The 57,450-nt window shown below is 71.3% G+C and carries 52 protein-coding genes (2 of these 52 only partly in view); 36 read left to right on the top strand and 16 right to left on the bottom strand.

Annotation, left to right across the window (positions count from 1 at the left end):
* The 3 genes from BKA14_RS24485 to BKA14_RS24475 all read left to right on the top strand — a co-directional run.
* On the top strand, positions 1–1,415 hold the 3' portion of the coding sequence (locus BKA14_RS24485) for an alkaline phosphatase D family protein (RefSeq protein WP_184953212.1). 115 nt of this gene lie to the left of the window's left edge; 1,415 of the gene's 1,530 nt are visible here — the last part of the coding sequence; the start codon falls outside the window, past its left edge; its stop codon occupies positions 1,413–1,415.
* Between the two features lie 215 nt (positions 1,416–1,630).
* Positions 1,631–4,750, top strand: coding sequence for an isoleucine--tRNA ligase (gene ileS, locus BKA14_RS24480; protein ID WP_184953211.1), 3,120 nt, complete (start codon positions 1,631–1,633; stop codon positions 4,748–4,750).
* Between the two features lie 152 nt (positions 4,751–4,902).
* Entirely contained in the window at positions 4,903–5,577 is a 675-nt protein-coding gene (locus BKA14_RS24475) for a lysophospholipid acyltransferase family protein (protein WP_184953210.1), read from the top strand.
* On the opposite strand, the gene BKA14_RS24470 is transcribed toward BKA14_RS24475, so the two are convergent.
* Both BKA14_RS24470 and BKA14_RS24465 read right to left on the bottom strand, forming a co-directional pair.
* Positions 5,574–7,034 (bottom strand): cryptochrome/photolyase family protein, encoded by a 1,461-nt coding sequence (locus tag BKA14_RS24470; protein WP_184953209.1) that lies wholly within the window; start codon positions 7,032–7,034, stop codon positions 5,574–5,576. The genes BKA14_RS24475 and BKA14_RS24470 overlap by 4 nt on opposite strands.
* Positions 7,035–7,062: 28 nt before the next feature.
* Positions 7,063–8,256 (bottom strand): hypothetical protein, encoded by a 1,194-nt coding sequence (locus BKA14_RS24465; RefSeq protein WP_184953208.1) that lies wholly within the window; start codon positions 8,254–8,256, stop codon positions 7,063–7,065.
* 166 nt (positions 8,257–8,422) lie between these two features.
* Here BKA14_RS24465 and BKA14_RS24460 point away from each other — a divergent pair, with 166 nt between their 5' ends.
* The 11 genes from BKA14_RS24460 to BKA14_RS24410 all read left to right on the top strand — a co-directional run bounded on the left by BKA14_RS24460 (position 8,423) and on the right by BKA14_RS24410 (position 21,777).
* Positions 8,423–9,220 carry an alpha/beta fold hydrolase gene (locus BKA14_RS24460; protein ID WP_184953207.1) on the top strand — a complete coding sequence of 266 codons (798 nt, stop codon included), beginning with the start codon at positions 8,423–8,425 and terminating at the stop codon, positions 9,218–9,220.
* A gap of 12 nt (positions 9,221–9,232) precedes the next feature.
* A complete protein-coding gene (locus tag BKA14_RS24455) occupies positions 9,233–11,734 on the top strand; it encodes a SpoIIE family protein phosphatase (RefSeq protein ID WP_239092703.1) in 2,502 nt (833 codons plus the stop codon).
* Positions 11,734–12,117, top strand: coding sequence for an STAS domain-containing protein (locus tag BKA14_RS24450; RefSeq protein ID WP_239092704.1), 384 nt, complete (start codon positions 11,734–11,736; stop codon positions 12,115–12,117). The genes BKA14_RS24455 and BKA14_RS24450 overlap by 1 nt, the downstream gene beginning before the upstream one ends.
* A gap of 20 nt (positions 12,118–12,137) precedes the next feature.
* Entirely contained in the window at positions 12,138–14,081 is a 1,944-nt protein-coding gene (locus BKA14_RS24445) for a TIGR03960 family B12-binding radical SAM protein (protein ID WP_184953206.1), read from the top strand.
* A 1-nt stretch (position 14,082) separates the two neighbouring features.
* On the top strand, positions 14,083–14,850 hold the full coding sequence (locus BKA14_RS24440) for a TIGR03936 family radical SAM-associated protein (protein ID WP_184953205.1): 768 nt from the start codon (positions 14,083–14,085) through the stop codon (positions 14,848–14,850).
* A gap of 153 nt (positions 14,851–15,003) precedes the next feature.
* Positions 15,004–18,345: an Rne/Rng family ribonuclease gene (locus BKA14_RS24435; RefSeq protein WP_184953204.1), complete on the top strand. Its 3,342-nt coding sequence runs from the start codon at positions 15,004–15,006 to the stop codon at positions 18,343–18,345.
* Positions 18,346–18,467: 122 nt separating this feature from the next.
* A complete protein-coding gene (locus BKA14_RS24430; RefSeq protein WP_184953203.1) occupies positions 18,468–18,986 on the top strand; it encodes a hypothetical protein in 519 nt (172 codons plus the stop codon).
* A 182-nt stretch (positions 18,987–19,168) separates the two neighbouring features.
* The gene (rplU, locus tag BKA14_RS24425; RefSeq protein ID WP_184953202.1) at positions 19,169–19,483 is read left to right on the top strand and encodes a 50S ribosomal protein L21; all 315 of its coding nucleotides are present in this window, start codon (positions 19,169–19,171) and stop codon (positions 19,481–19,483) included.
* An 8-nt stretch (positions 19,484–19,491) separates the two neighbouring features.
* On the top strand, positions 19,492–19,749 hold the full coding sequence (gene rpmA / locus BKA14_RS24420) for a 50S ribosomal protein L27 (RefSeq protein ID WP_184953201.1): 258 nt from the start codon (positions 19,492–19,494) through the stop codon (positions 19,747–19,749).
* A gap of 70 nt (positions 19,750–19,819) precedes the next feature.
* Positions 19,820–21,316, top strand: coding sequence for a GTPase ObgE (obgE, locus tag BKA14_RS24415; protein WP_184953200.1), 1,497 nt, complete (start codon positions 19,820–19,822; stop codon positions 21,314–21,316).
* 56 nt (positions 21,317–21,372) lie between these two features.
* A complete protein-coding gene (locus tag BKA14_RS24410; protein ID WP_184953199.1) occupies positions 21,373–21,777 on the top strand; it encodes a GNAT family N-acetyltransferase in 405 nt (134 codons plus the stop codon).
* Here the strand turns inward: BKA14_RS24410 and trpS are convergent.
* Positions 21,766–22,728 (bottom strand): tryptophan--tRNA ligase, encoded by a 963-nt coding sequence (gene trpS, locus BKA14_RS24405; protein ID WP_184953198.1) that lies wholly within the window; start codon positions 22,726–22,728, stop codon positions 21,766–21,768. The two genes, BKA14_RS24410 and trpS, sit on opposite strands and share 12 nt — an antisense overlap.
* A gap of 183 nt (positions 22,729–22,911) precedes the next feature.
* Here trpS and pepN point away from each other — a divergent pair, with 183 nt between their 5' ends.
* Genes pepN through BKA14_RS24370 form a run of 7 tightly spaced genes read left to right on the top strand, consistent with a single transcriptional unit; the run spans position 22,912 to position 29,593 of the window.
* Positions 22,912–25,407: an aminopeptidase N gene (pepN, locus tag BKA14_RS24400; protein WP_184953197.1), complete on the top strand. Its 2,496-nt coding sequence runs from the start codon at positions 22,912–22,914 to the stop codon at positions 25,405–25,407.
* Between the two features lie 34 nt (positions 25,408–25,441).
* Positions 25,442–26,554 carry an ATP-binding protein gene (locus tag BKA14_RS24395; protein ID WP_239092705.1) on the top strand — a complete coding sequence of 371 codons (1,113 nt, stop codon included), beginning with the start codon at positions 25,442–25,444 and terminating at the stop codon, positions 26,552–26,554.
* Between the two features lie 14 nt (positions 26,555–26,568).
* Positions 26,569–27,180 (top strand): nicotinate-nucleotide adenylyltransferase, encoded by a 612-nt coding sequence (gene nadD, locus BKA14_RS24390; RefSeq protein ID WP_184953196.1) that lies wholly within the window; start codon positions 26,569–26,571, stop codon positions 27,178–27,180.
* A 39-nt stretch (positions 27,181–27,219) separates the two neighbouring features.
* Positions 27,220–27,609 carry a ribosome silencing factor gene (rsfS, locus tag BKA14_RS24385; RefSeq protein ID WP_184953195.1) on the top strand — a complete coding sequence of 130 codons (390 nt, stop codon included), beginning with the start codon at positions 27,220–27,222 and terminating at the stop codon, positions 27,607–27,609.
* Complete coding sequence (locus tag BKA14_RS24380) at positions 27,606–28,235, top strand: histidine phosphatase family protein (protein WP_184953194.1); 630 nt, start codon at positions 27,606–27,608, stop codon at positions 28,233–28,235. Before rsfS ends, BKA14_RS24380 begins: the two co-directional genes overlap by 4 nt.
* Positions 28,236–28,282: 47 nt before the next feature.
* The gene (locus BKA14_RS24375; protein ID WP_184953193.1) at positions 28,283–28,693 is read left to right on the top strand and encodes a hypothetical protein; all 411 of its coding nucleotides are present in this window, start codon (positions 28,283–28,285) and stop codon (positions 28,691–28,693) included.
* A 45-nt stretch (positions 28,694–28,738) separates the two neighbouring features.
* On the top strand, positions 28,739–29,593 hold the full coding sequence (locus BKA14_RS24370) for a DegV family protein (RefSeq protein ID WP_184953192.1): 855 nt from the start codon (positions 28,739–28,741) through the stop codon (positions 29,591–29,593).
* Here BKA14_RS24370 and BKA14_RS24365 read toward each other — a convergent pair.
* Positions 29,511–30,587, bottom strand: a complete 1,077-nt coding sequence (locus BKA14_RS24365) for a DUF1444 domain-containing protein (RefSeq protein ID WP_184953191.1) — start codon at positions 30,585–30,587, stop codon at positions 29,511–29,513. The two genes, BKA14_RS24370 and BKA14_RS24365, sit on opposite strands and share 83 nt — an antisense overlap.
* 16 nt (positions 30,588–30,603) lie before the next feature.
* On the bottom strand, positions 30,604–31,341 hold the full coding sequence (locus tag BKA14_RS24360; protein WP_260416574.1) for a putative protein N(5)-glutamine methyltransferase: 738 nt from the start codon (positions 31,339–31,341) through the stop codon (positions 30,604–30,606).
* A gap of 1,279 nt (positions 31,342–32,620) precedes the next feature.
* Here BKA14_RS24360 and BKA14_RS24355 point away from each other — a divergent pair.
* The 5 genes from BKA14_RS24355 to BKA14_RS24335 all read left to right on the top strand — a co-directional run bounded on the left by BKA14_RS24355 (position 32,621) and on the right by BKA14_RS24335 (position 38,134).
* Positions 32,621–33,307 (top strand): ComEA family DNA-binding protein, encoded by a 687-nt coding sequence (locus BKA14_RS24355; RefSeq protein ID WP_239092711.1) that lies wholly within the window; start codon positions 32,621–32,623, stop codon positions 33,305–33,307.
* A gap of 236 nt (positions 33,308–33,543) precedes the next feature.
* Positions 33,544–35,928 (top strand): ComEC/Rec2 family competence protein, encoded by a 2,385-nt coding sequence (locus BKA14_RS24350; RefSeq protein ID WP_239092707.1) that lies wholly within the window; start codon positions 33,544–33,546, stop codon positions 35,926–35,928.
* A 14-nt stretch (positions 35,929–35,942) separates the two neighbouring features.
* Entirely contained in the window at positions 35,943–36,476 is a 534-nt protein-coding gene (locus BKA14_RS24345; RefSeq protein ID WP_184953189.1) for a GNAT family N-acetyltransferase, read from the top strand.
* A 243-nt stretch (positions 36,477–36,719) separates the two neighbouring features.
* Positions 36,720–37,703 carry a DNA polymerase III subunit delta gene (holA, locus tag BKA14_RS24340; protein ID WP_184953188.1) on the top strand — a complete coding sequence of 328 codons (984 nt, stop codon included), beginning with the start codon at positions 36,720–36,722 and terminating at the stop codon, positions 37,701–37,703.
* On the top strand, positions 37,700–38,134 hold the full coding sequence (locus BKA14_RS24335) for a hypothetical protein (protein ID WP_184953187.1): 435 nt from the start codon (positions 37,700–37,702) through the stop codon (positions 38,132–38,134). The genes holA and BKA14_RS24335 overlap by 4 nt, the downstream gene beginning before the upstream one ends.
* 360 nt (positions 38,135–38,494) lie before the next feature.
* Here the strand turns inward: BKA14_RS24335 and rpsT are convergent, their stop codons facing one another.
* Entirely contained in the window at positions 38,495–38,761 is a 267-nt protein-coding gene (gene rpsT, locus BKA14_RS24330; protein WP_184953186.1) for a 30S ribosomal protein S20, read from the bottom strand.
* Between the two features lie 141 nt (positions 38,762–38,902).
* Positions 38,903–39,871 carry a phosphotransferase gene (locus BKA14_RS24325; protein WP_184953185.1) on the bottom strand — a complete coding sequence of 323 codons (969 nt, stop codon included), beginning with the start codon at positions 39,869–39,871 and terminating at the stop codon, positions 38,903–38,905.
* 54 nt (positions 39,872–39,925) lie between these two features.
* Here BKA14_RS24325 and BKA14_RS24320 point away from each other — a divergent pair, with 54 nt between their 5' ends.
* The 4 genes from BKA14_RS24320 (at position 39,926) to BKA14_RS24305 (ending at position 43,669) form a co-directional block, all read left to right on the top strand.
* Positions 39,926–40,459 (top strand): DUF4240 domain-containing protein, encoded by a 534-nt coding sequence (locus BKA14_RS24320; protein WP_184953184.1) that lies wholly within the window; start codon positions 39,926–39,928, stop codon positions 40,457–40,459.
* A 63-nt stretch (positions 40,460–40,522) separates the two neighbouring features.
* Complete coding sequence (locus BKA14_RS24315; RefSeq protein WP_184953183.1) at positions 40,523–41,329, top strand: MOSC domain-containing protein; 807 nt, start codon at positions 40,523–40,525, stop codon at positions 41,327–41,329.
* A gap of 103 nt (positions 41,330–41,432) precedes the next feature.
* Positions 41,433–43,313 (top strand): translation elongation factor 4, encoded by a 1,881-nt coding sequence (lepA, locus tag BKA14_RS24310; protein ID WP_184953182.1) that lies wholly within the window; start codon positions 41,433–41,435, stop codon positions 43,311–43,313.
* An 80-nt stretch (positions 43,314–43,393) separates the two neighbouring features.
* Positions 43,394–43,669, top strand: coding sequence for a GlsB/YeaQ/YmgE family stress response membrane protein (locus tag BKA14_RS24305; protein WP_184953181.1), 276 nt, complete (start codon positions 43,394–43,396; stop codon positions 43,667–43,669).
* A gap of 99 nt (positions 43,670–43,768) precedes the next feature.
* On the opposite strand, the gene BKA14_RS24300 is transcribed toward BKA14_RS24305, so the two are convergent.
* The 3 genes from BKA14_RS24300 to BKA14_RS24290 all read right to left on the bottom strand — a co-directional run bounded on the left by BKA14_RS24300 (position 43,769) and on the right by BKA14_RS24290 (position 47,429).
* On the bottom strand, positions 43,769–45,592 hold the full coding sequence (locus BKA14_RS24300; RefSeq protein WP_239092708.1) for a PAS domain-containing protein: 1,824 nt from the start codon (positions 45,590–45,592) through the stop codon (positions 43,769–43,771).
* 139 nt (positions 45,593–45,731) lie between these two features.
* The gene (locus BKA14_RS24295; RefSeq protein WP_184953180.1) at positions 45,732–46,589 is read right to left on the bottom strand and encodes a hypothetical protein; all 858 of its coding nucleotides are present in this window, start codon (positions 46,587–46,589) and stop codon (positions 45,732–45,734) included.
* A 63-nt stretch (positions 46,590–46,652) separates the two neighbouring features.
* Positions 46,653–47,429, bottom strand: a complete 777-nt coding sequence (locus BKA14_RS24290) for an enoyl-CoA hydratase-related protein (protein WP_184953179.1) — start codon at positions 47,427–47,429, stop codon at positions 46,653–46,655.
* 36 nt (positions 47,430–47,465) lie between these two features.
* Between BKA14_RS24290 and hemW the strand changes: the two genes are divergently transcribed.
* Positions 47,466–48,722 carry a radical SAM family heme chaperone HemW gene (hemW, locus tag BKA14_RS24285; protein ID WP_184953178.1) on the top strand — a complete coding sequence of 419 codons (1,257 nt, stop codon included), beginning with the start codon at positions 47,466–47,468 and terminating at the stop codon, positions 48,720–48,722.
* Positions 48,723–48,755: 33 nt separating this feature from the next.
* Here hemW and BKA14_RS24280 read toward each other — a convergent pair whose 3' ends face one another.
* Entirely contained in the window at positions 48,756–49,391 is a 636-nt protein-coding gene (locus tag BKA14_RS24280; protein ID WP_184953177.1) for a DUF4870 domain-containing protein, read from the bottom strand.
* Between the two features lie 151 nt (positions 49,392–49,542).
* Here BKA14_RS24280 and hrcA point away from each other — a divergent pair, with 151 nt between their 5' ends.
* From hrcA to BKA14_RS24260, 4 genes are all read left to right on the top strand, one after another.
* The gene (gene hrcA / locus BKA14_RS24275) at positions 49,543–50,565 is read left to right on the top strand and encodes a heat-inducible transcriptional repressor HrcA (protein WP_184953176.1); all 1,023 of its coding nucleotides are present in this window, start codon (positions 49,543–49,545) and stop codon (positions 50,563–50,565) included.
* Between the two features lie 17 nt (positions 50,566–50,582).
* Positions 50,583–51,719, top strand: coding sequence for a molecular chaperone DnaJ (dnaJ, locus tag BKA14_RS24270; protein WP_184953175.1), 1,137 nt, complete (start codon positions 50,583–50,585; stop codon positions 51,717–51,719).
* Between the two features lie 118 nt (positions 51,720–51,837).
* A complete protein-coding gene (locus BKA14_RS24265) occupies positions 51,838–52,365 on the top strand; it encodes a hypothetical protein (RefSeq protein WP_184953174.1) in 528 nt (175 codons plus the stop codon).
* Positions 52,366–52,494: 129 nt separating this feature from the next.
* Positions 52,495–52,956 carry a DUF8821 family protein gene (locus BKA14_RS24260; protein ID WP_184953173.1) on the top strand — a complete coding sequence of 154 codons (462 nt, stop codon included), beginning with the start codon at positions 52,495–52,497 and terminating at the stop codon, positions 52,954–52,956.
* Here the strand turns inward: BKA14_RS24260 and BKA14_RS24255 are convergent.
* The 5 genes from BKA14_RS24255 to BKA14_RS24235 are packed head-to-tail and all read right to left on the bottom strand — an operon-like array spanning position 52,940 to position 57,016.
* Positions 52,940–53,899, bottom strand: a complete 960-nt coding sequence (locus tag BKA14_RS24255; RefSeq protein ID WP_184953172.1) for a quinone oxidoreductase family protein — start codon at positions 53,897–53,899, stop codon at positions 52,940–52,942. The genes BKA14_RS24260 and BKA14_RS24255 overlap by 17 nt on opposite strands.
* Positions 53,896–54,258 carry a hypothetical protein gene (locus BKA14_RS24250; RefSeq protein ID WP_184953171.1) on the bottom strand — a complete coding sequence of 121 codons (363 nt, stop codon included), beginning with the start codon at positions 54,256–54,258 and terminating at the stop codon, positions 53,896–53,898. The genes BKA14_RS24255 and BKA14_RS24250 overlap by 4 nt, the downstream gene beginning before the upstream one ends.
* Positions 54,255–55,118: a DODA-type extradiol aromatic ring-opening family dioxygenase gene (locus tag BKA14_RS24245; protein WP_184953170.1), complete on the bottom strand. Its 864-nt coding sequence runs from the start codon at positions 55,116–55,118 to the stop codon at positions 54,255–54,257. The genes BKA14_RS24250 and BKA14_RS24245 overlap by 4 nt, the downstream gene beginning before the upstream one ends.
* 3 nt (positions 55,119–55,121) lie before the next feature.
* The gene (locus tag BKA14_RS24240; protein ID WP_184953169.1) at positions 55,122–55,901 is read right to left on the bottom strand and encodes a citryl-CoA lyase; all 780 of its coding nucleotides are present in this window, start codon (positions 55,899–55,901) and stop codon (positions 55,122–55,124) included.
* Positions 55,886–57,016 (bottom strand): CaiB/BaiF CoA transferase family protein, encoded by a 1,131-nt coding sequence (locus BKA14_RS24235; protein ID WP_184953168.1) that lies wholly within the window; start codon positions 57,014–57,016, stop codon positions 55,886–55,888. Before BKA14_RS24235 ends, BKA14_RS24240 begins: the two co-directional genes overlap by 16 nt.
* Positions 57,017–57,202: 186 nt before the next feature.
* On the opposite strand from BKA14_RS24235, the gene BKA14_RS24230 reads away from it, so the two are divergent.
* Positions 57,203–57,450, top strand: the beginning of a protein-coding gene (locus BKA14_RS24230; protein WP_184953167.1) for an amidohydrolase family protein. Its footprint extends 1,138 nt past the window's final position; the window shows 248 of its 1,386 coding nt (coding positions 1–248); it begins with the start codon at positions 57,203–57,205; its stop codon lies off the right edge, out of view.

The following is a 57,450-nucleotide window of genomic DNA, read 5'->3' as shown; positions in this document are numbered from 1 at the left end:
ATGGCGTGCAGAGCGGTGACGCCCGGGCCGGGTCCGCTGTGGTGTGGAGCCGGGCGGATCGGCCGGCGCGGCTGTGGGTGCACGTCAGCAAGCGGCCCGACTTCCGGGGAGCGCGGGTGCTGCGAGGGCCGGTGGTGACGCCGGCGACGGACTTCACCGGCAAGGTGACGCTGCGCGGGCTGCCCGCGGGGGAGCGGCTCCACTACCGGGTGCGGGCCGAGAGCCTGGAACGGCCGGGGCTGTTCGGCGCGCCGGTCAGCGGGTCGCTGCGCACGGCGCCCGTACGCCGGGGGGATGTTCGCTTCGTCTGGACCGGTGATGTGGCCGGGCAGGGGTGGGGCATCGATCCCGCGTACGGGGGAATGAAGCTTTTCGAGTCGATGCGCCGCCGGCGGCCGGACTTTCTGCTGCACAGTGGGGACACGGTGTATGCCGACGGGCCGCTGGCCGAGACGGTGACGCTGCCCGACGGGCGGATCTGGCGCAACGTGATCACCGAGGAGAAGCTCAAGGTCGCCGAGACGCTCCAGGAGTACCGCGGGCAGTACGCGTACAACCTGCTCGATGACGCCTATCGCGGGTTCGCGGCCGAGGTGCCGCAGATCAACCAGTGGGACGACCACGAGGTGACCAACAACTGGTACCCGGGGGAGATCCTGGAGGACGCCCGTTACACCGAGAAGCGGGTGGACGTGCTGGCCGGGCGGGCCCGGCAGGCCTACCACGAGTGGGTGCCGACGCCGCTGCGGGAGGGTCCGGTCCACCGCAAGATCTCGTACGGGCCGCTGCTCGACATCTTCGTGCTCGACATGCGCACCTTCAAGGACGTCAACGACGGCAACACCTACGCCGACCCGAACCGGGGTCTGCTGGGCCGGGAACAGCGGGAATGGTTGATCCGGGGGCTGCGGGAGTCGCGTGCGACCTGGAAGGTGATCGCCAACGACCTGCCGCTCGGCCTGGTCGTGCCGGACGGCGCGGCCGCGCAGGAGGGGGTGGCCCAGGGCGACCCGGGCGCGCCGAAGGGCCGCGAGCTGGAGTTCGCCCAGGTGCTGCAGTCGGCCCACCGGCACGGTGTCACCGGCATCGTGCTGCTCACCGCCGACGTGCACTACACCCAGGCGGTGCACTACGACCCGGCCCGCGCGGCGGTGCAGGACTTCACCCCGTTCTGGGAGTTCGTGTCGGGCCCGGCCCACGCCGGTGCCTTCGGCCCGAACGCGCTCGACGGCACGTTCGGGCCGCGGACCCACTTCGTGAACGCGCCGCCCGTGGCCAACACGTCGCCGGCCGACGGCTTCCAGCACTTCGGCGAGGTGGAGATCGACGGCGAGTCCCGGGCGTTCACGGTCAACCTGCGCGACCGCGACGGCAAGTCCCTCTGGAGCACGACCCTGCCGGCCCCTCGGCGGTAATTGACGTGCGATGGCCGGTATCGTTGTCGGTGCAGGCGACGATCCGGCCATCACCGGGGAGCTTCCGGAAGAACGGGCCCGCGGGGTCTCAGTAGAACCGGGTGGCGGCAGCCGAGAGAAATGAGCGGGCGGAGCGATCCGTCAAGCGAGGTGGTACCGCGGCGCGTCAAGCGTTCGTCCTCGCAGTCCGACGACTGCTACGAGGAGTTCCACCGATGGCCTATCCCCAGCACACCGACGCGAGTGGCGTGCCGGCCAGCCCCGACCTGCCCGCCGTGGAGCGGGCCGTCCTCGAGCACTGGGCCGCCGACAAGACGTTCGAGGCGTCGGTCGAGCAGCGCCCGGCCGGCACGAACGGCAGCAACGAGTACGTCTTCTACGACGGCCCGCCGTTCGCCAACGGGCTGCCGCACTACGGCCACCTGTTCACCGGCTACGTGAAGGACCTGGTGCCGCGGTATCAGGCCATGCGGGGCAAGCACGTGGAGCGCCGTTTCGGCTGGGACACGCACGGCCTGCCGGCCGAGGTGGAGGCGGAGAAGCAGCTCGGCATCACCACCAAGGCGCAGATCGTCGAGCTCGGCATCGACAAGTTCAACGAGGCCTGCCGCAGCTCCGTGCTCGCGTACACCAAGGACTGGGAGCGCTACGTCACGCGCCAGGCCCGCTGGGTCGACTTCGCCGACGACTACAAGACCCTCGACCCCAGTTACATGGAGTCGGTCATGTGGGCGTTCAAGACCCTGCACGACAAGGGCCTGGTCTACGAGGGCTTCCGCGTGCTGGCCTACTGCTTCCGGTGCGAGACCCCGCTGTCGAACACCGAGACCCGGATGGACGACGTCTACCGGGACCGCACCGACCCGGCGCTGACCGTGACGTTCCGGTTGGAGACGGGCGAGGACATCGCGGTGTGGACAACCACGCCGTGGACCCTGCCGTCCAACCTCGCGCTGGCCGTCGGCCCGTCCCTGCAGTACGCGATCCTCGAGAAGGACGGCCGGCGGCTCATCATGGGGGCGTCCAGGGTCCCCTCGTACGGGAAAGAGCTGGAGGGCTGGACCCAGGTCGGCACCGTCCTGGGCAGCGAGCTGGCCGGCCGGCGCTACGAGCCGCTCTTCGACTTCCTGGTCGAGCAGGGCGGGCCGAACGCCTTCCAGGTGCTCGCGGCCGACTACGTGAGCGACGAGGACGGCACCGGCGTCGTGCACCAGGCCCCGGCCTTCGGTGAGGACGACCAGAACGTCTGCAACGCGGCCGGCATCCCGACCGTGGTCACCGTGGACGACCACACCCGTTTCACCGCGCTCGTGCCCGACTGGCAGGGCGTGCAGGTGTTCGAGGCCAACAAGCCGATCATCGCCGATCTGAAGGGCCGCGGCGTGGTGCTGCGGCACGAGGGCTACACGCACTCGTACCCGCACTGCTGGCGCTGCGACACCCCGCTGGTCTACAAGGCGGTGTCGTCGTGGTTCGTGGCCGTGACGAAGTTCCGCGACCGCATGGTCGAGCTCAACCAGGAGATCACCTGGACCCCGGCCCACATCAAGGACGGCTCGTTCGGCAAGTGGCTGGCCAACGCCCGCGACTGGTCGATCTCGCGCAACCGGTTCTGGGGTTCGCCGATCCCGGTGTGGAAGTCCGACGACCCGAACTACCCGCGGGTGGACGTCTACGGCTCGTTCGAGGAGATGCAACGCGACTTCGGGGTGACGATCGAGGACCTGCACCGCCCGTACGTGGATGAGCTGACCCGCCCGAACCCGGACGACCCGACCGGCAAGTCGACCATGCGCCGCGTGCCCGAGGTGCTCGACTGCTGGTTCGAGTCCGGGTCGATGCCGTTCGCCCAGGTGCACTACCCGTTCGAGAACAAGGACTGGTTCGAGCACCACTACCCGGGCGACTTCATCGTCGAATACATCGGCCAGACCCGCGGCTGGTTCTACACCATGCACGTGCTGGCCACGGCGCTGTTCGACCGGCCCGCGTTCCGCAACTGCCTCAGCCACGGCATCCTGCTCGGCGAGGACGGGCGCAAGATGTCCAAGTCGCTGCGCAACTACCCGGACGTCTACAAGGTCTTCGACTCGTACGGGTCGGACGCCATGCGCTGGATGCTGATGTCGTCGCCGGTGCTGCGGGGCGGGGACATGCCCGTCACCGAGGTGGCGATCCGTGACTCCGTACGGCAGGTGTTGTTGCCGCTCTGGAACGTCTGGTATTTCTTCACGCTCTACGCCAACGCGTCCGGTCATGTCGCGGCATTCAGGACGGACTCGCGGGACCTGCTGGACCGTTACGTGCTGGCCAAGACCAACGAGCTCGTCACCGACGTGCAGCGGCAGATGGACGAGTACGACATCTCGGGCGCGGCCGGCTCCATCAGGTCGTTCCTGGACGCGTTGACCAACTGGTACGTCCGCCGTTCGCGCGACCGGTTCTGGGCGGGCAGCGAGGACGCGTTCGACACCCTGGCCACGGTGCTGGAGACCCTCTGCCGCGTGGTCGCCCCGCTCGCCCCGCTGACCGCCGAGGAGATCTGGCGGGGCCTGACCGGTGGCCGCTCGGTGCACCTGACCGACTGGCCCGCCGCCGCGGACTTCCCGGCCGACCACGAGCTGGTCGCCTCGATGGACGCGATCCGCGAGGTCGCCTCGGCCGCCCTGTCGCTGCGCAAGGCGCGGGGCCTGCGTGTGCGGCTGCCCCTGGCCAAGCTGACCGTGGCCACCGCCGACGCTTCGGCCTTGCAGAGCCTGGGCGACCTGGTGGCCGACGAGGTCAACGTCAAGGACGTGGTGTTCACCGGCGACGTGGCCGCGTACTGCGAGCAGGTGCTGACCGTCGTGCCCCGGGTCCTCGGCCCGCGCGTCGGCCGGCAGGTGCAGCAGGTGATCAAGGCCGTCAAGGCGGGCGAGTGGCAGCTCGTGGACGGCGCCCCGGTCGCGGCGGGGGTGACCCTGGCCGAGGGCGAGTACGAGCTCAAGCTGGTCGCGGCGGACGTCGAGAACTCGGCGCCGCTGCCCGGCGGGGCGGGCGTCGTGGTGCTCGACACCGCGGTCACCCCGGAGCTGACGGCCGAGGGTCTGGCCCGCGACGTGATCCGGGTGGTGCAGCAGGCCCGGCGGGACGCCGGACTCGACGTGTCGGACCGGATCTCGCTCGTCGTGTCGGCGGCCGGGCCCGTGCGGGCCGCCGTCGAGACGCACCGCGAGTTCGTGGCCGCGGAGACCCTGGCGACCTTGCTGACGTCGGTGGAAGCTGGGGAGAGTGGCTTCGCCGGCGAGGTCGGCGAGGGCGACCAGGTGACCGTCCGGGTGGCCAAGGCCGTGTGAATCCAGCGACTCGGCCCGGGCATTTGCCGTCTCTGTCGGGAAATGTCCGGGCCGGTCGGCGGGATCGACGGGGACTTCCGGGTTCCCCTCCGGTAACCTGACCGCGCTCCCCACACGTTTGCGCTCGTCCTTTGTCCCCGGAGGAACCTCAGTTGCCGCTGCTCTACACGATCGGCAAGCTCACCGTCGGCAACGTGATGATGCTCGGATGGCGCCCGCGAGTCGAGGGCCTCGAGCACATCCCCAAGACCGGTGGTGTGATCTTCGCCGGCAACCACCTGTCCGTCGCCGACGAACTCTTCCTGGGCTCGGTGCAGCCCCGCCACCTGGCCTTCTGGGCCAAGTCGGACTACTTCAACGGCACCGGGATCAAGGGCTGGTTCAACCGCAGCCTGATGAACGGGCTGGGCGCGATCCGGGTCGAGCGCGGCGGCGGCCGGGCCGCGCTGACGGCCTTCGACGGCGCGATCCCGGTGCTCAAGGCCGGTGACGCGGTCGCGATCTATCCCGAAGGCACGCGCTCGCCCGACGGCAAGCTCTACCGCGGCCGCACCGGCACGGCCCGGCTCGCGGTGGCGGCCGGCGTGCCGATCATCCCGGTCGGCATGATCGGCACCGAGAAGGTGCAGCCCATCGGCCAGCTGCTGCCCAAGCCGGCCCGGGGCGCCGTCACGGTCAAGTTCGGCAAGCCGATCGACCCCGAGGGCCGCGGCGACGACCGCACCTCGCTGCGCGCGCTCACCGACGAGCTGATGGCCGAGATCCAGAAGCTCACCGGCCAGGAGTACGTGCCGCGGTACGCCCCGGCCAAGCCCACCAAGGACTAAGGCGCGCGCGAGCCGCGGGCCTTCTCCTGCTCGACCAGCGCCTCCACGTCGGCCAGCCGGCGCAGGCCGTTGAGCGGCTGCCGCATGCGGTGGTTGCCGGCCAGCGCCTGCTCGTTGCGCGCGAGAAAGGCCCAATACCCGGCCGTGTACGGGCAGGCGTCGTCGCCCACGCGCACCTTGGGGTCGTACCGGCAGCCGCCGCAGTAGTCGCTCATCCGGTTGATGTAGGCGCCCCCGCTCGCGTACGGCTTGCTGCTCATCCGCCCGTGATCGGCGAACTGGCTCATACCGATCACGTTGGCCGTCATCACCCACTCGTAGCCGTCGACGAAGCTGCGGTGGAACCAGTCGGCCATCGCGCCCGGCCGCCAGCCGCGCTGCATGGCGTAGTTGCCCAGCACCATCAGCCGCGGGATGTGATGCACCCAGCCGCGGTCGCGCACCCCGGCCAGCACGTCGGACAGGCAGCGGGCCTCGACCGCGTCCGCGTCCAGCTCGGCGAACCAGCGCGGCAGCTCCTTGCGGGCCCGCAGCTCGTTCGAGGCGCGGTAGCCCGGCTCGAAATACCAGTACAGATGCCAGATGAAATCGCGCCAGCCGACGATCTGCCGGACGAACCCCTCCACGCTGGCCAGGGGCGCCTTCCCTTCCCGGTACGCCTCCTCGGCGCGCTCGACGACCTCGAGCGGGTCGAGCAGCCCCAGGTTGAGGGGTGCGCTGAGCATGCTGTGGCTCATCCACGGGTCACCGGCCAGCATCGCGTCCTCGTACGGGCCGAACGGCGTCAGCCGGTGCGTGACGAAATGGCGCAGCCGGACCAGCGCCTCGTGCCGGGTGGCCGGGAACAGGCGCGGGCCGTCACGCCCGACGAACGTGATGCCGTCCTCGCGCTCCCAGCGGTCGAGGTCGGCCCGCACCTGCTCGTCGATCTCGTCCTCGACGACGGCGGGCGGCTCGGGGACGTCCAAGGTCGTGGCGTTGCGCGGCGGGGGCTCCCGGTTGTCGTGGTCGAGGTTCCACTTGCCGCCGGCCGGCTCGTCGCCGTTCATCAGCAGGCCGTGCCGCTGCCGGGCGTCCCGATAGAAGTCCTCCATGCGCAGGTGGTCGCGGCCGCGGGCCCACGCCGTGAAGTCGGCCGGCGTGGTCACGAAGCCGCGCGGCGGCAGCATCTCGACCACCCGGGGCAGACGGGTGACCAGCCCGCGGGCGGCCCGGGAAGTGGGGTGGCAGACGGTCACCTCCTGCGTGATCGCCTCGGCGTACGTCTCGGCCCGGACCAGCCGTACGCCGTCGTCCTGAGCCCGGTGGCGCAGCGCGGACAGGATCAGGTGAGCCTTCTGCCGGTGGAACGCGCGGCGCCGGAACACTGCCTTCGACTCCACCAGCAGCGCCTCCTGGCCCGGCGCGTCGAGGAAGTGCGGGCCGAGCTGATCGGCGAACAGCCAGCGTGGGGTCATCCGGTCATCGTGCCCTGCGCCGGGCCGATCAACCGGGAGACAGGACTTCTTCGCGCAGGCGGGCGACCAGTTCGGCGCTGTCGGTGATCGAGCGGCGGGTCAGCAGCACGGTGGCCAGGCTGCCGTGGTCGGCCCAGGTGCACACGACCACCGAGGTGCCGTTGTCGCGGCCGGCCCCGCAGCGCTCGTGCGCGCCGAACTCGCCCAGGTCGAACGACTGCACGTCCTGGAGGCCGTAGTCGGCGGCGGCCTGCTCGATCCGCGTCCGCACGTCGGTGCCCGGAGTGAGCCGGAAGCCGGTCTCGCCGAACACGGTGACCCGTTTGCCGCGGGCGTCGCGGTAGACGCCGGCGAAACCGCTCGGGCCGGTCTCCTCGGTGTCGCGCAGCTGCAGGTCGGAGAACGAGTCGGGCAGCGCGGCGGTGACCGGGTACTGCTCGGCGGCGGGGGACTGGGTCCAGGCGAACGGGAGACCGCAGCAGCAGACGACACCGATCAGGCTCAGCAGGGCCAGGCGGCGGCCCCAGCGGCGCTTGCGGCGCGGCGGGGGCAGCGGGCGGGCCGGTTGCCGCGGGGCCCACGGCGGCGGGGCCGGGAGTGGGCGGCCGTTCACGATCGGGCCGGGCGGCGGGCCGGGCGGGCCCGGCGGCCGGGTCTGGATCGGCAGGCGGTTGGCCGTGGGCTGCGGGGCGTTCTTGAGCCGCTTGCGTTCCTTGCGCGAGAGCTTCGGCGCGTTCTTGGTGGGCGGCGGGGGCGCCGCAACCGGCGGCCGGTTGCTCGGCTTGCTGACCGGCGGAGGCGGCGGCGCGGGCGGGGCGGCGGGCGGCTCGATCCGGGTCCGGGGCGGCGCGGGCGCGGCCTGCTCCAAACGGGTCGGGTCGAGCGTCGCCGGGGGCAGCGGCGGGGCCGGTTTCGGGGTCGCCGCTTCGGCCTCGGTCCCCTCGAGGTCGAGCGCGAGGGAGTCCCATGGCGTGTCCTGATCGGCCCACGGGTCGACGGCCGGGGTGGTGGCCCAGTGATCGTGCGGTTCGGCCGGCGGGGCCGGCTGCGGCGGCTGGTGGCGACGCCACCACGGCGTCTTGGGGGCCGGCGCGGGCACGGCCGCCGAGCCGCTCCAGCGCACCGGGGCGTCCACCGTGGAGGGTTCCGAGCCGTTGTCCACCCGGGTCGGGTCGGGCACTCCGTTCGCCGGGCGAGTTTCCTCCGGCTGCGGGTCGGCCATCCGTCGATCTCCTTCACTGCCGGGGCATCCCCGGCGGGGCGGTCAACTCCCAGGTTAGAGGCGGTGTGCCACCCGCGGCCGCGGCCGGTGGACCGACCTCGTGATGCAAATGCCGGACAACTAGGGCGATGTGCAAGACGCTTCGGAGCCGTATGGTTACCGGGACATGAGAACGACACAGAGAAATGCCGTCACCGTGTCCGGCAATTCCGCCGGTCAGCCGATGGTGTTCGCCCACGGGTATGGCTGCGACCAGAACATGTGGCGCCTCGTCGCTCCCGCTTTCGCGGATACGCACCGGCTCGTCCTTTTCGACCACGTCGGCAACGGGAAATCCGACCTGTCGGCCTACGACGACGACCGTCATTCGTCGCTCAGCGGGTACGCCGACGACGTCCTCGACATCCTGCACGAGCACGACCTGTGGGACGTCGTCTTCGTCGGTCACTCGGTCAGCGCCATGATCGGGGTGCTGGCCGCGATCAAGGAACCCGAGCGGTTCGCCCGCCTGGTGCTCATCGGCCCGTCGCCGCGTTACATCAACGAGCCCGGCGAGGGTTACGTCGGCGGCTTCGACCGGCCCGACATCGACGGGCTGCTCGTCTCGCTCGACAGCAACTACCTCGGCTGGTCGAGCACGATGGCGCCGGTGATCATGGGGAACCCGGAGCGGCCCGAGCTGGGCGCGGAGCTGACCAACAGCTTCTGCCGCACCGATCCTGAGATCGCGAAGAAGTTCGCGCGTGTCACGTTCCTCTCCGACAACCGCGACGACCTGCTCAAACTGCGCACGCCGGCATTGATCCTGCAGTGTGCGGACGACGTGATCGCGCCCGCGGTCGTCGGCGACTACGTCCACAAGCACACCGCCGGGAGCACCTTCGTGCAGTTGAACGCGACGGGACACTGTCCCAATCTGAGCGCGCCGGACGAGACGATCAGCGCCATGAAGGCCTGGCTTTAGAAGCGGCGGACCGTGAGTGACTCTGGTGGGCCCGACGTGACGCAGGAGTTGCGTGCGCCCTGGGACGAAGACCCCGACGACCTGTACGAGCACGCGCCGTGCGGTTATCTGACCACGCTCCCCGACGGCACGATCGTCCGGGTCAACCAGACGTTCCTGAGCTGGACGGGCTTCACGCGGGGCGAGCTGGTCGGCCACCGGCGCTTCCGTGACCTGCTCACCGCGGGCGGGCAGATCTATCACGAGACCCACTACGCCCCGTTGCTGCGCATGCAGGACGAGGTGCACGAGCTGGCCTTCGACGTCGTCTGCGCGGACGGGCGCCAGCTGCCCACCCTGGTCAACTCGGTGCTGGCCCGGGGGACCGAGGGCGCGCCGCGGGCGATCCGCACGACGGTCTTCAACGCGACCGAGCGCCGCCAGTACGAGAAGGAGCTGCTGCTCGCGCGGCAGGTCGCCGAGGCCTCCGAGCGCCGCGTCCGGGTGCTGCAGCAGATCGTGGCCGACCTGGCCGCCGCGCCCACCGAGGCCGAGGTGGCCGAGGCCGTGGTGCGCGCACCCGAGTCGGCCTTCGGCGCGGCCAGCAGCAGCATCTATCTGGTCGACACCGAGCGCGACACGATCTACGCCGTCGCCTCGACCGACCCCACCACGGGCAACTGGGACGACATGGCCCGCAGCTCCACGCGGGCCGTGGCCCGGGTCGCCGGCCGCGGCGACCTGCACGTGGTCGGCTCCGTGGCCGAGGCCCGCGAGCACTTCCCCGACCTGGTCGAGAGCATGCGCCGCTCGGGCCGCAACACGGTGGTGCTGCTCCCGCTGACCACCGGCCAGGCCGACGAACACGCCGGGGTCGAGACGCTGGGCGTGCTCGCGTTCAGCTTCAAGGGCGAGCGCGTCCTGACCGACGGCGAGCTGCGGGTCGTGCGCCTGCTCGGCCACCAGGCGGGTCAGGCGCTCGACCGGGCCCGGCTCTACGACGACGTGCGCCGCCGCGAGGAACGGTCGATCTTCCTGGCCGAGACCACTCGTTCGCTCGACGAGCTGCACCGCCTGCTGCCCCGCACCCGCCGCCTGGTCGACCGGGTGGTGCCCGAGATCGCCGACTGGGCCGAGGTGCGGCTGCACGTGGGCACCACCCCGGTCGTCGAGACCGGCGGCGGCCCACGCCCCGACGAGGAGCTGCTCAGCCAGCGCCTGGGCAAGGTGGCGGCGAGCGGCGAGCCGAAGTTCCCGGGCGAGGGCGACCAGCTCAACTGCTCGGTGCTGCCGCTGACCGCGCGCGGAATGGTGCTGGGCACGCTGGCCCTGCGCATGGCGCCCGACCGGCGGGGCGCCGCGGCCGAGCGGGCCTTCCTCGTCGAGCTGGCCGACCGGGCCGGGCTCGCGCTCGAGAACGCCCGGCTCTACGAGCAGGAGCGGCAGATCGCCCGGACGCTGCAGCGCAGCCTGCTCGCCGGTGACCTGCCGGGTGGCGACCCCCGGTTCGCCGTCGAGACCCACTACCAGGCCGCCGCGCAGGACCTGGAGGTCGGCGGCGACTGGTTCGACGCGTTCCTGATCAGCCAGGACAAACTGGCCCTGGTCGTCGGCGACGTGGTCGGCCGGGGCATCGAGGCCGCCACCACGATGGGTCAGCTGCGCAGCGCCGTCCGGGCCCTCGCGTCGAACGAGGCCGGCCCGGCGCGGCTGATCGAGGGGCTGGACCGGTTCGTCGAACGGGTCGAGGCGGCCCGCATGGCCACCGTGGCGTACGTGGAGCTCGACCTGGCCGCCGGCGAGGTGGCGTATTCGTGCGCCGGTCATCTGCCCCCGCTGCTGCAGGAGCCGGCCGGCTCGCCGGAATACCTGCTGCAGGCCCGCTCGGCCGCCCTCGGCTCCAAGGCCGGCAACCGGGTGCGCACCGAGCACCGCCGCAAGCTGCCCGCGGGCAGCCGCCTCCTGCTCTACACCGACGGCCTGATCGAGCGGCGCAGCCGGTCCATCGACAAGGGCTTCGAGCTGCTGGCCCGGGAGTACGCGCGGCGCCGCGACGCCCCGCTGCAGGGGCTCGCCGCCGGGCTGGCCGACACCCTGGTCGGGCGGGACCACACCGACGACGTCTGCATGCTCTGTGTGACGCTGGGCACCGAGGAGCGCATCGAGCGCACCATCGGGGCCGACCGGATGCAGATTGCTCTGCTCCGCGCCGACCTGCGGGCCTGGCTGGTCGCGCACGAGGTCGAACCGGAGTGCCGCGACGCCGTCCTGCTGGCCTGTTCGGAGGCAGTGGCGAACGCGATCGAGCACGGCTATCGTGACGACCCGTTCGGGATGATCGATGTCGTGGCGACGGTGACCGACGATGCGGTCGAGGTTCGCGTCACCGATCGGGGCACCTGGCGTGGCCCGGTCACCGACGTGTCCCGCGGGCGGGGCCTGCAGCTGATCCGGGAGTCGATGGATCAGGTGCTGTTCGACCGCAGCGACGGCACCACGGTCACCATGCGCCGGGGCCGCCGGGAGGCGTCGTAATGGAGTTCACACGTGGCGGGCGTCCGGTGCCCATGGGGCAGCTGGAGCGCTGGGTCACGTTCTCGACGTTCGGCGACGCCGAGCTGGTCTCGCTGACCGGCGAGATCGACCTGGCCAACGCGCCCGAGATCGGCCAGGCGATCGTGGAGCGGATCCAGAAGGCCGGCAAGGTGCTGATCGACCTGACCACCGTCTCGTTCCTCGACAGCGCCGGGGTCCGCCTGCTCGACGCCCTGATCGGCGACTGCCACGACCACGCCATCCCGGCCCGGCTGGTGGTGGGGGAGACGGGCCCGGCCCGGATGACCCTCCAGCTGTGCGCCTTCCGGGAGGACGTGCTGGCCACCGATCTCGACAGGGCCGCGGCGGATCTTACGGGTTAGCCCGCGTACCCTAGAGGCCCATGAGCGTACGTTCCGTCTTCCCGCAGCTCGAGCAGCTGCTGCCCCGGGTCAGCAAGCCGATCCAGTACGTGGGCGGCGAGCTCGGCGCCGTCGTCAAGGACTGGGACGCCACCACGGTCCGGTGGGCGCTGATGTATCCCGACGCGTACGAGGTGGGTCTGCCCAACCAGGGCGTTCAGATCCTCTACGAGGTGCTCAACGAGCAGGCCGACGTGCTGGCCGAGCGCACCTACGCGGTGTGGCCCGACCTCGAGGCCCTGATGAAGGAACACGGCGTCCCGCAGTTCACCGTCGACGCGCACCGTCCGGTCAAGGCGTTCGACGTGCTCGGCCTGTCGTTCGCGACCGAGCTCGGCTACACCAACATGCTCTCCGCGCTCGAACTGGCCGGCATCCCGCTGGACAGTGCGGACCGTGGTGACGACGACCCGATCGTCCTCGCCGGTGGCCACGCCAGCTTCAACCCGGAGCCGATCGCCGACTTCATCGACGCCGCCGTGCTCGGCGACGGCGAGGAGGCCGTCCTCGAGATCACCGGGATCATCCGGGAGTGGAAGGCCGAGGGCCGCCCGGGCGGCCGCGACGAGCTGCTGCTGCGTCTGGCCCGCACCGAGAGCATCTACGTCCCCCGCTTCTACGACGTCGACTACCTCGCCGACGGCCGCATCCAGCGCGTGGTGCCCAATCGTCCCGACGTGCCGTTCCGCGTGGCCAAGCGCACGACCATGGATCTCGACGCCTGGCCCTACCCCAAGAAGCCGCTGGTGCCGCTGGCCGAGACGGTCCACGAGCGTTATGCGGTGGAGATCTTCCGCGGCTGCACCCGGGGCTGCCGGTTCTGCCAGGCCGGCATGATCACCCGTCCCGTGCGGGAGCGGTCGATCACCACGGTCGGTCAGATGATCAAGGAAGGCCTCGAGTATTCCGGCTTCAACGAGGTCGGCCTGCTCTCGCTGTCCAGCGCCGACCACTCCGAGATCGGTGACATGTGCTCCGGCCTGGCCGAGCAGTACGAGGGCACCAACGTCTCGTTGTCGCTGCCGTCCACCCGGGTCGACGCCTTCAACATCGACCTCGCGCAGGAACTGTCGAAGAACGGCCGCCGTACGGGTCTGACCTTCGCGCCCGAGGGCGGCTCGGAGCGCATCCGCAAGGTCATCAACAAGATGGTGACCGAGGAGGACCTGCTCCGTACGGTCGTGACCGCCTACTCGAACGGCTGGCGGCAGGTCAAGCTGTACTTCATGTGCGGTCTGCCCACCGAGACCGACGACGACGTGCTGCAGATCGGCCGGATGGCCCACGAGGTGATCAAGGCCGGCCGGATCGCCGCGGGCACCAAGGACATCCGCTGCACGGTGTCGATCGGCGGGTTCGTGCCCAAGCCGCACACCCCGTTCCAGTGGGCCCCGATGGAGCGCCCCGAGGTCATCGACGCCCGCCTCCAGCTGCTCAAGCAGGAGATCAACTCCGACCGGTCGCTGGGCCGGGCCATCGGCTACCGCTACCACGACGGCGAGCCGTCGCTGATCGAGGGCCTGCTCTCGCGCGGTGACCGCCGGGTCGGCGCGGTCATCCGCCGGGTCTGGGAGAAGGGCGGCCGCTTCGACGGCTGGAGCGAGCACTTCTCGTACGCGCGGTGGGTCGAGGCCTGCGCCGAGGTGCTCCCGCAGTTCGGGGTCGACCTCGACTGGTTCACCACCCGCGAGCGCCAGCACTCCGAGGTGCTGCCCTGGGACCACCTCGACTCGGGGCTCGACAAGGACTGGCTCTGGCAGGACTGGCAGGACTCGATGTCCGAGTTCGAGCAGGACGACTGCCGGTGGACCCCGTGCTTCGACTGCGGTGTCTGCCCGTCGATGGACACCGAGATCCAGATCGGCCCCACCGGCAAGAAGCTGCTCCCGCTGACCCCGGTCAACAACCTGCGGGTGCCGGCCTGACATGGCGAAGAATCAGCCCGTCGGTGGGCAGGCCCCCGTCGTCCAGCGCATCCGTCTCCGTTACGCCAAGCGCGGCCCGTTGCGGTTCACCTCGCATCGCGACTTCGCCCGGGCGTTCGAGCGGGCGCTGCGGCGCGGGGGCGTGCCAATCGCCTTCTCCCAGGGCTTCACCCCCCACCCCAAGATCTCGTACGCGAGTGCGGCGCCCACCGGCGTCGGCAGCGAGGCGGAGTACCTCGAGATCGGGCTGCAGCGCGAGGTCGACCCCGAGCAGCTGCGCCTGGCCCTCGACGCCGCGCTCTCACCCGGGCTCGACGTCCTCGACGCGGTGGTGGCCGGCGCGGGCAGTCTGGCCGACCGGATCGACGCCTCCCGGTGGCTCGTGGAGCTGCCCGGGGTCGATCCGGCAGTCGCCGCGGCGGCCGTCAAGGCGTTCACCGATCTCGACGAAGTGCTGGTCGAGCGCATGACCAAGCAGGGCCGGCGCTCGTTCGACGCCCGTCAGGCAGTGACGCACATCGCTGTGACGGAGCAGTCCGCCGTACCTTCCGAGGCGGACGGCGCACCGTGTGCGATAATCGACCTTGTCGTACGACAGGTGACACCCGCCGTGCGACCCGATGACGTCCTTTCCGGCCTGCGCGTGGCGGCTGGTCTGGAGCCGCCGGTGCCCCCACGGGTGACCCGGCTGGCCCAGGGCACGCTCACCGCACAGGGGGAGATCGTCGATCCGTTGGACGCGGATCGCGATCCGGCCCTTCCGGTCTAAGGCACGCGTCATCGGAGGGCGCTGGCCGCAGCCGGCGTCCGGTTGACAGACTTCGGCAGCCCACCGCTCACCCGGCGGGACCGAAAAACTTGCGGCGACCCTGCGTGGCAGCGCTCACACGCGCCCGGGGCCGCCAGAACTGGAGAGCGCCCCATGCTCGATAACGAGCCCCGAGACAACTCGGGCGACCAGGGCGGTGACGGGGCCGGAGCTGCCACTCCGCCCGAGACCGCCGCCACCACCACCCCTGCCCGCCGCACGCGTGCCCCGCGCCGCAAAGCCGCCGCGGCGGCCGCGCCCGCGGAACCGGGACAGGCCGTCGAGGCCGCGAGCGCGCAGGACGCGGCCGCGGGCCCGTCCGACCCGGTCGCGAACGTTCACGAGGCACCCGGCACGTCCGAGCCGGCCGCCTCCGCTGCCGCCGACCCCTCAGCCGCCTCCGCTGCGGCCGGGGCCGCTTCCGGCGCCGACGAGGCGCCGGTCGCGGCTGCTCCGGTCAAGAAGGCGACCCGCAGCCGGAAGAAGGCCGCTCCGGCCGCCGCCCCCGCCGCGCCTCCGGAGGAGGGCGTGGCCGAGGTCGCCCCGCCGGTGAAGAAGGCGACCCGCAGCCGTAAGAAAGCCGCCGCGCCCGCCGTGGCCCCGGTCGAGCCGGATGCCGGTGCCGAGGCTGCGGCTGCCGCCCCCGCGACTGACACTTCTGTTACTTCCGGCACTCCTGCCTCGTCCGCGTCCGACGTGCCTCCCGTGCGGGTCGAGGCCCTGGTCGGGGGCGAGGAGCCCGCGGTCGAGGACGAGACCGCCGAGGAGGAGGCGACCGCGGAGGGCACTCCGATCATCGGAGTGATCCCGCTGGACGCCGACTTCGTCGAGGAGAAGCCCGCGCCTCGCCGGGGACGCCGCGCGGCTGCCCTCCCGCCGGCCGTGCTGTTCATGCCGCCGGAGGCCACCGAGGCCACCCCGGCTCCGGCCCCGGCCCGGCGTTCCCGCCGCGGCGCCACCCAGCCGCCCGTGGCCGAGACCGCCGAGCCGGCCGAGGTCGTGTCCGCGCCCGAGGCCGAGGTGGCCGAGCTGCCGATCGCCGTGGAGGAGCCGGCCGAGACTCCCCGCCGGGGCCGGCGCCGCCGCCGGGGTGCGGCCGAGGAGCCCGCCGAGGCCGAGGTCGCGGTGGCCGAGGTGACCGCCCCGCCCGCCGACCCGGTGGACGAGGTCGACGAGAGCGCCGACGACGTCGAGGACGGCGCCGAGGGCGATGACGACGATGACGACGACGACGCGGCCTCGGGTCGCCGCCGCCGGCGGCGGGGCCGCCGGGGCCGGGGCCGGGGCAAGGGTCCGGCCGAGGACGGCGAGCCGGACGAGGGCGAGGACGGCGCCGAGGCGTCAGCGGACGAGGAGTCCGAGGACGAGGAGGAGTCGGAGGACGGCGAGGGCGTGACCCGTCGCCGGCGTCGCCGCCGCCGCAAGGGCTCTGGCTCCGACGCCGAGACCGGGGGGATCGAGGACGGCGTGCACACCGTCGTGCGGGTGCGCGAGCCCCGGCGTACGGACGAGGTGCAGGGCGTCTCGGGTTCGACCCGGCTCGAGGCCAAACGCCAGCGCCGCCGCGACGGCCGTGAGCAGCGCCGGACCCGGCCGCCGATCCTGAGCGAGTCGGAGTTCCTGGCGCGGCGCGAGGCGGTCGACCGGGTGATGGTCGTGCGGCAGAAGCCCGACCGCACCCAGATCGCCGTGCTCGAGGACGGCATCCTGGTCGAGCACTACGTGTCGCGCAGCACCTCCGGCACCATGGTCGGCAACGTCTACCTCGGCAAGGTGCAGAACGTGCTGCCCAGCATGGAGGCGGCGTTCGTCGACATCGGCCGGGGCCGCAACGCCGTGCTCTACGCGGGCGAGGTCAACTGGGACGCCACCGGGCTGGAGGGCCGGGCCCGCTCGATCGAGCAGGCGCTGCGCTCCGGCGACTCGGTGCTGGTGCAGGTGACCAAGGACCCGATCGGGCACAAGGGCGCCCGGCTGAGCAGCCACATCGCGCTGTCGGGGCGGCACCTGGTGTACGTGCCCAACGGCAACGCGTCCGGGATCAGCCGCAAGCTGCCCGACAACGAGCGCAAGCGCCTGCGGGACGTGCTCAAGAAGCTCGTGCCCGACGGCGCCGGCGTGATCGTGCGGACCGCGGCCGAGGGGGCCAGCGAGGACGACCTGGCCCGTGACGTCAAGCGGCTGCAGGCGCAGTGGGAGGAGATCCAGCGCAAGTCGGCCGAGGGCCACGCGCCGGCTGCCCTCTCCGAGGAGCCCGACCTGGTCATCCGGGTCGTGCGGGACCTCTTCAACGAGGACTTCCGCGAGCTCGTGGTGCAGGGCGACTCGGCGTACGGGGAATTGGAGAACTACCTCAACTCCGTCTCGCCCGACCTGCTGGAGCGCATGCACCGCTACACCGGCGGCGGGGACGTCTTCGCCGACCAGCGCATCGACGAGCAGATCCTCAAGGGCCTGGACCGCAAGGTGTTCCTGCCCTCGGGCGGTCACCTGGTCTTCGACCGCACCGAGGCGATGACGGTGGTCGACGTCAACACCGGTAAGTACACCGGTGCGGGCGGCAACCTCGAGGAGACGGTGACCCGCAACAACCTCGAGGCGGCGGAGGAGATCGTCCGGCAGCTGCGGCTGCGCGACCTCGGCGGCATCGTGGTCATCGACTTCATCGACATGGTGCTCGAGAGCAACCGCGAGCTGGTGCTGCGGCGGCTCACCGAGTGCCTGGGCCGCGACCGGACCAAGCATCAGGTCACCGAGATCACCTCGCTGGGCCTGGTGCAGATGACCCGCAAGCGGATCGGGTCGGGGCTGCTCGAGGCGTTCAGCGAGACGTGTGACCACTGCAAGGGCCGCGGCGTGCTGATCCACACCGAGCCGGTGCCGGAGAAGCGGACCAACGGCGGCGGCGCGGGCAACCAGGTCAAGGCGGTCGCGGCGGCGGCGCGGACGGAGCAGGCTCCGGCGCAGCAGCAGCAGCAGCAGCCGGCGTCGGGCAAGTCGCGCCGGCGGCGGGGCGGTGGCGGCGGCGAGACCGCGGCGACCGAGCCGGCCGTGATCGACGCTGTCGTGACCGAGCCTGCCCTGGTGGAGACCGTCGAGGTCGAGCCGGTGGGGCCGGTTGCGGCTGAGCCCGTACGGCAGCCCGAGGGCGACGACCCGGCGGCCGAGACCGCGGGCCTGCCCCCGGTGGCCGGCTCGGGCATCGTGACCGGGCGCGCGGCGGTGACCAAGGCCGACCCCGATGACGACTACGACATCAGCGGGTACGACCTGTCCCGGTACGAGACGGCGGAGCCGCCCGCGGCCGACCCGGAGCCGCTGCGGCTGACCGGCGCGGACGACCCGGACGCGGCCGACGACGAGGACGACGAGGACGACGACGAGCCCGTGGGCGCGGGGGCCGGAGGCCGGCGCCGCTCGCGGCGAGGTGGTGCGCGCAGGCGCACGCGACCCTGATCGCAGGCTGATCGACGGGGAGCGGTTCGGTAAAGAAAGTTAACTGACCGGGCCGCTTCCGTCGTGATGTCGGTTACTCTCTCGGGATCTCTTCCCCCCTTCCCCGAGGAGACCGAGCCCCCATGCACCGCATCTCCCCGCGCCGAGGCCTCGCCGTGTGCGTCGCCCTGGGCGCGCTGACCTTCACGGCCGCCTGCTCCGACGACGCCGCCCCGGACGGCAGCCCGGCCCCGGCGGCCGGCACCAACCCGGCGGTCGCCCCGGCGCCGGCCGACCCCGCCGCCGCGGCCGCCGCCGACGCCGCGCTCACCGGCGACACCAAGCAGATCTGCGCCCAGGCCGGCCGCACGACCACCAGCTTCGGCAAGCTGTTCGCCGACGACTACAAGCTCAAGATCGAGGCGGCGAGCAAGGGCGCTGAGGCCAAGCAGCAGGCCGCCCAGAAGATCGCCCGCGACGTGGAGAACTTCTCGTTCGCCCTCACGAACATGGCCGCGATCACGACCGACACCACGCTCAAGTCGGCCCTCACCGGCATGAGTACGCAGGTCAAGGCGCTCAAGGGCGACATCGAGAAGCTCGACACCGACAAGATGGCGGCGTTGACGGCCAAGCTGGACAAGGCGTGCGGAAAGGGCTGACCTGCACCGGCGTGTGGCCCCGGTTTGGGATCGGCCCCACTCATGAAGTACGCTTTCGGACGGCGCTTTTCTAGGCGCCATGTTCTCGTGCGGGCGGTGCAACATCCTGGCCGTGGCCGAGATCCTCAGCTTCATCCGCCAAGCAGCGATTCGCTGCGTAAGTCTCAGGGAGTCCGCGTCCGATGTACGCGATCGTCAAGACCGGCGGCAAGCAGTACAAGGTTGCCGAGGGCGACGTGATCGAGGTCGAGAAGCTCGCGGGTGTGCCCGGCGACTCGCTGACGCTCGCCGCAGTCCTCCTCGTCGACGGTGACAACCTGGTGACCGACGCGGCCAAGCTTGCCAAGGTGACGGTGTCCGGCGAGATCGCCGAGCACACCAAGGGTCCGAAGATCCGGATCCACAAGTTCAAGAACAAGACCGGTTACCACAAGCGTCAGGGGCACCGTCAGCCGCTGACCAAGATCAAGGTCACCGGCATCAAGAGCGGGAAGTAGGACCACTCATGGCTCACAAAAAGGGTGCATCCAGCTCCCGTAACGGTCGTGACTCCGCCGCCCAGCGGCTCGGCGTCAAGCGGTTCGGTGGCCAGCTGGTCAGCGCCGGCGAGATCCTGATCCGCCAGCGCGGCACGAAGTTCCACCCGGGCGACCTGGTCGGCCGGGGTGGCGACGACACGCTGTTCGCGCTCGCGACCGGCAATGTGCTGTTCGGCACGAAGCGCGGTCGCAAGACCGTCAGCATCGTCCCGGCCGCGGAGTAGTTTTTATCTGAGCGGGCCGCGGACCTCCGGGTCCGCGGCCCGCTTTGTTTTTCTTCGAAGGAGTTGAGCAGTGACCACGTTCGTCGATCGCGTCGTGCTGCACCTGCAGGCCGGTGACGGCGGGCACGGTTGCGTCTCGGTCCGCCGCGAGAAGTTCAAGCCGCTGGGCGGTCCCGACGGTGGCAACGGCGGGCACGGCGGCGGCATCACGCTGGTGGTCGACCCGCAGATCCACACGCTGCTCGACTTCCACTTCCACCCGCACGTCAAGGCCTCCAACGGCGGCGGCGGGGCGGGCGCCAACCGCGACGGCGCCAACGGCAAGGACCTCGTGCTCAAGGTGCCGGACGGCACGGTCGTGCAGACCGTGGACGGTGAGGTGCTGGCCGACCTGATCGGCGCCGGCACCACCTTCGAGGTGGCCCGCGGGGGCCGGGGTGGGCGGGGCAACGCCTCGCTGGCCAACACCCGCCGCAAGGTGCCGGGCTTCGCCGAGCTGGGCGAGCCCGGCGACAGCCTCGACGCCGTGCTCGAGCTCAAGAGCGTCGCCGACGTGGGCCTGGTGGGCTTCCCCTCGGCCGGCAAGTCGTCGCTGATCTCGGTCATCTCGGCGGCCAAGCCCAAGATCGCCGACTACCCGTTCACGACGCTGGTGCCCAACCTGGGCGTGGTGCAGGCGGGCGACGAGACCTTCACCGTGGCCGACGTGCCCGGCCTGATCCCGGGCGCGGCCACCGGCAAGGGCCTCGGCATGCAGTTCCTGCGGCACATCGAGCGCACCTCGGTGCTGGTGCACGTGCTCGACGCGGCGGCGCCCGAGATCGAGCGCGACCCGCTGGCCGATCTCGACGCCATCGAGGCGGAACTGGCGGCGTACGGGGGCCTGGAGGAACGGCCCCGGCTCGTGGTGCTCAACAAGATCGACATCCCGGACGGCCGCGACCTGGCCGACATGGTCAAGCCCGACCTCGAGGCCCGCGGCTATCGCGTCTTCGAGGTCAGCGCGGTCACCCGCGAGGGCCTCCGGGAACTGACCTTCGCGCTGGCCGAGACGGTCAAGCAGCACCGCCTCGAGCAGCCCGCGCCCGAGCCGAGCCGGGTCATCGTGCGGCCCAAGGCGGTCGACGACTCCGGCTTCACGATCGAGCAGGACGCCGACGGCGTCTTCGTGGTCCGCGGGGCCAAGGTCGAGCGCTGGGTCCGGCAGACCAACTTCGACAACGACGAGGCCGTGGGCTTCCTGGCCGACCGGCTCGACCGGCTCGGCGTCGAGGAGGCGCTGGGCAAGAAGGGCGCCCAGGCCGGCGACCCCGTACGGATCGGTGAGCGCGAGTTCGACTGGCAGCCCAACGCCGGCGAGTACGTGTCGGGCCCGCGCGGCACCGACATCCGCCTCGAGGACGAGAACCACCGCGCCTCCGCCGCCGACCGGCTGGCCGCCCGCAAGGCCCGCCGGGTCCGCTCGGACGACGAACTGCTGCACATGGCGCCCGACGGCACGGTCACGACGGTGTCGAACGCGCAGCGTCCCGTCCTGGTCACCGATGAGGACGACACCGACGAATAGGGCGCAGGCCAGCTTCACGCAACCATCCGGAAAGGGTGGTTGCTTAGGGTCACGGCGTGTTGATCGAAGCCAGACCCGCTCTGGACCCCGAGCTGGCCGCCCTCGTCGCGGCCCAGCAGCATGAGGGTGGTCCGGCGTTCTGGCCCGACGACCAGGCTGCGTATGTCGTGGGCACCGTCGACGGCCGGGGCGTGGCCTGCGGGGCCTGGCGGCCGCTGCCCGAACCCGGCGTGGCCGAACTCCACCGCCTCTACGTGCGCCCGTCGTTCCGGGGCCGTGGCCTGGCCCGGCAGATGATCGTCACGATCGAGGAGGAGGCGCTCGCCGCCGGCCGGCCCGTCATGCGCCTGATGACGGCCACCCTGTCGGCCGCGGCGATCGCCCTGTTCCAATCCTCCGGCTACCACGAGGTCGCCGGGCCCGACGTCTTCGAGAAGCGGCTGGTCGCGTTAGTCCAGTAGCCCGATGGCGGCCCGCGTACGCCGTACGGTCTCGGCCGCCCGTGGCCGCACGAACGCCTTGCCCCGGGCGAGCACCTCACGTACGTGGGAAGGGTCTTGCAACAGCTCGGCGTAGCGGGCCCTGATCGGCGCGAGCACCGCCTCGACGGCGTCGGTCACCTCCCGCTTGAGCGCGCCGTAGGACGTGAGCTCGCCGGGGTCGCGGCCGGAGCAGGCCCGCAGGATCTCCAGCAGGTTGGTGACCCCGGGCTGGCCCTCCCGGTCGTGCCGGACCACGCCCGCGGTGTCGGTGACCGCCCGCGAGATGACCTTGCGGATCGTCTCGGGCGGGTCGAGGAGCCCGATCCGGCCCGCCGGTGAGGGTGCGCTCTTGCTCATCTTGCGGACCGGGTCGGCCAGATCCATGATCCGCGCGGCCGCTTCGGGGCGGATGCCCTCGGGCACCACGAACGTCGCGCCGTAGCGGGCATTGAAGCGGGTGGCGATCGTACGGGCCAGCTCGAGATGTTGACTTTGATCCTCACCCACGGGGACCTCGTCGATGTCGTGCAGGAGAATGTCAGCCGCCATGAGCACGGGATAGGTGAGCAGGCTGAGCCGCACAGTGCCGCCGGCGGCCGACTTCTCCTTGAACTGGATCATGCGGGCCGCCTCGCCGTAGCCGGTCACGCACTCGAGCAGATAATGCAGTTCGGTGTGCTCGGGCACCTGGGAGTTGGCGATGATCGGGGTGCGCTGCGGATCGACCCCCGCGGCGAGCAGCACCGTGGCGACGGTCAGGGTGTTCGCGCGTACGGCTTGCGGATCGTGCTCCATGGTGAGCGCGTGCAGGTCGGCGATCATCGCGATCGAGGGTCTGTCCTGCGCGGCCACCAGGGGTCGCATGGCGCCGATCAAGTTGCCGAGGTGCAGGTGGCCGGTGGGCTGGAAGCCGGTGAGCCGACGAGTCATGGTCTTTCTCCTCCGGGGTCAGGCCGACCTCTCCCGGAGACACGAAAAGGCCGCCCGGGAAGGGGCGGCCGCGATGAGTGCGCGTGTGGGTGAGCCGCCCGTCAGGGCAGCCACCAGGCACGATTGGCACAGCGCATGGAACCCACGATAGCAGCGGAGAAACGCGTATCGGATGATGGTCGAATGCCGAGTTTGACCCGCGCCGAGGCCACCGCCCGGGCCGCCACCGTCGATGTCCACGAGTACGAGGTCGATCTCGATCTGACCGCCGAGGGGGACACCTTCGGCGCGCGGACGGTGGTGCGCTTCGGCGCCCGGGACGGCTCCTCGACGTTCCTCGAGTTCGAGCCCGTGTCCGTGGCCAAGATGACGCTGAACGGAGCGCCGCTGCCCGAGTCGGTGCTCACCGACGGGCGGATCGAGCTGACCGGCCTGGCCGCGTCCAACGAGCTCGCCGTCGAGGCCGTCATGCGCTACTCGAACACCGGCGAGGGCCTGCACAAGCACGTCGACCCGGCCGACGGCTCGATCTACCTCTACCAGCACATGTTCATCAACAACGCGGGCCGGATCCTGCCCGCGTTCGACCAGCCCGACCTCAAGGCGTCCTACCGGCTCAGCGTCACCGCGCCCGCGAACTGGCGGGTCGCGGCGAACGGGCCACTGGTGTCGAGCCGCGACGGGCGGTGGGAGTTCGCGCCGACCAAGCCGATCCCGACCTACCTGTGCTCGCTCATCGCCGGGCCGTACCACGAGGTCACCGACTCGCACGACGGCATCCCGCTGGCCCTGTACGCCCGGGCCGCGCTGGCCGAGGCGCTCGAGGCCGACGCGCCCGAGATCTTCGAGATCACCAAGCAGTGCCTCGACCGCTACCACGAGATCTTCGACATCCGCTATCCGTTCGGCCACTACCAGCAGGCGTTCGCCCCCGAGTTCAACTTCGGCGCGATGGAGTACCCCGGGCTGGTCGTGTTCCGCGACGAGTTCATCCACCGTTCGGCGGTCACCGAGAGCGATCGCGAGCACCGGGCCAACGTGATCTCCCACGAGATGGCGCACATGTGGTTCGGCGACCTGGTGACCATGGCCTGGTGGGACGACCTGTGGCTGAACGAGTCGTTCGCGGAGTACATGGGCACGCGCATCGCGTCCGAGGCGACCCGGTACGCGGGCACGTGGACGACCTTCGCCATGCAGCGCAAGGCGTGGGGCCTGCGGGCCGACCAGCACCCCTCGACCCATCCGGTGGCGCCGGCCGAGGTCAGCGACACCGACCAGGCGCTGCTCAACTTCGACGGCATCTCGTACGCCAAGGGCGCGGCCGTGCTCAAGCAGCTCGTGGCGTGGGTGGGCGACGAAGCGTTCCGGGCCGGGGTGAACGCGCACTTCGCGGCGCACGCGTACGGCAACGCGACCCTGGCCGACCTGCTGGGTGCGCTGTCCGCGGCGAGCGGGCGCGACCTCACCGCCTGGGCCGACGTGTGGCTGCGCCGGGCCCAGGTCAACACGCTGCGGCTGACGGTCTCGGACTCCGGGGGCGCCTACTCGTCGGTGGCGGTGCTCCAGACCGCGCCCGACGCCCACCCGGCGCTGCGCCCGCACCGGATCGGCATCGGCCTGTGGGACCACCGCGCCGACGGCACGGTGCAACGGCGCAAGCTGATCGAGGTCGAGGTGCAGGCCACCGGTCGTACGGAGGTGCCCGAGCTGACCGGCGAGCCGGTGGCCGACCTGCTGCTGCTCAACGACGGGGACCTTACGTACGCGAAGATCCGGCTGGACGAGAAGTCGGATGCCGCCGTTCCCGTCGTGTTGCCGCTGCTGGGCGACTCGCTGGCCCGGGCCGTGCTGTGGGCGGCCACGCTGGACGCGGTCGTCGACGGCGAACGCCCGGTAGCCGAGCTGGTCACGCTGGTGCTGGCCGCGCTGCCGGTGGAGTCCGAGGTGGTCATCGTCGAGGACGTGCTGCGGGCCACCCGCAGCCTGGTCGACCGCTACTCCACCCGGCAGACCCGCCCGGCCGCCCTGGAACTGGTCGCGCAGGCCGCCGACCGGCTGCTCGCCGCCTCCGAGCCGGGCGGATCGCGTCAGCTGGCCGCCGCGCGCGGCCTGATCGGCGCCACCGTCGACACCGGGCGCCTGCACGACTGGCTGGCCGGGCGCAACGTGCCCGAGGGCCTGCCGGTCGACGCCGACCTGCGCTGGCTGATCATCTATCGCCTGGCGGTGCTGGGCGCGGCCGATCTCGACGTGATCGAGGCCGAGTTCGCGCGGGACCGCAGCTCGACCGGCGAGCAGTGGGCCGCCCGCTGCCGGGCCGCCCGCCCGGACCCGGAGGCCAAGGCGGCCGCGTGGGCCGCGATCATCTCGGACGCCACGCTGTCGAACCGGCTCGTCGAGATGACCGCCTCCGGCTTCTGGCAGACCGAGCAGATCGACCTCGTACGGCCGTACGTGGCCCGCTACTTCGCCGAGATGCCGGAGATGATGCGGATCCGCAACGGCATGAGCGCCGAGCGGACGGCCGCGGCGGCGTACCCGTCAGTGGTCGTCGAGCCGCAGACCCGCGAGCTGGCGGCCCGGCTGCTCGCCGACGACGAGCTCGACCCGATCCTGCGGCGCGTGGTGCTCGACGCCGACGACGACCTGAGGCGGGCCCTGGCTGCGCGCTTCTGACCTTGTGGGCGGCTCCTCCTCGTTAGGGTGGGGCGTGGAGTTGTCCGAGGAGGTGCGCAATCAGCGGCTGGAGAGCCTGGGGCAGCTGGCCGGCGGGGTTGCGCACGACTTCAACAACATCCTCGGCGTGATCGTCAACTACGCGAGCTTCGTCGTCGAGGAGGCGGAGTCCGAGCAGCCCGACGTGCGGATGATCGCCGCCGACGCCCGGCAGGTCATCCGGGCCGGCGAGCGGGCCACCCACCTCACGCACCAGCTGCTCGCGTTCGCCCGGCGCGAGGTCGTGCGGCCCGAGGTGCTCGACCTCAACGGGTTCGTGGCCGGGCTCGAGGGGACGCTGCGCCGCACGATCGGCGAGCGCGTCGCCCTGATCGTCCGGCCCGGCCCGGGGCTGCCGCCGGTGCACTGCGACCCCGCTCAGATCGAGCAGATGCTGGTCAACCTCGCGCACAACGCCCGGGACGCGATGCCCGCGGGCGGCAACCTGGTGATCGACACCGGCTGCGCCGACGACCGGGTGCGGCTGCGGGTCAGCGACTCGGGGCGGGGGATGAGCGCCGACGTCGCCGACCGCGCGTTCGAGCCGTTCTTCACCACCAAGCCCAACGGCGAGGGCACCGGGCTGGGGCTGGCCATGGTCTACGGCATCGTCACCCAGGCCGGCGGCGAGGTGAGCATCTCGTCGTCGCCCGGCCTGGGCACGACGGTCACCGTGCTGCTGCCGCCCGCCTCGCCGGGGTTCGTCGCTCCCGCCGCTGATCCTGTCGTCACCGACGGGCACGGCGAGACGTTGCTGGTCGTCGACGACGAAGCGGGCCTGCGCGCCGTGGCCGGGCGGATTCTCTCCGGCGCCGGCTACCGGGTGATCGCGGCCGAGGGCGGCCCGCAGGCGCTGGCCCTGGCCGCCCGGCACGAGGGCGCCATCGACCTGCTGCTCAGCGATGTGGTGATGCCCGGGATGCTGGGCAAGGATCTCGCCGAGCGTTTGGTGATCAGCCGGCCGGACACCCGGGTGCTCTACATGTCGGGTTACGCCCAGCCTGTCCTGCACTCCGACGGCACGCTCGAGCCCGGCGTGGCGCTGCTGGAGAAGCCGTTCACCGCGGATGATCTGCTGACAGCCGTCCGTAAACGCCTCGACGGTTGATCTATTCTCTTCTGATGTCATCGCGTCGGCGCCGGATCGGGATCATGGGTGGAACGTTCGACCCCATCCACCACGGTCACCTGGTCGCCGCGAGCGAGGTGCAGGCCCGCTTCGACCTGGACGAGGTGGTCTTCGTGCCCACCGGTTCGCCGTACGAGAAGGGCCGGGTCTCGCCGGCTGAGGACCGTTACCTCATGACGGTCATCGCCACCGCGTCGAACCCGCGCTTCCACGTCAGCCGGGCCGACATCGACCGCGACGGCCCCACCTACACCATCGACACCCTGCGCGACATGCGCGCGGTCTACGGCGCCGACGCCGCACTGTTCTTCATCACCGGCGCGGACGCGCTCAACCGCATCCTGAGCTGGAAGGACGCGCTCGAGATGTTCGCCGCGGCGCACTTCATCGGGGTGACCCGGCCCGGCTTCGAGCTCACTGACGACCACCTGCCCGAGGACAGCGTGACCCTGGTCGAGGTGCCGGCCATGGCCATCTCGTCGACGGCGTGCCGCGAACGCGTGGCCAAGGGCGAACCGGTGTGGTATCTGGTGCCCGACGGTGTCGTGCAATACATCGCCAAGCGGGGCCTCTATCGGGGCTCGGGGAATGTCACACCGGTGTGAGAGGCTTGATGCACCAGAAAGCCGACCGAGGGGACACTCTTGCCCGTCAGCGAACGCGCTCTTGAACTGGCGATGACGGCCGCGCAGGCCGCCGCCGACAAGAAGGCGCAAGACATCGTCGTGATCGATGTCGGAGACCAGCTCTACATCACCGACGCGTTCGTGATCGCCTCGGCGTCCAACGAGCGCCAGGTCGTCGCGATCGTCGACGCCATCGAGGAAGCCCTGCTCAACCTGCCCGAGAAGGCCAAGCCCGTGCGTCGTGAGGGCGAGCGCCAGGGCCGGTGGGTGCTCCTCGACTACGTCGACATCGTCGTCCACATCCAGCACGTGGAGGAGCGCGAGTTCTACGCCCTCGACAAGCTCTGGAAGGACTGCCCGACGATCCCGTTCGTCGACCGCGACATGGTCGAGGCCGACGCGTCGTGACGCGCCTGATCGTCTGGCGGCACGGCAACACGGATTGGAACGCCGCCAACCGGGTCCAGGGGCAGACCGACGTCGAGCTCAACGCGCTCGGCCGCCAGCAGGCCGTCGACGCCGCCGAGATCCTGGTCAAGCTGAAACCCGACGCGATCGTGGCCAGCGACCTCAAGCGCGCTTCGGACACGGCCGCCGCGCTGGGCGCGCTGACCGGGCTGTCGATCGGCTACGACAAGCGTCTGCGCGAGCGCTGGTTCGGCGCCTGGCAGGGCCTGACCATGCCCGAGGTGGCCGAGCGGCACCCCGAGCAGCACGCCCGCTGGACGGCCGGGCAAGAGGTCGGGGGCGACGTCGAGACGCTGGAGGACCTGGGCAAACGGGTCGCCGACGGGCTGCGTGACGCCGCCGCCGAGGCACCCGCCGGGGGCACCGTCGTGGTCGCGACGCACGGCGCCGCCGCCCGCCAGGGCATCGGGCACCTGCTCGGCTGGCCCGTCGAGCAGCTGCGCACCTTGCGGGCCCTGCAGAACTGCCACTGGGTCGAGCTCACCCGCGACGACAAGCGCGGCTGGCAGCTCGCGGCGTACAACGTGGGCCCGTTCAGCGACCGGCCCGTACCGCCGCCCGTCTGAATTCCCGGCCCGGGGAACCGCCGATGATCCGGTAGCGTCCAACCATCATGGTGACTCGTACCGTTCCCGCCGTATTGCTCCTTCTGCTCGTCGCGGCCGGCTGCGCCAACAATGCGAGCGAGACCGGCGCCGCCGCCCCGGCGCCCTCCTCCTCGGCCTCGGACGTGGTCGACCTGCCCGTGCCCACGGCCAAGACCAGCGGTCCGGCCGGTGAGCCGGGGCGGCCCAACGCCGGCGCCAAGACGATCACCGGCACGGTGACCGCCGGGGTCGAGCCCAACTGCCTGCTCCTCACCGATGACAGCGGCTCCCACCTGCTGATCTTCGACGACCCGGCGATGCGCAGCGACGCCGCGGTGGGCAGCAAGGTCAAGATCTCCGGTCACGCCGAGCCGGGCATGATGTCGACCTGTCAGCAGGGCGTGCCGTTCGTCGTGACTGCCGTCGAAAAGGGGTGACCCCCGCGCTCACCAGGGCATGTTCCGATCGGCTACCGTGCCCGCATGCCCGTCGCGGTTGTCACCGACTCCACCGCGTACCTGCCCGCCGAACTGGCGGGTTCGTATGAGCTGACCGTCGTGCCCCTCACGGTCGTCATCAACGGCGCCGACGGGCTCGAGGGCATCGAGATCCAGCCCGCCGAGGTCGCGCGGGCCCTGGGCGAGCGGCGGGCCGAGGTGAGCACCTCCCGGCCCGCCCCCTCCCAGTTCGCGGCCGCCTATCGCAAGCTGTTCGACGCCGGCGCCGACGGCATCGTCTCGGTCCACCTGTCGGCCCGGCTCTCCGGCACCCACGAGGCCGCCGTGCTGGCCGCCGCCGAGTTCGGGTCCCGCGTCGAGGTGGTCGACAGCGGCACGACCGGCATGGGTCTCGGGTTCGCCGCCCTGGCCGCGGCCACGGCGGCGACCCGAGGTCAAGACCTTCCCGCCGTACGGGGTGCGGCCGTCACCCATGCCGAACAGGTGAGCACGCTGTTCTACGTCGACACCCTCGAGTTCCTGCGCCGTGGCGGGCGCATCAACGCGGCCTCGGCCCTGGTCGGCACGGCCCTCTCGGTCAAGCCGATCCTGCACGTGGCCGACGGCGCGATCGTCGTCAAGGACAGGGTGCGCACAGCCGGGCGGGCGCTGGCGAAGCTGGTCGACCTGGCCGTGGACGCCTCGGGGGACGGACTGGTCGACATCGCCGTCCATCACCTGCAATCGCCGGACCGGGCGGCCGCGCTGGCCGACCAGGTGGCGATGCGGCTGGGGGACAGGCTGCGAGACTGCTACATCACCGAGATCGGCGCGGTCGTCGCCGCGCACGTGGGGCCCGGGGTGGCGGGGATTGTGGTGCACCGGCGGTTGTCCATCTGATCGGCTCCAGCCCCGGCACGGGCTCCACGTCCAGCTCGGGCCAGGGAACCGTCCGGTCGCCCAGCTGCACCTCGTCCGCGGTCGGCAGCAGCGCTTCGCCGTCCCAGGCGGCCCGGGTGCGCCAGCCCGTCTCGTCGTCGCCGACCAGGACGAGTTCGGCGGCGGGCTCGGTCAGGTGGGCGGCCTGGCGGGCGTACTCCTGGACGGCCAAGATGCGCTCGGCCCGGCGAACCGTGTGGTGCAGGGGGTGATCCTCGGGCACGCTGAACGGGACCGTGCAGCCCTGGGCGTCGCTGACGTACGCCATCGGGGTGATCGGCCGGGGCGATCGGGCGTAGAGCTCCTCCGCCTGGGCGAAGACCGCCCGCAGGTGAGGGCTCTCGGCCGAGGTGATCAGCAGGGTGCCGCGCTCCGGGGCGAAAGCGACGGGCGGGCCGCCCACCTGGGGTTCGAGGCGTTGCAACCAGTGCTCCAGAAGCAGGTGCGAGGTCCAGTACGCGTCGCCGTCGTCGACGAAGCGGACCAGTTCGGTGGGGGCGCCCTGCAGGGTGGCCGCTTCCAGGTTGGCGCGGGCCGACTTGAAGACCTCGTCGGGGCGTACGTGCCAGGTCTGCAACTGCTGATCGGTGACGTAGGTCATCGCCTCGGGGTGGTCGATGACCACGTACTCCGACAAGTACGGGAAGGCGGGCCGCTTGATCGGGTTGCCCGGCGTGCCGCCCCGCAGGACCGGGCGGAGCAAAGGGCGGGCGGTCTGCCAGTCGGGCGGGATGGGGTCGGGGCTCAGGCCGGAGACGTACGCCTGGATCCGCTTCTTCCGCCCCTTTCGTGGGGTGAGCAGGGGAGCCAGGTCGAGGATGGCCGGCTCACTCCGGACATTTGTGGTGAAGCGGACTTGGAAGGCCGGGGCGTCGTAGCGGACCTCCGTGAAGCCGGCGCGGCGTAGGCACCGCATCACCTGGGAGGCCAGCCTGGCTCGGGCGTATCGTCCCACCCCGTCGCCTTTCCGCTCAGCCTTTGCGAGCCCTGGCCACTCGCGCTTCGAGATCTTCGTCGTAGACGACGTCGCCGTCCAGGCCTGACACCCGAATGGCGGCCAGAGCGGCCTTTTGCTGCGCTTCCGTGATCTCGGAGAGCAGCACGCCACCAGCGGCAAGCCATTTGGGAGCGCTCCCGGCTACTCGGCGAAAGATATCAAGGCCATCCGCACCACCATCCAGGGCCATCGACGGTTCGTGCTCGCGGGCCTCGGCCGGCAGCAACGGGAGATGCGCGGTGGCGACATAAGGCACATTGGCCAGAAGCACATCGACGCGGCCGTGGAGGGTGTGCGGGAGCGGGTCGTACAGGTCGCCTTCATAGACGTGGATGATGCCGTTGTCGCGCGCACATCCGGTGGCGTTCGCGTCGAGATCGGCCGCATGCAGCTCCACGCCCGGGCGGCGCCGCTGGACGGCCAGGCCCAGGGCGCCCGAGCCGCAACAGAGATCCACGACCACCCGGGGGTTCCCCTCGGCCGCCAGACGCACCAGCAGCTCGCTGCGGACCCGGGGCACGAAGACACCCGGCCGCAGCCGCACGCGGACCCCGGCAAAATCAGCGAAACCGACAACCTGCTCCAGCGGCTCACCCCGGACGCGCCGCTCCACCATGCGATCCCTGGTCACGGCGTCAGCCGCGGCCCCGGCGATGACCTCCGCCTCCTCCTCGGCAAAGACACAACCGGCCCGGCGCAGGCGCTCCGCCATAGCACCCGTTGCCATGATCGCCGAGTTATCCACAATGCACCTCTGTCCACAGGCTCCGGGGCAAGATCTCGCCGTCTTGCCTAGCTTCCTGAACGTGCGAGAGCGGAACCCCACAGACGAAGCCATAGCGCAGAGGCTGCGGTCAGTGCTGCCGGCTGCGGCGGCCGGCCCACCAGCCTCCGCCACTCCACACGCCAGCCCATCCTTCCCCACCCACCCGTCGCCGGCCCACCCGGCCGGTGCCCTCCGGGCGCGTGCTGCGCACCCCGCGGGTCCCTCCGGTCCGGGTTCGGCGGCGCCCGTCCCCGGCCGTGCCAGTTCCTGGGCCTCTGCCTCCAGCGCCGAGTCGTCCCGACCCGCCCCGGTGCCCTCCTCCTACGCCGACGGCCTGGCGTCGCTGGCCGAGGTCGGCGAGCCGCTGGAGTGGTCGGACATCATCCCGGCCTGGCCCGACGACGTAGACCTGGAGGCGGCGCCCAGCGCCGTATTTCACCCGCCCGAGCGTGTCCCGGCTGAAAGCCCTCCTGAGCCGGGCGGCCCGCCGGCTGTCCCCGCGCAGGCGGACAGCTATCGGGCCGGCACCCCGTGGGCCACGCCGCCGGCTGCGGGCCCTGCACCAGCCGCGGCTCCGGCGACGCCGCTGACCCCTTCGGACCTGTCGGTGCCCATCCCGCCGACGGCCTCCACGTTGCCTGCCGCCTTCGCGGCGGTGGCTGCTCCTGCGGCGGTGGCTGTCCCTGCGGCGGTGGCTGTCCCTGCGGCGGTGGCTGCTCCTGCGGCGGTGGCTGCTCCTGCGGCGGTGGCTGCCTCCGCGCCGCTGGCCGCTTCCACACCGCTGAGGGTGTCCACGGTGGCCGCCGTTCCTGCCGCGGCTCCTGTTGAGGCTGCTTCGACCGTGCGCGCGAGTCTGGGGGAGCGGGCTGGGCTGCTTGAGACGGCCGATGACGGGATGCGGGCGACGGGTGGTGCCGGGCGGCCTGGCGTGGTCTCGCCGCCGCCGGTGGTCGTTGCTCTGCGGGGTGCGACGGGGGCTCAGCGGGTGGTGGGGGATCTGCGGGGTGCGACCGGGGCTCAGCGGGTGGGGGATCTGCGGGAGTCGCATCTCGGCGATGTGATGCCGGAGGCCGAGCCCTATGCGCCGCGGCCGCTTCCACCGCCGGCGTGGGTGCTGCCCGAGCAGGAGGGCGAGCCGCCCTCGGAGAACTACGTGTTCGATCCGGAGCGCGATCGTTTCGCCTTCACGTCGTCGAGTCTGCCGGAGCCGGAGGAGTCGCCGGGGCTGAGCGCGGCGGGGGCTTTCGGCGGCGGGCCGGGTGAGGGTGGGCGGCGGTTCGGGATCGGGGCGTTCGATCCAGGGCGGCGCGGCGTGCGGGCGTTGGCCGTGGTGGCCGCCGTCGTCGTCGTGATCGCGGCCCTGCTGGCCTGGCGTTCCCGCCCTCGGGTGGACCCGGTGGCGCCGCCTCCGCTCAACGTGGCCGAGTCGGACGCCGGGGATGCGCCCGTCTCCGCTCCCGCCGCGGCTTCGGCGGCGGCCGAGGTGGTGGTCGCGGTGGGTGGCAAGGTCCGGAAGCCCGGACTGGTGAAGCTCGCGCCGGGCGCACGGGTGGCGGACGCGCTGACCGCGGCGGGCGGAGCCGAGCCCGGGGTGGACGTCTCCGTGCTCAACCTCGCCCGCAAGGTGGTGGACGGCGAGCTCATCATGGTCGGCGTGACGCCACCACCGGGCATCACCCTGCCGACCGGCCCGGCGGCCCCCGGTGGCACCGGTCCCGGTGGCCTGGTCAACCTCAACACCGCGACGCTGGCCGATCTGGACGGTCTGCCGGGGGTGGGCCCGGTGCTGGCCCAGCGGATCCTCGACGCCCGGGACGCCCAGGGCGGGTTCAAGGCCGTCGGCGACCTGCGCAAGGTCGACGGCATCGGGGACGCCCGCTACGAACAGCTGAAAGACCTGGTCACGGTATGAGGTCGCGGCCAACCGGGCGGCCCGGCCCGCAAGCGAACGCGTCGGGCCGGAGCGCCGGCCGGGCCACACCGTCCCCGAGCCACTCTCCTCGTGCCGGCCGGCGGGCCACCTCGGTCGGGAGCCCGGCCGCGGGACGCGCGGCTGGACCGGGCGCGGCTGGACCCGGCGCAGCGGCCCTCCGGAAGGCGGACGGCGTCCCCGATCTGCGGCTGGCCGGCTTCGCCGTCGCGGTGTGGATGTCGGCGCTGGCTGCCCTCTACCTCACCGCGCGCGCCGGCATCCTGATCGGGGTGGGCGCGGCCGCTCTGGCCATCGCGCTGACCGTCGCGATCAAGCGGGCCGCGGCGGGTGGAGCCGACCACCAACGGCAGGCCCCGCCGCGGGCGGCCCCGTGCCGTTCGGGAACCGGGCGGAAGAGCGACGACGCCGGCGGCTCGCGGGCCGGGTGGGCGCATGCCGGGCGGTGGGTGGGGCCGGCCCTGCTGCTCGGGGTGGCTTGCGGAGCGGTGACGACCGGGGCCCGGGTGAGTGTGCGGGAGGCCGGGCCGTTGGTGGAGGTGATCCGGGCCGGTGATCCGGTGTGGATGGAGCTGATCGTCCGGGATGATCCACGGGCGTTGAGGAGTTCCGCGGGGATGCCGCCGACGTACATCGTGGCCGTTGATCTCCAGGCCGTGCGGCCGGAGCACGGGGCGACGCTGCGGTTGTCGGCCCGGGCCCTCGTGCTGGGCAGCGATCCGGCGTGGCGGGGGCTGCTGCCGGGGCAGCGGGTCAGGGCCGAGGGCAAGCTGATGCCGCCCCGCGGTGGGGACCTGCGGGCGGCGGTGGCCTCGGTGCGGAAGGCGCCGCAGGTGGTGGGACGACCGTCGTGGGCGCAGCGGGCGGCGGGGGCGCTGCGGGCGGGGCTGCAACGGGCCTGCGAGCCGCTGCCCGATCGGCCCGGTGGGTTGCTGCCGGGACTGATCGTCGGGGACACGAGCCGGCTCGACCCGGCGCTCGAGGAGGACTTCCGGGCGACCGGCATGACGCATCTGAACGCCGTTTCCGGCGCCAACGTGGCGATCGTGCTGGGGGTCGTGCTGTTCGCGGTGCGGCGGACCCGGGCCGGGCCGGTGATCACGGCGCTGGTCTGTGCGGCGGCGCTGGTGGGGTTCGTCATCCTGGCGCGGCCCTCGCCGAGTGTGGTGCGGGCCGCCGCCATGGGGGCGATCGGACTGATCGGGCTGGCCTCGGGGCGACGCCGGGCTGCCCTGCCGGCGCTGGCCGCGGGCGTGGCTGTGCTGATCCTGGCCGACCCGGAGCTGGCCTCGGACGTCGGGTTCGCGCTGTCGGTGCTGGCCACGTCGGGCCTGCTGCTGCTCGCGCCGGTGTGGCGGGACGGCTTGCGGGCCCGGGGCTGGCCGCCGGGGCCGGCCGAGGCGCTCGCGGTTCCGGCGGCCGCGCAGGTCGTGTGCGGGCCGGTCGTGGCCGGGCTGTCCGGCGCGATCAGCATCGTGGCGGTCCCGGCCAACCTGCTGGCCGTGCCCGCGATCGCCCCGGCCACGCTGCTCGGGGTGACGGCGGCAGTGATCTCGCCGGTGTGGCCGGCCGGGGCCGAGTTCGCCGCGTGGCTGGGGCACTGGCCGGCGCAGTGGCTGGTGCTGGTGGCCACCTACGGCGCCCGGGTGCCGGCGGGGGCGCTGCCGTGGCCGGGCGGGCTCACCGGCGCGCTGCTGCTGGCCGTGATCACCGTCGGGCTGCTCGTCGCCACCCGGCGGCCCCTCGTCCGCAAGCTGGTCACGGTGGTGACGCTCGGAGGTGTGCTGGGCGCTTTGCCCGTACGGCTGCTGGCCTCGGGCTGGCCTCCGCCGGGCTGGCTGGTCGTGGCGTGCGCGGTGGGGCAGGGCGACGCGATCGTGCTGCCCGCCGGCAGTGGGCGCGCGGTGGTGGTCGACGCCGGGCCCGAGCCGAACGCGGTCGATCACTGCCTGCGCCGGCTCGGGGTTCGTCAGGTGGTGCTGTTCGTGGTCAGTCACTTCCACGTCGACCACATCGGCGGCGTCACGGGTGTCTTCCGCGGCCGGGACGTGCGCGCGGTGGTCGGACCGTCCTGGCCGGACCCACCGGCGGGCCGGGCGGCCGTACGAGCCGCGGCCGGGCGGGTCGCCGTGCACGCGGTGGGGCCCGGGTGGGCGTACGAGGCCGGGAACGTGCGGTTGCGGGTGCTCGGGCCTGTGGAGCCGATGCGTGGCACGAACTCCGACCCCAACAACAACTCCCTGGTGCTGCGGGCCGAGGTGGACGGCCGGACGATTCTGCTGCCGGGGGACGCCGAGACCGAGGAACAGGAGGACATGCTCACCCACCTGGGCGTCGGCGCCGTACGGGCGGACGTGCTCAAAGTCGCCCATCACGGGAGCAGCTATCAGAGCGCGCGGTTCCTGGACGAGATCCGGCCGTCGGTGGCGCTCGTGTCGGTCGGCGCGGACAACGATTACGGCCATCCGAACGGGCCGCTGCTGGCCCGGCTGGCTCGGGGTGGTGCGCGCGTGCTGCGTACGGATCAGCTGGGTGATCTGGCCGCCGTGGCCTCCGGGCGCGGGCTGGCCGTCGTCGCGCGCGGTGATCCGCCGGCGCCCTGACGGACAATGCCGGGATGAGGCGCGAGACGATCACCGCGGGTGGCCTTCAGTTGCGGCCGTTCGAGGAGAGCGACATTCCCTGGGTGTACGAGGTGTCGCTGGACCCGCTCGTGCAGAAGTATCTGCAGATCCCGGTGCCGTATCACCTGGCGGACGCCGAGTTCTTCGTCCGGGAGATGTCGATAGCGGGGTGGGATGCGGGAACGAGGGCGGAGTTCGTCGTTGTGGCGGGGGAGGTGCGGCTCGGCCGGGTCGGGTTCGGGCTCGACGGGTCCGGGGCGGCGCAGATCGGCTACTGGATGGATCCGGCGGCGCGTGGGCGGGGCGTCGCCACGGCGGCGGTGCGGGCGTTGTGCGGGTGGGGGTTCGGCCCGCTCGGGCTCGGGCTGATCGAGTGGCGGGCTGAGGTCGGCAACCATGCGTCGCGGCGGGTGGCGGAGAAGGCCGGGTTCCGGTTCGAGGCGATCCTGCGGCAACGGCTGGTGCATCGCGGCGCGCGGGTGGACGCCTGGGTCGGGTCGATGGTGCCTTCGGAGCTGCTGGGCTGACGGTGAGCCGGGGCGGACGACACGCCCGGGGTAGGCCGTTCAGGTCGTGCTCGTTCGCGGGCGACGTGCGTCGATGGCCGATCGGTCCGCTTTGTTCCACCGAGAAGACATTCAGCCTGATCGAGCCTTGATCGGCGGTTGCGGGGCATGGCCGAACGCCGATATGTCGGCTTTCGCGTTCCGTGATCGACGAGTCTGCGCTAAGGAGTGAGCCTCGCGGAAACGTCAGCCCTTCGTGCAACGATGTTGGGCGTGAACACCGCGCCTCCCGCCCCGTTGCTGCTCGTCCAAGGCGATGAGGAGTTGCTCGTCGCGCGCGCGGTCACGGCCGCGGTCGACGACGCGCGGGCCGCCGAACCGGGCGCCGATGTGCGCGAATACGAGGCGGGCAGCCTGCTGCCGGGTGAAATCGCCGAGATGCTGAGCCCGTCACTTTTCGGCGGGCGGCGCGTTCTGGTGCTCCGCTCCGGTCAGGATGCCAAGAAAGACCTGATCACCGCCCTGCTGGCGTACGCCAAGAATCCCGACCCCGAGGTCTCGCTGATCGTCACCCACCTGGGCGGCGCCAAGGGCAAGGCCCTGGCCGACGGGCTGCGCTCGGCCGGCGCCACCGTCGTGGCGGCCGCCAAGCTCAAGGGCGACCGGGAGCGGATCGCGTTCGTGCGGGACGAGTTCCGGCGCAACGGGGGCAAGTGTGACGAGGCGGCCGCGTCCGCGCTGCTCGCCTCCGTGGGCAACGACCTGCGGGAGATCGCCGCTGCCTGCTCGCAGCTGCTCGCCGACACCGACGGCAAGATCACCGAGGCGGTCGTCGCTCGGTATTACAAGGGCCGGGCCGAGGCGAGCGGGTTCACCGTGGCCGACGCGGCGATGATCGGCGACGTGCCGGGGGCGCTCGAGGCGCTGCGGTGGGCGCTGCACGTCGGCGTCGACCCGGTGCCGATCGCCGACGCCATCGCCGACGGGGTGCGTACGGTGGCCCGGGTCGCCTCGGCCGGGCGCGGCAACCCGTATCAGATGGCCAGTTCGCTCGGCATGCCCGCGTGGAAGATCCAGCGGGCTCAGGAACGCAGCCGCGGCTGGACGCCGGAGGGGCTGGTCGACGCCATGCAGGCCGCCGCCGCCTGCAACGCCGCCGTCAAGGGCGGGGCCGAGGACCGTGGCTTCGCGCTGGAGCAGGCCGTTTTCGCGGTCGCCGCGGCTCGGCGCGCGGGTGGGACGCGATGAGCCGCCGTCCCGAGCAGTTCGACGTGCACCGGCCGATGTATGCCCGGATGCTTCGCCTGAAGTTCCTGACGCCCAACGGCTTCCTGTGCTTCGTGTTTCTCGAGGGCGCGGTCGCGCTGGGCATCCTGCTGGCCCTGGCCGAGCTGGTGAGCTGGTGGGGCGTGATCGTGCTGCCGCTCACGGTCGCCATCATGGTCAAGCTCAACGACGTGATCGCCGGCGCGCTGACGCCGGTGCCGGCGGCGGCCCCGGTGGGCGTGCGGCCGCTGGTCGAGCACGCGACGGTGCCGCCCCCGGCCGACGACGCGACCGCCCGGCTGCCCGGCATGATCAGCCGGGAGCGGGGCGCCCCGATCAAACGGCCGTGGGTGGAGCGGGCCGAGGCCCAGCAGCAGTGGATCCGCCAGTCGGCGACGCGCCGCTACGAGTAGGCCCGCCGCCGATTGCTGCCGCTTCCGCCGCCGGTGTGCGCCTGCTGCCGCTTCGCAGCGCTCGTGGGTCCTGCTGCCTGCCGCTCCCGTGCTTCCGTAGCTCGGGGGCCGTCCGAGTGCTCCCGTAGTTCGGGGGCGTCCGAGGCGGTCGCAGTCAGGCCGTAGACAGACCCGAGCTGGTCGATCGCGGCGCGAGCTCCGGGGAGTGGTCGAACCGGCTCGGCGACAGGTCGAGGCCCCCACCTACGCGGTGAGGACGCCCGGTGAACGGCGTTCTGCCCTCGAAGGCGTGCCAACAACACCGGGCACCGCAGCGGACCCCGAAGGGCCCGGCGATGCCCGGGGTGTGACTGCGGAACGTCAGGCAGACAGCGCGGCGACGCGCTTGGCGATGGCCGACTTGCGGTTCGCCGCCTGGTTCTTGTGGATGACGCCCTTGCTCGCGGCCTTGTCCAGCTGACGAGAGGCGTCACGCAGCAGCGTCGTCGCGGTCTGCGTGTCGCCGGCCTCGCTCGCCTCGTGCAGCTTGCGAATCACGGTCTTCAGCGACGACTTGACCGACTTGTTGCGCAGCCGGGCCTTCTCGTTCTGCCGGTTGCGCTTGATCTGGGACTTGATGTTCGCCACGCGACAGCCTTGTCCTGACTAGGTGTTCGGAAAATGGTCTCGGCGGGATGGTCACCGCACCGGCTCTCGCCGACAGGATCCTCACCACACGCGATTAGCCAGCCTACCAGCACGCTCCCGAGCCGCCAAAACGAGCCCGAGTCACCAGCCGCGGCGCTCGGCCAGCCAGGCCAGGGCCTGCTCCCCGCTGAACCGCTGATGCTGACGGCTGTGCGGCGACGCGCTGCTCGGCCCGCCGTCCGCCCGCACCAGCCAATACCCGGCCAGCGCGGCCAGCGCTCCGTCCACGCCCTCGGCGGGCGCGTCCCAGCCGGCCAGGTATGCGTCCGCGTCGAGCCCGCTCGCGAATGCCGTGACCAGCAGCGTCACCGTGTCGAACCAGGCGGCGCCGCGGGTCGGCCAGGTCCAGTCGCAGAGGCGGGCGCGACCCGACCGATCGATCAGGACGTTGTCGACGCGCAGGTCACCGTGCAGCAGCGCGTCCCCCGCGACCAGCTCGGGCAGCTCCTGCTCGAGCCGGGCCAGGTGAGCCAGCCGGGTTGGTGCCACCGTGCCGTGGGCCGTGCGGGGCATCGGCTCGCCACCGGCCGCGATCTCGGTCCACCAGGAGTGTTCGCGGCGCACGATCTCGGGCAGCGGGGGCACGCCGACCTCGAGCAGCTCGCGGCTCGGTGCAGCCAGGGCGGCTGCGGCGGCCGACCAGGCGGACAGCGCCGCCTCCAGCTCGGCCGGCGGCCACGGCAGGGCCGGCACGTGCCCGTTGACCGGCTCCAGGCACAGGACGAAATACTCCGAATCGATCATCGTCCAGAGCGGCCGGGGCGCCGGCACCTCGGCGGGCAGGTGGGACGTGATGTAGGCCTCTCGCGAATACCACTCGGAGGTGGGGTCCGCGAGCGGTGCGGCCTTGACGAAGGCGGTCAGGCCGGACGAGGTGGTCAGGACGGCCGCGAAGGCCCTGGTGAAGCCGCCGCCGGCACTGCGGGCCTCCACCACCGGCGCGCCCAGGCGGGCGGAGACGGCCCGGCGCAGGCTCTCCGGAAGATCGGACCAGCCCGGCCGTACGGCGGTGGCGCCGTAGGGCACGTCGGGAAGCGAAATCGATCGCACCGTCCCATCCTGCCCTTCGCGGTTTTGTCGTACCCCACTGGCAGGATCGTCGGCATGAGAACCGATGACTTCTGGGCGGTCATCAGCCGCGCGACGGCCGATCGGCCCGCCTCGCCCGCCGATGTGGCGAAACGCGCCGCGGCCGATCTGGCCACCCGCGATCCCGAAGAGATCGTGGCCTGGGGGCGGCATCTCGACAAGGTCATGGTCGCCTCCGGCACGCAGGATCTGTGGGCCGCGGCCTATCTGATCAACGGCGGCGTCGGTGAGGAGGGCTTCGACAGCTTCCGCGGCTGGCTGATCGCGCATGGTCGCGACGCGGTGGCCCGCTCGGTGAAATCGCCCGACTCCCTGGCCGACGTGGCGGTGGTGCAGGCCGCGGCCGACACCGGCGCGGTCTTCGAGGCCGAAGAGGTGCTCTCGATCGCGGCCGACGCCTACGAGCAGGCCACCGGTTCGCCGCTGCCCGAGGGGGAGCGTCCGGTGACCCGGCCCGAGGTGGGCGACCTGTGGGATTTCGACAACGAGGAGGAGATGCAGCGCCGGCTCCCCAAGCTGTCGGCGTTGTTCCTGGCCCCACCCGACTGACCCGGATTCATCCGGTGGGAAAAGGGGTCGAGCCCGGGGAGGGGGTTCGCCAGACTGCGAGGCATGAAGACTGCTCGAGGATCGGTGACGTCGGTCAGCCGCAACGAGGTGTATTCGTTCACCAAACCCGTGCACGACGAGATCGTGCTGGTGACGGGGCTGGGGGTGGAGGGGGACTCGCACGCCGGGGTGCACGTTCGGCATCGGTCGCGGGTGCGGGCCGATCCGTCGCAGCCGAATCTGCGGCAGGTGCATCTGATCCATGAGGAGCTGTTCGACGAGGTCGCGGAGAAGGGTTACGAGGTCCGGCCCGGCAATCTCGGTGAGAACGTGACGACCCGGGGGATCGACCTGCTCGGGCTGCCGGTGGGCACGATCCTGCGCTTCGGCCCGCCGAGCGCCGGCGCCCCCGCCGGGAGCGGGGCGGCGGACGCAGCCGAGAGCGGGCTGCCCGGCGCCGACGCGTCCGTTGGGAGCGGGGCGGCGGGGCGCGGCGAGTCTGCCGGCGACGGCGGGGCCGGCGACGGTGGGGCCGGAGGGCTTGACGGGGTACTGGCGGCGGCCGATGCGGCGGCGCTGGACGAGGCGACCGCGCGGGCGGCCGAGGCGGTGCGAGCGGCGGCCGAGCGCGAGAGTGGCCACGATCCGCGGCCGGCGGTTGTCGTGGCGGGTCTGCGGAATCCGTGCGCGCAGATCAACGGTCTGCGACAGGGCCTGCTCAAGGAGCTGGTCGGCCAGGACGCCGAGGGCAACGTCGTGCGCAAGGGCGGCATCATGACGGTCGTCCTGCGAGGTGGCGCGGTGCGGCCGGGTGATCCGATCACGGTCGAGCTGCCGCCGGGTCCGCACGTGCCGCTGGACCGGGTCTGAGGTCGCTTGCTCGGGTGACGGCCGGGCTTCGCCGCGGGCGTGGGACGATAGAGGCCGTCGGCGGCGCGCCGGCGGCAACCCAGTCTGAGAAGAACGGAAGATCGTGCCTGGACCGCTCGACCCCGGCGTGAACGTGATCGGCAACACCGATCCCGCTCGCATCCGCAACTTCTGCATCATCGCCCACATCGACCACGGCAAGTCGACGCTGGCCGACCGCATGCTGCAGATCACCGGGGTGGTCGACCCGCGTCAGATGCGGGCGCAGTATCTCGACCGCATGGACATCGAGCGCGAACGCGGCATCACGATCAAGTCGCAGGCCGTCCGCATGCCGTGGACGGTGCGCGAGGGTGGTCAGCAGGGCGAGACCGCCGTTCTCAACATGATCGACACCCCGGGCCACGTCGACTTCACGTACGAGGTCTCCCGCTCACTGGCCGCCTGCGAGGGTGCGGTGCTGCTGGTCGACGCCGCGCAGGGCATCGAGGCGCAGACCCTCGCCAACCTGTATCTGGCGATGGAGAACGACCTCCACATCATCCCGGTGCTCAACAAGATCGACCTGCCGGCCGCGCAGCCCGAGAAGTACGCCGAGGAGCTCGCGAAGCTGATCGGCTGCGAGCCCGACGACGTGCTGCGGGTGTCCGGCAAGACCGGTGTCGGCGTCGACCACCTGCTCGACGAGATCGTCCGCCAGTTCCAGGCCCCCGTGGGCGAGGCCGATGCGCCGGCCCGCGCGATGATCTTCGACTCGGTCTACGACGTCTATCGCGGCGTGGTGACGTACGTCCGGGTCATCGACGGCCGCATCGAGGCCCGCGACCGCATCAAGATGATGTCGACCGGCGCCGTCCACGAGCTGCTCGAGATCGGCGTCGTCTCGCCCGAGATGGAGAAGGCGGGCGCGCTCGGCGTGGGCGAGGTGGGCTATCTGATCACCGGTGTGAAGGACGTCCGCCAGTCCCGCGTCGGTGACACGGTGACCGGCAACGCCCGCCCGGCCAACGAAGCGCTGGGCGGCTACAAAGACCCCAAGCCGATGGTCTACTCGGGTCTCTACCCGATCGACGGCTCCGATTACCCGGCGCTGCGTGACGCGCTCGACAAGCTCAAGCTCAACGACGCCGCGCTCACCTACGAGCCCGAGACGTCGGCCGCGCTCGGCTTCGGCTTCCGCGTCGGCTACCTCGGCCTGCTCCACCTCGAGATCATCGGCGAGCGGCTGGAACGCGAGTTCGGCCTCGACCTGATCTCCACGGCGCCCAACGTGGTCTACCGCGTCTACACCGAGGACGCCGAGGAGCGGGTCGTCACCAACCCGAGCGAGTTCCCCGACGGCAAGATCTCGGAGATCCACGAGCCGGTCGTCCGGGCCACGGTGCTGGTGCCCAACGACTACGTCGGCGCGGTCATGGAGCTGTGCCAGAGCCGGCGCGGCAGCCTGCTGGGCATGGAGTACCTCTCGTCGGAGCGGGTCGAACTGCGCTACACGCTGCCCCTCGCCGAGATCATCTTCGACTTCTTCGACCAGTTGAAGAGCAAGACGAAGGGCTACGCCTCCCTCGACTACGAGCCCTCCGGCGAACAGGTGGCCGACCTGGTCAAGGTGGACATCCTGTTGCACGGTGAGCCGGTCGACGCGTTCAGCGCGATCGTCCACAAGGACAAGGCCTATTCGTACGGGGTCACCATCGCCTCGAAGCTGCAGAAACTCATCCCGAGGCAGCAGTTCGAGGTGCCGATCCAGGCCGCCATCGGCAGCCGCATCATCGCGCGCGAGACCATCCGCGCCATCCGCAAGGACGTGCTCGCCAAGTGCTACGGCGGTGACATCAGCCGCAAGCGCAAGCTGCTCGAGAAGCAGAAAGAGGGCAAGAAGCGGATGAAGATGGTCGGCCGGGTCGAGGTGCCGCAGGAGGCGTTCATCGCCGCCCTGTCGACATCCGACGGTCCGGACACCAAGGGAGCAAACAAAAAATAAAACGGTTTGGGTTTTCGACCACTCGGGAACTCTGGGGCTCGACGGACGCAACAACTGCTTCACCCCGAGAGGAACCCCCAATGACTGTCACCGGCATCATCACCGCCCTCGTCGTCGGTCTCATCATCGGCGCCCTGGGCCGCCTGGTCGTACCCGGCAAGCAGAACATCCCGATCTGGCTGACCCTGGTCATCGGCGTTGTCGCCGCCCTGCTGGGCACGGTGCTGGCCCGGGCGACCGGTGTTGCCGACACCAAGGGCTTCGACTGGATCGAGCTTCTGTTCCAGGTCGTGCTCGCCGCCATCGGTGTGGCTCTGGTTGCCGGTTACGGTGGCCGTCGTCGCGTCCACCGCTGACGACAGGCGATCGTCGATCGCGGAACCGAACGAAGCGCCGGACCACATGTGGTCCGGCGCTTCGGCGCGTTCGAAGGGGCGGCCGAGCCGGCGGGCGGCTCAGTACCGGAACTTGTGCTGGGCGCTGCGGCGGTTGACCCAGGCCGGGAGTTCGTCCAGCTGGTCGCGGTGAGGAATGGTGTCGGCGATGTCCTGCGACTCGGTGACGTTGCGCATCGTGATCACGAAGCCTTGCACCAGACGGTCGCCGCGCAGATCGCGGTAAGTGGCCTCGACCAGGGCCTGGCTGTGGTCGGGGCGGCGCAAAGCACAGAAGATTGTGCCGTCGCCGCCGGCCGTGAACGCGCGGCGGATCTGGCCGCGGTCGTCGGGGTGGACCAGATCCTCCAGGGTGGCCAGCGGGGAGAGCTCGTCGTCGCCGAGCAGGTCGTGCAGGGCCGGGCTGGCGTAACGGATGCGCTGGTCCTCGTCGAGCACGAGCATCAGGTCGGCCGTGTTGCTGATCACAGCCCGCAGGTAGAGGTCGCTGTCGCGGCGGCCGACGGCCTCGACCAGGCTGATCCGGTCGAGGGCGAGCGCGGCCTGCCCAGCCAGCACCTCGAGCGCGTCGTGGGCCGCGGCGAGCCCGTCCCGGCGGCCGGTCAGCACCAGCGCGCCGCCGCTGGGACGGGCCACGGCCAGCGGTTCCAGCCAGAGCGGGCAGACGAGCGTCGCCTCCTCGCCGTCACGGCCGGCCGCTCCCGACCGTGACCAGGCCCCGAAGCGCCGGGTCATCCGGGCGGGGCCCCGGCGCCGCAGCGGCCGGGCGGTGTTCGCCGAGCTGCCGGCCGCGCCGGCTTCGATGACAGCGTCGGCGGGCCTGGAGACCGGAGCGGCAGGCGCCGACGGCACGGTGGCCGAGGGCCGAGACACCACGGTCGGGGCGACCCACCAGGTGCGGTGGCGGCCGGGCGGGGGCGGGGGCAGGGCCTCGGCGGCCAGCCCGCGGTCGTCGGGGGCGAAGACCACGCGGCGCAGGGCGTCCCGGGGGAGCAGGACGGCCACGGCGTTGCGGACGGCCTCGTCGACGGCGGGCACGTCGGCCGCGGCGACCAGGGCCGTGCTGGCGCCGCGCAGACCCTGCTCGCGGCCCAGGGCCTGGCTGTTGAGCGTGGCCGAGTCGGCCAGGCGGGTGATCGTCAGTGTCAGCGTGATGGCGGCGGCGATGGCGATCGGGACGCCGTCGTTCACTCCGCCCTGCAGGGCCTCGATCAGCAGCACCAGGGGCGGGGTGGCCACCGAGGCGCCGAGCAGGGCCGCCCAGCGGCCGCGCCAGCGAGGCGTGCTCGGGGTCATCGGCTGGGTCAGGCGCACCATCGACGGGTGCAGCGCGGCCAGACCCCAGGTCACGTAGAGCACACGGTAACCGGTCTCGCCGGCCTCGCCGGGGAACAACGGGTACAGCACGTCACCGGCCAGCAACCCGATCGAGCCGGTCAGCAGCAGCATCGCCGCGACGTTGCCCCGCACGGCCAGGTTGAGCCGGACCGCCACCCCGATGAGCAGCAGCGAGCCCATCACGTCGGACGCCGAGATCTCGCCCGCGAAGCCGTTGTCGCCGATCGCGAAGACCCACACGACCAGCAGCGCGGCGCAGGCGAAGGCCAGCAGATCGAGCAGCCGGGCCCGGTCGACCAGCACCGAGCCGCCCTGCGTGAACTGCCATAACGCGCCCGCCACGAGCACGAACATCGCGAGGTAGAAGCCCGTCGCGAAGGACATTTCGTCAAATGCGTAGAAAACATCCCCGATGGCCAGGACGGCGACCGCCCCCGCCAGCAGCAGCCACGGCACGACCCGTGCCGGGCGGTGCCGGCGCAGGCCCACGATGATCGCCGTACAGCTGCCGGCACCCAGGAGTATCCACTCGATTGCCCTCGACACGTCCTACTTAGTACCAGGGTGGTAGCTGTCTGTCCATGTCGATGTATACGCTACGCAACTGCGCACCCGAATCGTTCATCATCACTGCGAGTCACCAGCCGGATGGCCGAAACTTTCGGGCTGCCGCCGAAACGGGACGTCAGTTGAAGACTTCGGCGACGACCCGGCTGGTGCCGGCGGCGCTTCCGGCGGTTACCGCCTGCCACTTACCGTCAGGGGCGTGCCACTCCAGGTCGCCGAAACGTACCCGTTCGAGACCCGTGGCCGAGGCGTGCGCGACCAGCCAGTGGGCGTAACGCCAGCCCGCACTGGGATCGGCCACCTTGACCGTGAGCCCGCCGGCCTGCTTGGCAGCCGCCGACTCGGGCAGGCCCCGGCCCCAGTCGAGCCGCAAGCCGTCCATCAGCGCGGCCGCCGCCTCGGCCCCGCGCAGCACCGGCGAGCCGCTCACACTGCACTCCACGGCCCCGGTCGCACGGCCGGTGAGAGCCCGGGCCAGCACCGCCGACTCGTCGGCCCATTTCTCGTACGCATTGGGATAGGCCGAGCGCTGCACCTTCTGCGCGGCGTCGGTGACCCGCATCTTCTGGTAGCCCTTGACCTTCTTGAGCGACGCGTAGAACTTGTTGGCCGCGTACCGAGGGTCCTTGATCTGCTCGATAGTGCCCCAGCCCTGACTGGGCCGCTGCTGGAAGAGGCCGACCGAGTCGCGGTCGCCGTCGTCGAGATTTTCCAGCTTCGACTCCTGGAACGCGGTGGCCAGCGCGATCACCACGGCCCGCTCGGGCATGCCCCGGCGCAGACCCACCGCGGTGATCGTCGCGGCGTTGGCCATCTGCACGTAGTCGAGCGTGACCTCACCGTCGGCCCGTACGGTGCACTCGGGGCCGATCTTCGGAAGCTTGATGCCGTCGGAGAAGGTGTTCACGACGACGAAGACGCCGAGCGCACCGATGAGCGCGACGATCGCGAGCGCCACGATCGGTGACTTGCGCACTCACACCCCCAAAGGCGTTGTCGGTAGGCGACAAGAGTAGTCAACGAAGTCACCCGATCTGCGTCACCCGCCGGATCCGGGAGCGGCGGGAACCCAGCTGGCCGGCCTCTTCTCGCGCAGCGCGGCCACGCCCTCGCGCCCCTCGGCCGACTTGAAGTAGCCCGCCGAGCGTGCGGCCAGCTCGGCCAGTTCGGCGCGGATCGGCGTACGGCGAAGCAGTTGTTTGGCCCCCGCCAGGGCGAGCGGGCCGCCCAGCACGAGACTGTCGCAGTAGCGGCGAACGGTGTCGTCCAAGTCGCCGGCCGCGACGGCCGCGGTGACCAGCCCGGCCTCGGCCGCCCGGGAGCCGTCGAAGACGTCGCCGGTCAGGTAGAGCTCGGCCGCCGCGCGGGGAGACAGCCGGGGCAGCACGGTGGCGCTGATCACGGCCGGGATCACGCCCAGGCGCACCTCGGAGAAGGCGAACGTGGCCTCACGGGCGCAGACGGCGATGTCGGCCGCCGCGATCAGGCCGAGACCACCCGCACGGGCCGGGCCGGCGACGCGCGCGACGACGGGCTTGGGGAACTCCCACAGCGCGGCCAGCACGTCGGCGATCATCTCGGCCGGCACGCGGCCGTTCTCGCGGGCCTCGGCGGTCTCTTTGAGGTCGGCGCCCGAGCAGAAAACCTTTCCCGTATGGGTGAGCACGACTGCCCGTACGGACGTGTCGGTGACCGCCTCACTCAGCGCGTCGAGCAGCTCACGCATCAGGGGGGTGGACAGGGCGTTGCGGTTCGCGGGGGAGTCCAGGGTCATGGTGGTCACCCCGGCGTCGGTGACGGTACGGACCAGAGCCATGGCGGAACCCTAACGGGGAGCATGCACACTTGGAGGATGGCCGGCGCACTTCCCGATGGTGAACCCGTACCGCAGGACGGGTCCCTGCCCGACTCGGCGACGGCTCAGGTCGGAAGAAACGGATTTGCCGTTTACGTCCACGTGCCGTTCTGCGCCAGTCGGTGCGGGTACTGCGACTTCAACACGTATACCGCGACCGAGCTGGGCGGCGGCGTTTCGCGCGAGACGTACGCGGACACCGTGCTGCAGGAGCTCGAGCTCGCCCGGAACGTGATAAGTCCGGGAAATTCGGGCAGGCGCTGGGACGCGGCGGGGCCGGGCGGGCGTGCTGGTGGTGGGGTTGTCGACACCGTGTTCTTCGGTGGGGGGACGCCGACGCTGCTGGGGGCGGATGATCTCGGGCGGATTCTTGAGGGCATCGACAAGACGTGGGGACTGGCGAGCGACGCCGAGGTGACCACGGAGGCCAACCCCGAGTCGGTGAACCCCGAGTATCTGCGGCGGCTGCGAGGGCACGGCTTCAACCGGATCTCCCTGGGCATGCAGTCCGCCGCGCCCGGGGTGTTGCGGATTCTGGATCGTCAGCACACCGCCGGGCGGGCGCCGCAGGCTGCGGTGGAGGCCCGGGAGGCCGGGTTCGAGCACGTCAACCTGGATCTGATCTACGGCACGCCGGGGGAGACCGCTGACGACTTCGCCGCTTCCCTGCAGGCCGTGGTCGATTCCGGGGCCGACCATGTGAGCGCGTACGCGCTGATCGTCGAGGACGGCACGCGGATGGCGGCCCGGATGCGGCGCGGCGAGATTCCGTACCCGTCGGACGACGTGGCGGCCGATCGTTACCTGGCCGCCGAGGCTGCCCTGAGCGCGGCCGGGTTCCAGTGGTACGAGGTTTCCAACTGGGCCACGAGCGACGCCGCACGGTGCCGGCACAACCTGCTCTACTGGACCGGTGCCGACTGGTGGGGGCTGGGGCCGGGGGCGCACAGCCACGTCGGCGGTGTGCGCTGGTGGAACGTCAAGCATCCGGCGGCGTACGCGGGAAGGCTCTCGGAAGGTCTCTCGCCGGGCCACGGGCGTGAGCTGCTGACGGACGAGGACAGGCACGTCGAGGACGTGATGTTGCGGGTGCGGCTGCGTGAGGGCATCGGGCTGGACCGGGTCGACGCCGTCGGCGCCAAGCAGGCGCTGGCCAACGGGCTGCTCGACCCGGCCGCGTACGAGGAAGGGCAGTTGATCCTGACGCTGCGGGGCCGGTTGCTGGCCGATGCGGTGATCAGGGACGTGGTGTGACGCGCCGGGCCCCGTTCCCGGCGCGGACCGGCCCTACTTGATCAGGTTGATGCTGAGCGGGTAGTTGTACGGCTCGTTGTTGCTGGCCTTCACGCCGGCGATCACACCGAAGATGATGGCGATCAGCGCGGCGATCGGGATGATCACGAAGCCGATGACGGCGCAGGCGGTGGCCCACCCGATCAGCGTGACGACCGACCACACGATCTGGAAGTTGAGCGCCTTGACCGCCTCGGCCCGCACGGCCGGGGACTGGTTGCCCTTGGCCAGCATGGCGATCAGCGGCACGATCCAGCCGGACAGGCCGCCGCCGACGAGGGCGCCGAGCGCGCCGCCGAAGTGGGCGATCATGATCCAGGTCTTGTCGTCCTGGGTCTGACCGGGGCCGTAGCCGCCGGGCGACTGCTGATAGCCGTACTGCGGGGGCGGGCCACCGTAGCCGGGACCACCCGACGAGGGCGGCGGCGCACCGTAAGGCGCACCGTACGGCCCACCCGACGTCGGCGGAGGCGCACCATAAGGGCCACCCGAGGACGGCGGCGGCGCGCCGTACGGAGGCGGCGGAGGCGGTGACGAACCGGAGACCGGGTCGTTAGCCGCATATGGGTTGAACGGCGTGGTCGGGTCGTACGGATTACCTTCACCGGGCGGGCGAGGTGGTTCAGTCATGGCTGACACCGTAGAGCCGCAGTTCAACGCGGTCGAGAGCGACATGCTGATCGAGTCGGCGAATAGACACTGCGCTCGATCATCGCGCTCCCGTCGGCGGCGACGTAGACTGGCACTCTGTCCGCGTGAGTGCCAAGGGGGAGGGGTCATTGTGAGTCTGGATGACCGCAAGCTCGAGGTGCTGCGGGCCATCGTCGAGGACTACGTCGAGACGCAGGAGCCCGTCGGCTCGAAATCCCTGGTCGAGCGGCATCAGCTCGGCGTCTCCCCGGCCACCGTGCGCAACGACATGGCCGTGCTGGAGGAGGAGGGTTACATCCGGCAGCCGCACACCAGCGCCGGCCGGGTGCCCACCGACGCCGGCTATCGGCTGTTCGTCGACCGGCTCTCCAAGGTCAAGGCGCTCAGCCCGGCCGAGCGGCGGGCCATCGAGCGCTTCCTGATCGGCGCGGTCGACCTCGACGACGTGGTGCATCGCACGGTGCGCCTCCTGGCCCAGCTGACCCGCCAGGTCGCCGTGGTGCAATATCCGTCGCTGGCCCGTTCGTCGGTGCGCCACCTCGAGCTGGTGCCGATCTCGACGACGCGGCTCATGCTGGTGATGATCGCCGACACCGGCCGCGTCGAGCAGCGCCTGGTCGAGCTGCCCGCGCCCGTGCCGGCCGACGACGTGACCGATCTGCGCCGCCGGGTCAACGAAAAACTGGCCGGGCAGAAGCTGGCCGACACGCCGCCGCTCGTGCAAGGTTTGGTCGACGACTGCAGCCCCGACAGCCGCGGCACCATGGCCTGTCTGGCCTCGGTGTTGCTCGAGACACTCGTCGAGCGCAGTGAGGAACGCCTCGCCTTGGCGGGCACGGCTAATCTGACACGTGGGGGCGTGCTGGACTTCCAGGGCACGCTGCGCCCCGTCCTCGAAGCCCTCGAGGAAGAGGTCATCCTGCTCAAGCTCATCGGCGATCTGGAACCGAGCACCACCCGGGTCCGGATCGGCGACGAGAACCAGATCGACAACCTGCGGTCGGCGTCCGTGGTCAGCACAGGCTATGGCCCCGGCGCGACGATCGTCGGGGGGCTCGGCGTGCTCGGTCCCACCCGGATGGATTACCCCGGCACCATCGCGACCGTGCGCGCGGTGGCCCGCTACGTGGGCGACCTTCTAGCCCAGAACTGACGAGGATTGCGGAGCCCGTGGCCAAGGACTACTACGGCATTCTCGGTGTGAGCCGGGAAGCCACCGACGACGAGATCAAGCGCGCCTACCGCAAACTGGCTCGGCAATACCACCCGGACGTCAACCCCGATCCGGAAGCGCACGAGAAGTTCAAAGACATCAACGCGGCGTACGAGGTGCTCTCGGACGACCAGAAGCGTCAGATGGTCGACCTCGGCGGCGACCCGCTCGCCCCGGGCGGCGGGGGTCCCGGCCCCGGCGGCGCGGGCGGCCCGTTCGTCGGCTTCCAGGACATCATGGACGCGTTCTTCGGCACGGCGGCCGGCGGCAACGCCCGCGGCCCGCGCCCGCGCACCCGTCCCGGCGCCGACGCGATCCTGCGACTCGAGCTCGACCTGGTCGAGACCGCGTTCGGCGTCGAAGCCCCGATCACCGTCGACACCGCGGTGCTGTGCACCCAGTGCTCCGGCGCCGGCACGGCCCCCGGCACCCACCTGGCCACCTGCGACACGTGCGGCGGCCGGGGCGAGGTGCAGAGCGTGCAGCGCACGTTCCTGGGTCAGGTCGTCTCGTCCCGCCCGTGCGCGACCTGCCAGGGTCACGGCACGGTCATCCCGCACCCGTGCCCGACCTGCGCCGGCGACGGCCGCGTACGCACCCGCCGCTCGCTCACCGTCAAGATCCCGGCCGGCGTCGAGGACGGCATGCGCATCCGCCTGGCCCAGCAGGGCGAGGTCGGCCCCGGCGGCGGCACCCCCGGCGACCTCTACGTCGAGATCCACGAGCGTCCGCACGACGTCTACTCGCGCAAGGGCGACGACCTGCACTGCCGGGTCACGCTCCCGATGACCGCGGCCGCGCTCGGCACCCGCCTGACGATCAAGACGCTCGACAGCGAGGAGGGCATCGAGGTCAAGGCCGGCACCCAGCCCGCCTCCACGCTGCGCATCCGCGGCAAGGGCGTGCCCCACCTGCGGGGCCAGGGCCGCGGCGACCTCTTCGTGCACCTCGACGTCAAGACGCCGACCAAGCTCACCGGCGACCAGGAACGCATGCTGCGCGACTTCGCCAAGACCCGCGGCGAGGACGTGGCCGAGCTGAGCAAGCAGGGCGGGTTCTTCAGCCGGATGCGGGACGCTTTCAACGGCCACTAGAAGAGACGGAGTGGCGTAGTGGGGTGGCGGGGGTACAGTGCCGTCGCCCCCCAAGCAGCTGACTCGGCTCAGCGTCAGCGGCAATGATCAGTTTGCCGTCCTGTGCCACGCTGCCGTGGTGGAGAGCGAGGATTTCTACACCACCACTGCCCAGCTTCTCGCCGCCTTCGCCATTGCCCTCTTGGTCGTTCTGCCAGGCATTTGGCGGCAGCAGACCGCTCGGCTCCGCGGCGCAACGAGGCAACGTCAGGAAGCCTTGTATCAGCACCATCTAATCGATATGCCGACGCTCTCCTACAGCGAGGACAAGAAGCTGGGGGTGGCGACCCTTCGGTGGGCCGTCGAATGTCGTCGGCAGGCTCGGCTCTATCGGGCGGTGCAGGGCGCCGCTTCGCTTTTCTTGACGGGCGAAGCTATGGCGTTGACCGCCTTGCTCACAGGCGCCGACGGCGGGATCACTCTCCTCGCCGGTCCGGTGGTGCTGCTGGCAACGATGGCTCTTGCCGCGTTGACCGTGCTGACACCCATAGTGATGTTGCGGGACAGGCCGAGCGTGGACGGGCTGCTGCCCAGCTCTCGGCATATCGATCGCGTGCGGGCCGAGTTCGGCGGGCCTTCGCGGGGCGAACAAAGCCGGTCCTGCTGAGGCGGTCCGGCCGGGTGGGCGTGATGCGGTGGTGAATCCGGGACTGCGGTCACACCTTGCGCGCAGAATCCGTCAGGAGAGTAGAGGCGTTCCCAGCAGGGGGACGGCATGCACGCGGAGGAACCCGTCATGGCTTACGTCGTGGATTTCGCCACCGTTTCGACTGTCGGGCTGGAGTCGTCGCCGGTTGCGGAGGCGCTGGCCGGGCTGCGAGCCAACGAGGCCCGGTACTTCAAGAACAAGTTCGACCACGTGTTCACGGTCGAGCCCGCCGAGCAGGCCGCGGCGACTGTCGACTGGGTGAGCCGGATCCTCGAGGAGGAGCGGGGCCTGGTCATCGCGTCCAAGCCGCTGGAGGCGACCGCGTTCGAGGTGGACGACACGCGGATGGCGTACGTGTTCTACGAGAGCGGGCTGTCGGTCAACGTGATGTACGCCGTGGCCGAGGGTGGGAAGCGGGCGGTCGGGTTCAAGCTGTCCGACGGCATGGAGGTGCCGGAGGAGCTGGGCTCGTTCAAGTTCGCCCGGCAGAAGTCGAAGCTGGCCGGCACCATCCGTGGTTCCTACTTCGTGATCAAGAAGGAGCACTGAAGGACAGCACTGTCCGCCCGGCCCCCTGACGCGACCACGCCGAGGTCACCTCGTCGAACGGCACCACCTCGTGGGCGACCGTGAGGCGCCCGGCCGTGGCGTGTCCGGCCACCACGCCCAGCGAGTCGGCCCGTTCGCCGACCGGCAGGCCGTTGTTGGTGTAGCCCAAAATCTTGAGCGAGCCGCTGCGCAGGGTGGCCGAGTCGAGCGGGGCGGTGGCGCCGGCCGAGCTGCCCAGGTTGACCAGGCGGCCACCGGGTCGCAGCACGCGCAGGGCGGCCGCGGCGGGCACACCGAAGACCGGGTCGAGCACCACGTCGACCAGCCCCGACACCGCCCGGAGACGTTCGGCCAGCGAAACAGCGTCGTCGTCGGCCCGCAAGGCCACCGCCTCCGCGGCGCCCAGCTGCAGGGCCCGCTCCCGCGCGGCCGCCGACCGGGACACCGCGATCACCCGGGACGCGCCGGCCAGCAGGGCCAGCTGGATCGCGGATTGGCCGACGACCCCGCCCGCGCCGAGCACCACGACCACTTCGCCCGGCGTCAGGCCGCCGGTGCGGGTCAGCGCGGCGTGCGCGGCCACGGCCGAGAGTCCGAGCGCGGCGATCAGGGTCAGCGGCGCGCCGGGCGGGAGCGGCACGACGTCCACGTACGGGATGGCGACCTCGGCGGCCATGCTGCCGTCACCCGGACGCATGCCGGCCGACGTCGCGAACCACACCGGGGTGCCGTCGTCACGATGCCCGACTCCCTGCACCCCGGGAACGTACGGGGTTGCGGGTTGCCCGAAGTAGCTGGTGCCGGACGCGCAGAGCAGGTCGAGCGGGGTGATCGGGGCCGCCGCGACCCGGATCGGCACCTCGCCCGCGTGGGGCTGGGGCGGCCGCCGCTCCTCGATCGCCGGCGGTTGCCCGCAGACCCGCAGGACGGCCGCCGGGATCATGTGGCGATGTCCGGGTAGGGCATGTCGAAGTGGGCCAGCCGGGCCCCGAACGCCTTCTGGTATTGGAGCGGCTCGGTGTTGTCGCGCTCGAACATCGCGATGAACAGCGTCAGCGTGAGGAACGGATGGGCGCCCAGCTCGAACAGTTTGACGTGGTCGTGGCTGATCAGGGCCGCCCGCTCGTCGTCGGTGAAGCGCAACCACGTGCTCGACTCGCCGGTGACGCAGTTCAGCACCGTGTTGGCCCGCTCGTCCTCCCACCAGGCGACCAGCTCGCCGGGCTCGTCGCGATAGCGCTCGACCAGCTCGGGGTCGCGATCGACCGTGTAGAGGAACTTGTTGAGCAGATATTTGCTCATGCCGGCGCTCCGTTCGGATACCAGGTGAAGTAGGCCTCCATCGTGTGGAACAGGTCAAGGGTGTCGACGTGATCGGCTTTCGCGCCCGCGCCGGCCACCCCCATCATCAGCATGAAGTCCATGAACCCGTGGGTGGCGTTGCCCGGCGAGTGCAGGCTGTCCAGCGTGACCTCGCGCAGGCAGCTGTCGAGGTCGCCGGTCGCGATCCACTCGACGGCGCGCCGGTCGAACTCGGGGTCGGGCCCGTGCGGGCCGAACTGCCGGGGCCCGCCCAGCTCGAGCGACAGGTGCCCGGTGCCGATGACGGCCACCCGCAGGTGCGACGGCCAGCTCTCGACGATGCGCCGGATCGACTCGCCCAGCTTGACGAAGCGCGCGGGCTGGGGCAGCGGCGGCGCGAAGATGTTGGTGTAGATCGGCACGATCGGCAGGTCGGCCTCGGGCCGCAGCGTGATGATCGGGCACGTGATGCTGTGGTCGATCCGCAGTTCGTTGCTGAACGCCAGGTCGAAGCCGTCGTCCAGCCCGGCCCGCAGGATGTGCGCCGACAGGTCCTCCTGGCCTTTGAGCAGCATGCGCGGCAGGCCGAACTCGCGCTCCTCGTTGTACCAGTTGGCGTCGTAGAAGGGCGCCTTGCCCACCAGGAACTGCGGCATGTTGTCCAGCCAGAGCTGGTGGAAGTGGTCGGAGCCGACCATCACCAGCACGTCCGGGTTGGCCCTGGTCAGCGTCTCGCGGAAGGCCAGGATCTTGCGGGTCCACTCGTCGGCGAACGGGGGACGGTCCTCGCCGGTGGCCGTGCTGGCCCGGTAGTAGAACGGGTGGTGGGTGGACGCGATGACCGCGACGATGCTGGCCATGCCTCAATCCTTCCGGGGCTCGTAGACGGCGTTACGGTCGACAGTGCGATAGATGTCCATCGCGATGGGGTTGCGGCGCTCCTCGGCGATCTGCCCCAGCAATCCGGCCGCCCGGGCCAGGAGCGCGAACCCCCGCAGCAGATCGGTGGGCAGGCCCAGATCGGCCAGCGCCGCTCCACACACCCCGGCCCCGTTGAGCGGCAGCCGCTTGCCGAGCACGTCGGGATGCACCCGGCCGATCGCCTCGAACAACCGCAGGTGCGGCCCGCGCAGCCCCTCCTCCTCGGCGATCCGGATCAGTACGGGCGTACGCGGATCTTCCGTCTTGTGCACAGGATGGCCCAGGCCCGGGATGAAGCGCTTCGAGGACTTCGCCTTCCGGACGGCGCCGAGTGCGATCGAGTCGTAGTCCCGCTCGGTGCCGGCGTCGATCAGGGTCTGCGCCAGGAATTGCCCGCAGTCCTCGGTGACGCCGAGGAAGCGCGACCCGCCGCCGAGCAGCCCGGCCGCCATCGCGCCCTGCAGGGAGTCGGGGGCCGACAGGTAGGTGAGCCGGGCCGCGATCGCGGTCGGCGTGAACCCGTGGTCGGCCAGCGCCACCAGCACGGCCTCGAAGACGCGGACCTCCCCGGCGGTGGGGCGGCGCCCGGCGACCAGCCAGAACGCCAGTTCGCCGAAGCCCACCTTGCCCATCAGGTCGGCCGCCAGGTCCTGCCCCAGCAGCGAGATGGTCTCGGGGGTCGACGTGCCGAGACCGGTCGGGAAGCTCAGCTCCTCAGCCACTTGCGGATCTCCTCGCCGTGCTCGTCCAGCCCGGGCGGCGGCAGCTCGTACCGGGGCCGGGTCTCGCTGAAGGTGATGGGGTTGCGGATACCGGGCACGCCACCGGTGGTGACCACGGGGTCGAGCCCGACCTCCTCGGCGAACGCGACGCCGCCGTCGATGGTGTTGATCGGGGCGCAGGGAACGCCCGCCGCGATCAGGTCCTTGAACCATTCGTCCTTCGTACGGGTGGCCAGCCGCTCGACGAGCAGGGGGCGCAGTGCCTCGCGATTCGCCGTACGGTCCTGGTTGCGCCCGAACCGCGGGTCGTCGGGCAGGCCGGGCAGGTCGAGCACCTGGCACAGCTTGCGGAACTGCCCGTCGTTGCCCGCGATCACGATCAGTTCGCCGTCGGCGGTCGGCAGGGGCTCGTACGGGAAAAGGCTCGGGTGCGCGTTGCCCATGCGGAACGGCACGGTGCCCCCGGCGACGAACCCGCTGGAGTGGTTGACCAGTCCGGACAGCGCCGAACTGAGCAGGTTGACCTCGACGTGCTGGCCGCGCCCGGTGGCCGCGCGGTGGTGCAGGGCGGACAGGATGCCGATGTTGGCGTGCATGCCGGCCATGACGTCGAAGACCGAGATGCCGGCCCGGTACGGGGAGCCTTCGGGGTCGCCGGTCAGGCTCATCAGGCCCGAGATGGCCTGCACCATCAGGTCGTAGCCGGGCAGGCTCGCGCCCTGGCCGGGGCCGAAGCCGCTGATGCTGGCGTACACGATCTTCTCGTTGGCCGCGGCCACGGTGTCGTAGTCGAGGCCGAACCGCCGGAGCCCGCCCGGCCGGAAGTTCTCGATCATGACGTCGGCCCGGTGGGCCAGCTCGCGGGCGTCGGCCAGGTCGGCCTCGTTCTTGAGGTCCAGCGCGATCGACCGCTTGTTGCGGTTGATGCCCAGGTAGTACGTCGAGATGCCGTCGCGCACCGGTGGCATCCAGGTGCGGGTGTCGTCGCCGGACGGACCCTCCACCTTGATCACCGTCGCGCCGAGGTCGGCCAGCAGCATCGTCGCGTACGGCCCGGCGAGGATCCGGGAGAAGTCGGCGACCACCAGGCCGGCCAGGGGGCCTTTCTCAGACATGCAAACCGCCCGTCCTGCGGACACTCGTCCGCTCGAACAGCTTGCCTCCGGCCACACGCTCTGTCAACGACTGGTTGATCTGGCCGAAACAAACTATTGACCGCGCAAGTGACCCGGCGCACACTGACGCCACTCGGGCTGCCCGCTGGGCGGACAACGGTCCGTTAAACCGCGAAAGGACGGGCGATGATCTTCCGTAACGGCCTGATTCTCACCATGGACGACTCGCACACCGTGCTCGAAAACGCCGACGTGCTGATCGTCGACGACAAGATCGCCGAAATCGGGCCGGGCCTGACCGCGCCCGACGGCCATGAGGAGATCGACGCCTCCGGCGGCATCCTGATGCCCGGCATGGTCGACACGCACCGGCACATGTGGCAGACCGCGATGCGGGGCTACGGCGCCGACTGGACCCTGACCCAGTACTTCGT

This window comes from Paractinoplanes abujensis, from assembly GCF_014204895.1.
GTDB classification, from domain to species: Bacteria; Actinomycetota; Actinomycetes; order Mycobacteriales; family Micromonosporaceae; genus Actinoplanes; species Actinoplanes abujensis.
The sequence above is the reverse complement of the archived record's forward strand: the minus strand, read 5'-3'. Positions and strand labels throughout refer to the sequence as shown.

Coding starts and splice junctions, on each gene's coding strand:
- ileS (WP_184953211.1), top strand. CDS start 1,631: ATGGCCTATCCCCAGCACACCGACGCGAGTGGCGTGCCGGCCAGCCCC.
- BKA14_RS24470 (WP_184953209.1), bottom strand. CDS start 7,034: ATGACCCCACGCTGGCTGTTCGCCGATCAGCTCGGCCCGCACTTCCTC.
- BKA14_RS24465 (WP_184953208.1), bottom strand. CDS start 8,256: ATGGCCGACCCGCAGCCGGAGGAAACTCGCCCGGCGAACGGAGTGCCC.
- BKA14_RS24460 (WP_184953207.1), top strand. CDS start 8,423: ATGAGAACGACACAGAGAAATGCCGTCACCGTGTCCGGCAATTCCGCC.
- BKA14_RS24450 (WP_239092704.1), top strand. CDS start 11,734: ATGGAGTTCACACGTGGCGGGCGTCCGGTGCCCATGGGGCAGCTGGAG.
- BKA14_RS24445 (WP_184953206.1), top strand. CDS start 12,138: ATGAGCGTACGTTCCGTCTTCCCGCAGCTCGAGCAGCTGCTGCCCCGG.
- BKA14_RS24440 (WP_184953205.1), top strand. CDS start 14,083: ATGGCGAAGAATCAGCCCGTCGGTGGGCAGGCCCCCGTCGTCCAGCGC.
- BKA14_RS24435 (WP_184953204.1), top strand. CDS start 15,004: ATGCTCGATAACGAGCCCCGAGACAACTCGGGCGACCAGGGCGGTGAC.
- BKA14_RS24430 (WP_184953203.1), top strand. CDS start 18,468: ATGCACCGCATCTCCCCGCGCCGAGGCCTCGCCGTGTGCGTCGCCCTG.
- rplU (WP_184953202.1), top strand. CDS start 19,169: ATGTACGCGATCGTCAAGACCGGCGGCAAGCAGTACAAGGTTGCCGAG.
- rpmA (WP_184953201.1), top strand. CDS start 19,492: ATGGCTCACAAAAAGGGTGCATCCAGCTCCCGTAACGGTCGTGACTCC.
- trpS (WP_184953198.1), bottom strand. CDS start 22,728: ATGACTCGTCGGCTCACCGGCTTCCAGCCCACCGGCCACCTGCACCTC.
- pepN (WP_184953197.1), top strand. CDS start 22,912: ATGCCGAGTTTGACCCGCGCCGAGGCCACCGCCCGGGCCGCCACCGTC.
- nadD (WP_184953196.1), top strand. CDS start 26,569: ATGTCATCGCGTCGGCGCCGGATCGGGATCATGGGTGGAACGTTCGAC.
- BKA14_RS24375 (WP_184953193.1), top strand. CDS start 28,283: ATGGTGACTCGTACCGTTCCCGCCGTATTGCTCCTTCTGCTCGTCGCG.
- BKA14_RS24370 (WP_184953192.1), top strand. CDS start 28,739: ATGCCCGTCGCGGTTGTCACCGACTCCACCGCGTACCTGCCCGCCGAA.
- BKA14_RS24360 (WP_260416574.1), bottom strand. CDS start 31,341: ATGGCGGAGCGCCTGCGCCGGGCCGGTTGTGTCTTTGCCGAGGAGGAG.
- BKA14_RS24350 (WP_239092707.1), top strand. CDS start 33,544: ATGTCGGCGCTGGCTGCCCTCTACCTCACCGCGCGCGCCGGCATCCTG.
- BKA14_RS24345 (WP_184953189.1), top strand. CDS start 35,943: ATGAGGCGCGAGACGATCACCGCGGGTGGCCTTCAGTTGCGGCCGTTC.
- holA (WP_184953188.1), top strand. CDS start 36,720: ATGTTGGGCGTGAACACCGCGCCTCCCGCCCCGTTGCTGCTCGTCCAA.
- BKA14_RS24335 (WP_184953187.1), top strand. CDS start 37,700: ATGAGCCGCCGTCCCGAGCAGTTCGACGTGCACCGGCCGATGTATGCC.
- BKA14_RS24320 (WP_184953184.1), top strand. CDS start 39,926: ATGAGAACCGATGACTTCTGGGCGGTCATCAGCCGCGCGACGGCCGAT.
- BKA14_RS24315 (WP_184953183.1), top strand. CDS start 40,523: ATGAAGACTGCTCGAGGATCGGTGACGTCGGTCAGCCGCAACGAGGTG.
- BKA14_RS24305 (WP_184953181.1), top strand. CDS start 43,394: ATGACTGTCACCGGCATCATCACCGCCCTCGTCGTCGGTCTCATCATC.
- BKA14_RS24290 (WP_184953179.1), bottom strand. CDS start 47,429: ATGGCTCTGGTCCGTACCGTCACCGACGCCGGGGTGACCACCATGACC.
- hemW (WP_184953178.1), top strand. CDS start 47,466: ATGGCCGGCGCACTTCCCGATGGTGAACCCGTACCGCAGGACGGGTCC.
- BKA14_RS24280 (WP_184953177.1), bottom strand. CDS start 49,391: ATGACTGAACCACCTCGCCCGCCCGGTGAAGGTAATCCGTACGACCCG.
- BKA14_RS24260 (WP_184953173.1), top strand. CDS start 52,495: ATGGCTTACGTCGTGGATTTCGCCACCGTTTCGACTGTCGGGCTGGAG.
- BKA14_RS24255 (WP_184953172.1), bottom strand. CDS start 53,899: ATGATCCCGGCGGCCGTCCTGCGGGTCTGCGGGCAACCGCCGGCGATC.
- BKA14_RS24250 (WP_184953171.1), bottom strand. CDS start 54,258: ATGAGCAAATATCTGCTCAACAAGTTCCTCTACACGGTCGATCGCGAC.
- BKA14_RS24245 (WP_184953170.1), bottom strand. CDS start 55,118: ATGGCCAGCATCGTCGCGGTCATCGCGTCCACCCACCACCCGTTCTAC.
- BKA14_RS24235 (WP_184953168.1), bottom strand. CDS start 57,016: ATGTCTGAGAAAGGCCCCCTGGCCGGCCTGGTGGTCGCCGACTTCTCC.